Source organism: Pseudomonas sp. WS 5146 (assembly GCF_012985495.1).
Taxonomy (GTDB): domain Bacteria; phylum Pseudomonadota; class Gammaproteobacteria; order Pseudomonadales; family Pseudomonadaceae; genus Aquipseudomonas; species Aquipseudomonas edaphica.
Genome location: NZ_JAAQWL010000016.1, coordinates 55,300 through 106,490 on the forward strand (window position 1 = coordinate 55,300; position 51,191 = coordinate 106,490).

Annotated in this window: 44 protein-coding genes, 6 tRNA genes, 1 pseudogene and 1 riboswitch; of the genes and pseudogenes, 12 read left to right on the plus strand and 39 right to left on the minus strand. The window is 60.6% G+C overall.

Translation table 11 applies throughout. The features are described 5' to 3' along the window. Positions 1 to 64: 64 nt before the first annotated feature. The 18 genes from HBO41_RS28080 to leuC all read right to left on the minus strand — a co-directional run bounded on the left by HBO41_RS28080 (position 65) and on the right by leuC (position 18,854). Positions 65 to 141 (minus strand) — tRNA-Asp (locus HBO41_RS28080). A 55-nt stretch (positions 142 to 196) separates the two neighbouring features. Then, positions 197 to 272 (minus strand) — tRNA-Val (locus tag HBO41_RS28085). 107 nt (positions 273 to 379) lie between these two features. Next, the gene (locus tag HBO41_RS28090; RefSeq protein ID WP_020372699.1) at positions 380 to 1,144 is read right to left on the minus strand and encodes an SDR family oxidoreductase; all 765 of its coding nucleotides are present in this window, start codon (positions 1,142 to 1,144) and stop codon (positions 380 to 382) included. An 11-nt stretch (positions 1,145 to 1,155) separates the two neighbouring features. Next, entirely contained in the window at positions 1,156 to 2,367 is a 1,212-nt protein-coding gene (locus tag HBO41_RS28095) for an O-succinylhomoserine sulfhydrylase (RefSeq protein WP_017138747.1), read from the minus strand. A 65-nt stretch (positions 2,368 to 2,432) separates the two neighbouring features. After that, positions 2,433 to 3,938, minus strand: coding sequence for an amidophosphoribosyltransferase (gene purF, locus HBO41_RS28100; RefSeq protein ID WP_017138746.1), 1,506 nt, complete (start codon positions 3,936 to 3,938; stop codon positions 2,433 to 2,435). A gap of 41 nt (positions 3,939 to 3,979) precedes the next feature. Then, a complete protein-coding gene (locus HBO41_RS28105) occupies positions 3,980 to 4,537 on the minus strand; it encodes a CvpA family protein (RefSeq protein ID WP_003212681.1) in 558 nt (185 codons plus the stop codon). A gap of 183 nt (positions 4,538 to 4,720) precedes the next feature. After that, positions 4,721 to 5,395: an SPOR domain-containing protein gene (locus HBO41_RS28110; protein WP_138453023.1), complete on the minus strand. Its 675-nt coding sequence runs from the start codon at positions 5,393 to 5,395 to the stop codon at positions 4,721 to 4,723. Continuing rightward, complete coding sequence (folC, locus tag HBO41_RS28115; RefSeq protein WP_099548305.1) at positions 5,379 to 6,686, minus strand: bifunctional tetrahydrofolate synthase/dihydrofolate synthase; 1,308 nt, start codon at positions 6,684 to 6,686, stop codon at positions 5,379 to 5,381. Before folC ends, HBO41_RS28110 begins: the two co-directional genes overlap by 17 nt. After that, positions 6,683 to 7,603 (minus strand): acetyl-CoA carboxylase, carboxyltransferase subunit beta, encoded by a 921-nt coding sequence (gene accD, locus HBO41_RS28120; RefSeq protein WP_003234319.1) that lies wholly within the window; start codon positions 7,601 to 7,603, stop codon positions 6,683 to 6,685. Before accD ends, folC begins: the two co-directional genes overlap by 4 nt. Positions 7,604 to 7,848: 245 nt before the next feature. Then, positions 7,849 to 8,481 (minus strand): phosphoribosylanthranilate isomerase, encoded by a 633-nt coding sequence (locus tag HBO41_RS28125; RefSeq protein ID WP_017138743.1) that lies wholly within the window; start codon positions 8,479 to 8,481, stop codon positions 7,849 to 7,851. A gap of 64 nt (positions 8,482 to 8,545) precedes the next feature. Then, positions 8,546 to 9,370 carry a tRNA pseudouridine(38-40) synthase TruA gene (gene truA / locus HBO41_RS28130; protein WP_169988620.1) on the minus strand — a complete coding sequence of 275 codons (825 nt, stop codon included), beginning with the start codon at positions 9,368 to 9,370 and terminating at the stop codon, positions 8,546 to 8,548. A 225-nt stretch (positions 9,371 to 9,595) separates the two neighbouring features. Continuing rightward, complete coding sequence (locus HBO41_RS28135) at positions 9,596 to 12,163, minus strand: FimV family protein (RefSeq protein WP_169988587.1); 2,568 nt, start codon at positions 12,161 to 12,163, stop codon at positions 9,596 to 9,598. A 161-nt stretch (positions 12,164 to 12,324) separates the two neighbouring features. Then, a complete protein-coding gene (locus tag HBO41_RS28140) occupies positions 12,325 to 13,335 on the minus strand; it encodes an aspartate-semialdehyde dehydrogenase (protein WP_138450535.1) in 1,011 nt (336 codons plus the stop codon). Between the two features lie 239 nt (positions 13,336 to 13,574). Continuing rightward, on the minus strand, positions 13,575 to 14,687 hold the full coding sequence (gene asd / locus HBO41_RS28145; RefSeq protein ID WP_017138739.1) for an aspartate-semialdehyde dehydrogenase: 1,113 nt from the start codon (positions 14,685 to 14,687) through the stop codon (positions 13,575 to 13,577). Positions 14,688 to 14,751: 64 nt separating this feature from the next. After that, positions 14,752 to 15,834, minus strand: a complete 1,083-nt coding sequence (leuB, locus tag HBO41_RS28150) for a 3-isopropylmalate dehydrogenase (RefSeq protein WP_021491199.1) — start codon at positions 15,832 to 15,834, stop codon at positions 14,752 to 14,754. A 53-nt stretch (positions 15,835 to 15,887) separates the two neighbouring features. Further along, positions 15,888 to 16,652 (minus strand): class I SAM-dependent methyltransferase, encoded by a 765-nt coding sequence (locus HBO41_RS28155; RefSeq protein WP_169988588.1) that lies wholly within the window; start codon positions 16,650 to 16,652, stop codon positions 15,888 to 15,890. Positions 16,653 to 16,780: 128 nt separating this feature from the next. Then, on the minus strand, positions 16,781 to 17,425 hold the full coding sequence (gene leuD, locus HBO41_RS28160; protein WP_003234333.1) for a 3-isopropylmalate dehydratase small subunit: 645 nt from the start codon (positions 17,423 to 17,425) through the stop codon (positions 16,781 to 16,783). Between the two features lie 10 nt (positions 17,426 to 17,435). After that, positions 17,436 to 18,854 (minus strand): 3-isopropylmalate dehydratase large subunit, encoded by a 1,419-nt coding sequence (leuC, locus tag HBO41_RS28165; RefSeq protein ID WP_169988590.1) that lies wholly within the window; start codon positions 18,852 to 18,854, stop codon positions 17,436 to 17,438. A gap of 140 nt (positions 18,855 to 18,994) precedes the next feature. On the opposite strand from leuC, the gene HBO41_RS28170 reads away from it, so the two are divergent. Both HBO41_RS28170 and HBO41_RS28175 read left to right on the plus strand, forming a co-directional pair. After that, positions 18,995 to 19,885, plus strand: a complete 891-nt coding sequence (locus HBO41_RS28170) for a LysR family transcriptional regulator (RefSeq protein WP_017138736.1) — start codon at positions 18,995 to 18,997, stop codon at positions 19,883 to 19,885. Between the two features lie 67 nt (positions 19,886 to 19,952). After that, entirely contained in the window at positions 19,953 to 23,261 is a 3,309-nt protein-coding gene (locus tag HBO41_RS28175; RefSeq protein WP_017138735.1) for an EAL domain-containing protein, read from the plus strand. Here the strand turns inward: HBO41_RS28175 and HBO41_RS28180 are convergent. From HBO41_RS28180 to uvrB, 13 genes are all read right to left on the minus strand, one after another. Further along, complete coding sequence (locus tag HBO41_RS28180; protein ID WP_262380551.1) at positions 23,247 to 25,160, minus strand: hypothetical protein; 1,914 nt, start codon at positions 25,158 to 25,160, stop codon at positions 23,247 to 23,249. The genes HBO41_RS28175 and HBO41_RS28180 overlap by 15 nt on opposite strands. 177 nt (positions 25,161 to 25,337) lie before the next feature. Beyond that, positions 25,338 to 26,360 (minus strand): hypothetical protein, encoded by a 1,023-nt coding sequence (locus tag HBO41_RS29400; RefSeq protein WP_178111057.1) that lies wholly within the window; start codon positions 26,358 to 26,360, stop codon positions 25,338 to 25,340. Between the two features lie 89 nt (positions 26,361 to 26,449). Further along, on the minus strand, positions 26,450 to 27,421 hold the full coding sequence (locus HBO41_RS28190; protein WP_169988594.1) for a hypothetical protein: 972 nt from the start codon (positions 27,419 to 27,421) through the stop codon (positions 26,450 to 26,452). Between the two features lie 572 nt (positions 27,422 to 27,993). Continuing rightward, the gene (locus HBO41_RS28195; RefSeq protein WP_017138731.1) at positions 27,994 to 28,953 is read right to left on the minus strand and encodes a tRNA-dihydrouridine synthase; all 960 of its coding nucleotides are present in this window, start codon (positions 28,951 to 28,953) and stop codon (positions 27,994 to 27,996) included. A gap of 55 nt (positions 28,954 to 29,008) precedes the next feature. Continuing rightward, on the minus strand, positions 29,009 to 29,443 hold the full coding sequence (locus tag HBO41_RS28200; RefSeq protein WP_017138730.1) for a thioesterase family protein: 435 nt from the start codon (positions 29,441 to 29,443) through the stop codon (positions 29,009 to 29,011). A gap of 37 nt (positions 29,444 to 29,480) precedes the next feature. Continuing rightward, positions 29,481 to 30,314, minus strand: coding sequence for an alpha/beta hydrolase (locus HBO41_RS28205; RefSeq protein WP_017138729.1), 834 nt, complete (start codon positions 30,312 to 30,314; stop codon positions 29,481 to 29,483). A 14-nt stretch (positions 30,315 to 30,328) separates the two neighbouring features. After that, positions 30,329 to 30,868, minus strand: coding sequence for a TetR/AcrR family transcriptional regulator (locus HBO41_RS28210; protein WP_017138728.1), 540 nt, complete (start codon positions 30,866 to 30,868; stop codon positions 30,329 to 30,331). A 183-nt stretch (positions 30,869 to 31,051) separates the two neighbouring features. Continuing rightward, positions 31,052 to 31,127: transfer RNA gene (locus HBO41_RS28215), tRNA-Glu, on the minus strand. A 79-nt stretch (positions 31,128 to 31,206) separates the two neighbouring features. Continuing rightward, positions 31,207 to 31,282 (minus strand) — tRNA-Ala (locus HBO41_RS28220). A 50-nt stretch (positions 31,283 to 31,332) separates the two neighbouring features. Next, positions 31,333 to 31,408, minus strand: a tRNA-Glu gene (locus HBO41_RS28225). A 78-nt stretch (positions 31,409 to 31,486) separates the two neighbouring features. Further along, positions 31,487 to 31,562 (minus strand) — tRNA-Ala (locus tag HBO41_RS28230). Between the two features lie 147 nt (positions 31,563 to 31,709). Continuing rightward, positions 31,710 to 33,191: a glutamate--tRNA ligase gene (gltX, locus tag HBO41_RS28235; protein WP_169988596.1), complete on the minus strand. Its 1,482-nt coding sequence runs from the start codon at positions 33,189 to 33,191 to the stop codon at positions 31,710 to 31,712. Positions 33,192 to 33,381: 190 nt separating this feature from the next. Next, positions 33,382 to 35,397, minus strand: coding sequence for an excinuclease ABC subunit UvrB (uvrB, locus tag HBO41_RS28240; RefSeq protein ID WP_099548995.1), 2,016 nt, complete (start codon positions 35,395 to 35,397; stop codon positions 33,382 to 33,384). A 343-nt stretch (positions 35,398 to 35,740) separates the two neighbouring features. On the opposite strand from uvrB, the gene HBO41_RS28245 reads away from it, so the two are divergent. Next, entirely contained in the window at positions 35,741 to 36,937 is a 1,197-nt protein-coding gene (locus HBO41_RS28245; RefSeq protein ID WP_058420170.1) for an amino acid aminotransferase, read from the plus strand. Between the two features lie 101 nt (positions 36,938 to 37,038). Then, positions 37,039 to 37,248, plus strand: a complete 210-nt coding sequence (locus HBO41_RS28250) for a hypothetical protein (protein WP_049712317.1) — start codon at positions 37,039 to 37,041, stop codon at positions 37,246 to 37,248. Between the two features lie 48 nt (positions 37,249 to 37,296). Here the strand turns inward: HBO41_RS28250 and ptrR are convergent, their stop codons facing one another. After that, positions 37,297 to 38,169, minus strand: a complete 873-nt coding sequence (ptrR, locus tag HBO41_RS28255; protein ID WP_169988598.1) for a putrescine utilization regulator PtrR — start codon at positions 38,167 to 38,169, stop codon at positions 37,297 to 37,299. Between the two features lie 190 nt (positions 38,170 to 38,359). Between ptrR and HBO41_RS28260 the strand changes: the two genes are divergently transcribed. From HBO41_RS28260 to HBO41_RS28280, 5 genes and pseudogenes are all read left to right on the plus strand, one after another. Continuing rightward, positions 38,360 to 39,751, plus strand: coding sequence for an aldehyde dehydrogenase family protein (locus HBO41_RS28260; protein ID WP_169988600.1), 1,392 nt, complete (start codon positions 38,360 to 38,362; stop codon positions 39,749 to 39,751). A gap of 495 nt (positions 39,752 to 40,246) precedes the next feature. Further along, a riboswitch (cobalamin riboswitch) is annotated at positions 40,247 to 40,441 on the plus strand. Between the two features lie 114 nt (positions 40,442 to 40,555). After that, positions 40,556 to 41,566: an ABC transporter substrate-binding protein gene (locus HBO41_RS28265; RefSeq protein WP_017138721.1), complete on the plus strand. Its 1,011-nt coding sequence runs from the start codon at positions 40,556 to 40,558 to the stop codon at positions 41,564 to 41,566. Continuing rightward, entirely contained in the window at positions 41,563 to 42,567 is a 1,005-nt protein-coding gene (locus tag HBO41_RS28270) for an iron ABC transporter permease (RefSeq protein WP_169988602.1), read from the plus strand. The genes HBO41_RS28265 and HBO41_RS28270 overlap by 4 nt, the downstream gene beginning before the upstream one ends. Continuing rightward, positions 42,564 to 43,328: an ABC transporter ATP-binding protein gene (locus HBO41_RS28275; protein WP_169988604.1), complete on the plus strand. Its 765-nt coding sequence runs from the start codon at positions 42,564 to 42,566 to the stop codon at positions 43,326 to 43,328. The genes HBO41_RS28270 and HBO41_RS28275 overlap by 4 nt, the downstream gene beginning before the upstream one ends. Positions 43,329 to 43,701: 373 nt before the next feature. Continuing rightward, positions 43,702 to 43,893 (plus strand): annotated as a pseudogene (locus tag HBO41_RS28280) (histidinol phosphatase); the annotation flags it as partial. A 334-nt stretch (positions 43,894 to 44,227) separates the two neighbouring features. Here HBO41_RS28280 and HBO41_RS28285 read toward each other — a convergent pair. The 4 genes from HBO41_RS28285 to tspO all read right to left on the minus strand — a co-directional run bounded on the left by HBO41_RS28285 (position 44,228) and on the right by tspO (position 46,735). Next, a complete protein-coding gene (locus HBO41_RS28285; protein ID WP_017136902.1) occupies positions 44,228 to 44,725 on the minus strand; it encodes a GNAT family N-acetyltransferase in 498 nt (165 codons plus the stop codon). Positions 44,726 to 44,745: 20 nt separating this feature from the next. Beyond that, complete coding sequence (locus tag HBO41_RS28290; protein WP_169988606.1) at positions 44,746 to 45,285, minus strand: hypothetical protein; 540 nt, start codon at positions 45,283 to 45,285, stop codon at positions 44,746 to 44,748. 65 nt (positions 45,286 to 45,350) lie between these two features. Then, complete coding sequence (locus tag HBO41_RS28295) at positions 45,351 to 46,295, minus strand: alpha/beta hydrolase (protein WP_169988608.1); 945 nt, start codon at positions 46,293 to 46,295, stop codon at positions 45,351 to 45,353. After that, a complete protein-coding gene (gene tspO / locus HBO41_RS28300; protein WP_017136899.1) occupies positions 46,295 to 46,735 on the minus strand; it encodes a tryptophan-rich sensory protein TspO in 441 nt (146 codons plus the stop codon). The genes HBO41_RS28295 and tspO overlap by 1 nt, the downstream gene beginning before the upstream one ends. A gap of 195 nt (positions 46,736 to 46,930) precedes the next feature. Here tspO and chrA point away from each other — a divergent pair, with 195 nt between their 5' ends. Further along, on the plus strand, positions 46,931 to 48,142 hold the full coding sequence (chrA, locus tag HBO41_RS28305; protein ID WP_169988610.1) for a chromate efflux transporter: 1,212 nt from the start codon (positions 46,931 to 46,933) through the stop codon (positions 48,140 to 48,142). Here the strand turns inward: chrA and HBO41_RS28310 are convergent. Continuing rightward, positions 48,123 to 48,704 (minus strand): nucleotidyltransferase family protein, encoded by a 582-nt coding sequence (locus HBO41_RS28310; RefSeq protein WP_169988612.1) that lies wholly within the window; start codon positions 48,702 to 48,704, stop codon positions 48,123 to 48,125. The two genes, chrA and HBO41_RS28310, sit on opposite strands and share 20 nt — an antisense overlap. Positions 48,705 to 48,828: 124 nt before the next feature. On the opposite strand from HBO41_RS28310, the gene HBO41_RS28315 reads away from it, so the two are divergent. Then, positions 48,829 to 49,434 carry a hypothetical protein gene (locus HBO41_RS28315; protein WP_169988614.1) on the plus strand — a complete coding sequence of 202 codons (606 nt, stop codon included), beginning with the start codon at positions 48,829 to 48,831 and terminating at the stop codon, positions 49,432 to 49,434. A 524-nt stretch (positions 49,435 to 49,958) separates the two neighbouring features. Beyond that, the gene (locus tag HBO41_RS28320) at positions 49,959 to 50,198 is read left to right on the plus strand and encodes a DUF6124 family protein (protein ID WP_169988616.1); all 240 of its coding nucleotides are present in this window, start codon (positions 49,959 to 49,961) and stop codon (positions 50,196 to 50,198) included. 37 nt (positions 50,199 to 50,235) lie between these two features. Here HBO41_RS28320 and HBO41_RS28325 read toward each other — a convergent pair whose 3' ends face one another. After that, complete coding sequence (locus tag HBO41_RS28325; RefSeq protein WP_017136894.1) at positions 50,236 to 50,535, minus strand: hypothetical protein; 300 nt, start codon at positions 50,533 to 50,535, stop codon at positions 50,236 to 50,238. Positions 50,536 to 50,610: 75 nt separating this feature from the next. Further along, positions 50,611 to 50,844: a hypothetical protein gene (locus HBO41_RS28330; RefSeq protein ID WP_169988618.1), complete on the minus strand. Its 234-nt coding sequence runs from the start codon at positions 50,842 to 50,844 to the stop codon at positions 50,611 to 50,613. Positions 50,845 to 51,191: the final 347 nt, after the last annotated feature.

The window sequence follows — 51,191 nt, forward strand, 5'->3', positions numbered from 1 at the left end:
AAACGTCTGACTGATCAGCCAAAGCCTTTCAATCTCAAACCCGATAAATCGGACCTGGAAAATATGGCGCAGCGGACGGGACTCGAACCCGCGACCCCCGGCGTGACAGGCCGGTATTCTAACCGACTGAACTACCGCTGCGCGTCGGTGCAACCTTTAACGTTGCGTCTTGCCCGAAGGCAAAACTCTCAAGAAGTGGTGGGTGATGACGGGATCGAACCGCCGACCCTCTGCTTGTAAGGCAGATGCTCTCCCAGCTGAGCTAATCACCCTTTGCTTCGTTGAGGCCGCGAAATTTACGCAGGTAGCAGACCTAAGTCAATAGCCTGCTTGAAGTTTTTCTGAAAAAGACAAAATTGCTTCAAGGCGGCTACCCGCCCTACTCGCTGTAAATCATCTTCTTGCTCATGCCGCCGTCGACCACAAACTCTTGGCCAGTGACAAACCCTGCCTGACGCGACAGCAGCCACGCCACCATCGCCGCCACGTCCTCAACCGTGCCCACCCTGCCCGCCGGATGCTGGGCATGATCGGCATCGGTCAAAGGCTCGGCACGCCGCGCCGCTGGATCACGCGCATCGATCCAGCCAGGGCTGACGGCATTGACCCGCACCTCTGGCCCAAGACTTATGGCCAGCGCGTGAGTCAGGGCCAGCAGCCCGCCCTTGCTCGCCGCGTAGGCCTCGGTGTCGGGCTCCGATTGACGCGCGCGGGTCGAGGCCAGGTTGACGATCGCGCCGCCATGGGCACGCAGGTACGGTGCACAGTGCTTGGCCAGCAGCATCGGCCCGCTGAGGTTTACCGCCAGCACGCGGTTCCAGTACGCCAGGTCGAGGCTTTCGAGGGTGATATTGCGCGGGTCGGCCACGGCGGCGTTGCACACCAACGCGTCCAGGCGACCGAACTGGCCGAGCACTTCGGCAACGCCCTGGGCGACCTGCTTCTCGTCGGCCACGTCCATGCTGATAAACCAGGCGTTGTCACCCAGCACTTTGGACACCTTGGAGCCGCGCTCGCGGTCCAGGTCGGTCAACACCACCTGCCAGCCTTCGCTGATCAGCCATGCCGCGATGCCGAGGCCAATGCCTCGGGCGGCGCCCGTCACCAGCGCAACACGGCCGTTACCGGCCGCTGCTGTTTCCATGGACCACTCGATCACAAGGCAGCCAGCCCGCGAGCCAGGTCAGCTTGCAGGTCGGCTACGTCTTCCAGGCCCACTGCAATGCGGATCAGGCTGTCACGGATGCCGGCCGCTTCACGCTCCTGTGGCGCCAGGCGCCCGTGGGAGGTGGTGCTGGGGTGGGTGATGGTGGTCTTGCTGTCACCCAGGTTGGCCGTGATGGAGATCAGGCGCGTTGCGTCGATAAAGCGCCAGGCGCCGTCTTTGCCGCCTTTTACTTCAAAGCTCACCACCGCGCCGAAACCACGCTGCTGACGCTGGGCCAGCGCGTGTTGCGGGTGGCTCTTGAGACCGGCGTAATGGACTTTCTCAATCCCGTCCTGTTGCTCCAGCCACTCGGCCAGGGCCTGGGCATTGGCGCAATGGGCCTTCATCCGCAGGCTGAGGGTCTCCAGGCCTTTGAGGAAGATCCACGCATTGAACGGGCTCAGAGTCGGCCCGGCGGTGCGCAAGAAACCCACCACTTCCTTCATCTGCTCGCTGCGGCCGGCGACTACGCCGCCCATGCAACGGCCCTGGCCGTCGATGAACTTGGTGGCAGAGTGCACAACAATGTCCGCGCCCAGCTTCAACGGCTGTTGCAGCGCCGGCGTGCAGAAGCAGTTGTCGACCACCAGCATCGCGCCCTTGGCGTGGGCCACTTCGGACAACGCGGCGATATCCACCAACTCGGCCAGCGGGTTGGACGGCGACTCGACGAACAGCAGCTTGGTGTTGGCCTTGATCGCCGCATCCCAGCCGGACAGATCCGCCAGGGGCACGTAGTCCACTTCGATGCCGAAGCGCTTGAAGTACTTCTCGAACAGGCTGATGGTGGAGCCGAACACACTGCGCGACACCAGCACATGGTCGCCAGCACTGCACAGGCTCATCACCACTGCCAGAATCGCAGCCATACCGGTCGCCGTGGCCACCGCCTGCTCAGCGCCTTCCAGGGCCGCGATACGCTCTTCGAACGCACGCACGGTCGGGTTGGTGTAACGCGAGTAAACGTTGCCCGGCACTTCACCGGCAAAGCGCGCAGCCGCGTCGGCTGCGGTGCGGAACACATAGCTGGAGGTGAAGAACATCGGGTCACCGTGCTCACCTTCCGGGGTGCGGTGCTGACCGGCGCGCACAGCCAGGGTATCGAAAGCTACGCCATCGAGGTCGCTGTCCAACCGACCGGCATCCCATTCCTGACTCATGCTGCGACTCCTTACTCAATACTCTATTTAAGATACAAAACCGGCCCCTCAGGGCCGGTGTTTACTCAGTTGTTGTACAGATCGATGATCGCACTGACCGCCTGGGTCTTGATCTTCGACGAGTCGTTACGCGCCTGCTCGATCTTGTTCAGGTAAGCCTCGTCGACATCACCGGTCACGTACTTGCCGTCGAACACGGCGCAGTCAAACTCGGCGATCTTGATCTTGCCACCACCGACCGCCTCGATCAGGTCCGGCAGGTCCTGATAGATCAACCAGTCGGCACCGATCAGGTCGGCCACATCCTGGGTCGAACGGTTGTGGGCGATCAGCTCGTGGGCGCTCGGCATGTCGATACCGTACACGTTCGGGTAACGCACGGCAGGTGCGGCGGAACAGAAGTACACGTTCTTCGCACCGGCTTCGCGGGCCATCTGGATGATCTGCTTGCAGGTGGTGCCGCGCACGATGGAGTCGTCGACCAGCATCACGTTCTTGCCGCGGAATTCCAGCTCAATGGCGTTGAGCTTCTGGCGCACCGACTTCTTGCGCGCCGCCTGGCCAGGCATGATGAAGGTACGGCCGATGTAACGGTTCTTGACGAAACCTTCGCGGAACTTGACGCCCAAGTGGTTGGCCAGCTCCAGCGCAGCGGTACGGCTGGTGTCCGGGATCGGGATCACCACGTCGATATCGTGCTCAGGACGCTCGCGCAGGATTTTCTCGGCCAGCTTCTCGCCCATGCGCAGGCGCGCCTTGTACACCGAAACACCGTCGATGATCGAGTCCGGACGCGCCAGGTAGACGTGTTCGAAGATGCACGGAGTGAGTTTCGGCGCAATCGCGCACTGACGGGTGTGCAGCTTGCCGTCTTCGGTGATGTATACGGCTTCGCCCGGCGCGAGGTCGCGGATCAGGGTGAAGCCGAGCACGTCCAGGGACACGCTTTCGGACGCGATCATGTACTCGACGCCTTCGTCGGTGTGACGCTGGCCGAACACGATCGGGCGAATGCCGTGCGGGTCACGGAAACCGACGATGCCATAACCGGTGATCATTGCGACGACGGCATAACCACCAACACAACGGTTGTGCACGTCGGTCACGGCAGCGAATACATCTTCTTCGGTCGGCTGCAACTTGCCGCGCTGGGCCAGCTCATGTGCGAACACGTTGAGCAGCACTTCCGAGTCGGAGTTGGTGTTGACGTGGCGCAGGTCAGATTCGTAAATCTCCTTGGCCAGCTGTTCAACGTTGGTCAGGTTACCGTTGTGCGCCAGGGTGATGCCGTAAGGCGAGTTGACGTAAAACGGTTGAGCTTCGGCCGAGGTCGAGCTACCGGCAGTCGGGTAACGCACATGGCCAATGCCCATGTGCCCGACGAGGCGCTGCATGTGACGCTGATGGAACACGTCACGCACCAGGCCATTGTCCTTGCGCAGGAATAACCGGCCGTCGTGGCTGGTCACAATACCGGCAGCGTCCTGGCCGCGGTGCTGGAGGACGGTTAGCGCGTCATACAGCGCCTGATTGACGTTCGACTTACCGACGATACCGACGATGCCACACATGCGACGCAACCCCTACTTAATGAATCTTGACTGAACACTACTTACTGAGGCGTTTTGGCCGGCAAGAGGTGTTCCTTGAACGGAAGATCAGCGGGTACGCTGATTCCGCTGGCCAGCCACTGACTGCTCCACCCCAATATGAGGTTCTTGGACCAATCTGCAACCAATAGAAATTTTGGCACGAGTACCGACTCCTGCCACCACGAATCCTGCTGTACCGGCCCCAGGCTCAACAGCCCGACCGCCACAACCACCAGCAAGCCGCCACGCGCGGCGCCGAAGGCCATGCCGAGAAATCGATCGGTCCCGGAGAGGCCGGTGACACGTATCAACTCGCCAATAAGATAATTGACCATTGCCCCCACCAACAGCGTGGCGATGAACATGATGGCGCAGCCCGCAATCACGCGAGCCGAAGGTGTTTCGATATACCCGGCCAGGTAAACCGACAGTGAACCACCGAACATCCAGGCTACAACTCCTGCGATGATCCAGGTCAGCAACGACAGTGCTTCTTTTACGAAGCCGCGGCTTAGACTGATCAAAGCGGAGATGGCGACGATTGCTACGATCGCCCAATCAACCCAGGTAAATGGCACAGTGCAGCCTACGTACGGATAAGGCGGCGCATTTTAGCAGAGCGCTGGGCTATCGGTAAGCTGTGATTGTGGGTGCTTTGCAAATCAATGGGTTGAGCAATCTCAAGACCACCCAAAAACAATGTGGGAGCTGGCTCCCACAAAAGCCAGCTCCCACATTTGCCCTGCATTCCAACCCTTTACTCAGCCGCGCTCAGGCTGGAACCGCACCACAAACCCATTCAGGTTCTGCTGTCGCCCCAGCAGGTCACGCAGGCGATCCGCTTCGGCGCGCTCGATCAGCGGCCCGATAAATACGCGATTTTTGCCGTCGGCACTGCGGATATAGGCGTTATACCCCTGGGCACGCAACTTTTTCTGCAAGGCATCGGCGCTTTCACGGTTGGCCAGGCTGGCGAGCTGGATCGACCAACTGATCGGCAGACCATTCGGGTCGATACGGCTTTGACCGACATCCGGCTTGCCCGGCGCGGCTGGTTGTGGCGCTACAGGCTTGGGCGCAGGGGCTGGCGCAGCAGGTTTGGCAGCCACCACCGGGGCCGCTGGAGCGGGCGCCGGTTTGACCACCGGCACACTCTGTTGCACCGGCACTGCTGGCGCCGCTGGAGTCGTTTGCGCAGCCACCTCATCATCGCTCGGCACCGGTTCTTCAGGCAGCGTCTGCGGCTCAGGCACCACCACCGGCTCCACCTGAACTTGCGGCATCGCTGGCGCCTGTGGCGCTGCCGGTGCCTCGACCACGACCTGGCGCTGTTCGTCCTGGCGCGAAAACAGCATCGGCAGGAAAATCACCGCCAACGCCACCAATACCAGGGCTCCGACCATTCGCTGCTTGTATGCGCTATCCAGTAATGCCATGTGCAGCTTCCTCCGTGGAGCGCCGGGCCAACCACTCAAGCGCCTCGGCAACACAATAAAATGATCCGAACAACAGAATCTCGTCCTCGGCCGTCGCCACTGCACATTGCGCCTCAAGCGCTGCAGTGACGCTTGCATACGACGCCGCCGACGCACCAAGGTTCTGCAATGCCACTTGCAGTTCGGCAGCCGGGCGACTGCGCGGCGTGTCCAGCGGCGCTACCGCCCAAGCCTGGACATTGCCGAGTAACGGCGCAACCACACCGTCCAGATCCTTGTCAGCCAACAGCCCGAACACCGCCAGGCGACGACCGGCAGGTGGCGTGCGTGACAGACGTTGCGCCAGGTACTCGGCGGCGTGCGGGTTGTGCCCCACATCCAGCAGCAGGTTCAAACGCTTGCCTTCCCACTCGAATGTGCGGCGATCCAGGCGCCCCACCACACGAGTAGCCAGCAACGTGGCAGCAATCTGCTCGGGATTCCACGGCAGATCCATCAACAGGTACGCTTGCAGCGCCAGCGCGGCGTTTTCCATCGGCAGGTTCAGCAGCGGCAAATCCCGCAGCTCTACCACCTGGGCACGCGCATCACACCCGCGCCACTGCCAATGCTGGTCGCCAACTTCGAGATTGAATTCGCGGCCGCGCAGGTAAAATGGGCAATCCAGCTCGCGCACCTTGTCCAGCAAAGGCTGCGGCGGGTTCAGGTCACCACACAGCGCCGGCTTGCCTTGGCGGAAGATCCCGGCCTTTTCATAAGACACCGACTCGCGAGTGTTGCCCAGATAGTCCGCATGGTCGACACCAATGCTGGTTACCAGCGCGATATCGGCGTCCACCACGTTAACGGTATCCAGACGCCCGCCAAGCCCGACTTCCAGCACGACCACATCCAACTGCGCACGCTCGAACAGCCAGAAAGCCGCCAAGGTGCCCATTTCAAAGTAAGTCAGGGAAATTTCGCCACGGCCGGCATCCAGTGCGGCGAAGGCTTCGCAAAGCTGCGCGTCAGTGGCTTCGATGCCATTGAGCTGCACCCGCTCGTTATAACGCAGCAGGTGCGGAGAATTGTAGACGCCTACTTTAAGCCCTTGGGCTTGCAGCAGCGCCGCGACAAAGGCACAGGTAGAGCCTTTGCCGTTGGTGCCGGTCACCGTGATTACACGCGGCGCCGGGCGGCCCAACCCGAGGCGGGCCGCTACCTGTTGCGAGCGCTCCAGGCCCATGTCGATGGCTGACGGATGCAACTGCTCAAGGTAAGCGAGCCATTCGCCCAGGGTACGTTGGGTCATAGGTTTGCTGGCACCGGCGGAACAACGATAGGTTCGATTTTAGGTGCGACGTACACAGGCGTCGGCAAGCCCATCATTTGCGCCAGCAGGTTACCCAGGCGTGGGCGCAGTTCACCGCGCGGGATGATCAGGTCGATCGCACCATGCTCCAGCAGGAACTCGCTGCGCTGGAAGCCTTCCGGCAGCTTTTCACGTACGGTCTGCTCGATCACGCGCGGGCCGGCAAAGCCGATCAGTGCTTTGGGCTCACCGACGATCACGTCACCCAGCATCGCCAGGCTGGCGGAAACACCACCGTAAACCGGGTCAGTCAGTACCGAGATGAACGGGATGCCTTCTTCACGCAGACGTGCCAGTACTGCAGAGGTCTTGGCCATTTGCATCAAGGAGATCAGCGCTTCCTGCATGCGCGCACCACCAGAGGCAGCGAAGCAGATCATCGGGCAACGATTTTCCAGCGCGTAGTTGGCGGCACGTACAAAACGCTCGCCGACGATGGCACCCATGGAACCGCCCATGAAGGAAAATTCGAACGCGGACACTACCACCGGCATACCCAGCAGCTTGCCGCTGACCGAAATCAGCGCGTCTTTTTCGCCGGTCTGCTTCTGCGCTGCGGTCAAGCGGTCCTTGTACTTCTTGCCGTCGCGGAACTTGAGACGGTCAACCGGCTCCAGGTCTGCGCCCAGCTCGTTACGGCCGTCGGCATCAAGGAAGATGTCGATGCGCGCGCGGGCGCCGATACGCATGTGGTGGTTGCACTTGGGGCAAACGTCCAGGGTCTTTTCCAGCTCCGGGCGGTACAGCACCGCGTCGCAGGATGGGCACTTGTGCCACAGACCTTCAGGAACCGAGCTTTTCTTCACCTCGGACCGCATGATCGAAGGGATCAGTTTGTCTACTAACCAGTTGCTCATGCTTTCTTTCTCCAGTACCGGTGGCTTGAACACAGCCCCGCGTATGCCCTTGAGCTAAATTCATATGTGGCGATGACACAGGCTGGACGGGGTCAGACGTTCGACCGGCCATTTCCCGCCTGTATCCTCAGCCTTCCAGACAACCTGCCAACGCAGGGTTGCCACTTCATTTCCGGGCCTCCCGCAGGCGGCACCGGTGCTGTTCTACACAGTGGTAGTTATGGACGGCGGCAGACTGCCAGCCGTCACATCGCGCCACTGCTGTTGCGCACGGCCTGCATGAATGCGCGAATCTTGTGGTGATCCTTGATGCCCTTGCCCTGCTCCACTCCGCCGCTGACGTCCACCGCATAAGGCCGGACCTGCTCGATGGCCGCCGCGACATTCGCGGGATTGAGCCCACCTGCGAGGATGATCGGCTTGCTCAAGCCTTCGGGAATCAGCGTCCAGTCGAACGCCTCACCCGTGCCGCCGGGCACGCCTTCGACATAGGTATCCAGCAAAATGCCGCGAGCGCCAGTATAGGCGGCGCACGCAGCAGCAATGTCATCCCCGGCCTTGACGCGTAGCGCCTTGATGTACGGGCGCTGGTAGCTTTCGCATTCATCGGGGCTTTCGTCACCGTGAAATTGCAGCATATCCAACGGCACGGCATCCAGGGTTTCGTTGAGTTCGCAACGGCTGGCGTTGACGAACAGCCCCACGGTGGTCACGAATGGCGGCAGCGCAGCGATAATCGCCCGCGCCTGCAACACATTTACCGCGCGCGGGCTCTTGGCATAAAACACGAAACCGATGGCATCCGCCCCCGCTTCGACTGCCGCCAGCGCATCTTCTATGCGGGTAATCCCGCAAATCTTGCTGCGAACGGCTGGCATGTCGTGGAAACCTCAGGGGTTGGGCCGAGAAAGTCCCGGATGGTAACAAAAGCGCTTGCAGGCGTCAGCCGTCAAGTTCGCTGAAACCTGTGAGGAAATGTGGACCGATAAAGCGCTGCGGCAATTCAAACTCCTCGCGGTACTCCACATCCACCAGGTACAAGCCGAACGGGTGCGCCGTGACACCGCCGGTGCGGCGAACGCGGCTCTCCAGCACTTCCCGCGCCCACTCCACCGGGCGCTCGCCAGTGCCGATGGTCATCAGCACACCGGCAATATTGCGCACCATGTGGTGCAGGAAAGCACCGGCGCGGATATCCAGCACGATCATCTTGCCGTGACGGGTCACGCGCAGGTGATGGACTTCCTTGATCGGCGATTTAGCCTGGCATTGCCCCGCACGGAAGGCGCTGAAATCATGCACGCCGACCAGATGCTGGGCGGCCTCGGCCATACGTTCGGCATCCAGCGGGCGGTGGTTCCAGGTGATTTCCTGATTCAGGTGCGCCGGGCGGATCTGATCGTTGTAGATCACATAGCGGTAGCGCCGGGCAATGGCCTTGAAGCGCGCATGAAAATGCGCAGGCATGACCTTGGCCCAGGTCACGCTGACGTCATGGGGCAAATTGATATTAGCGCCCATCACCCAGGCTTTCAGCGTGCGCTCGGCCTGGGTGTCAAAGTGCACCACCTGGCCACAGGCATGCACACCGGCATCGGTACGCCCGGCACACATCAGCGAGACCGGCGAATCCGCCACCTTCGACAACGCGTTTTCGAGGGTTTCCTGCACAGTCAGCACACCTGAAGCCTGGCGCTGCCAGCCGCGATAGCGCGAACCTTTGTATTCCACGCCCAAGGCGATGCGGTTAAAGCCTGCGGCCGCCATTTCGGCAGCCGCGTTATCTATATTTGCCAAGAACTGAGAGCCCGATGAGTTGCGCGAAGGCGGGCATTATAAAGGCGCTGGAGCTATGCGGGGCGCTTTTGTTGTGTGGGAGCTGGCTTGCCTGCGATACAGGCACCTCGGTCTACAGTTGAGACCCGGTTGACGCCATCGCAGGCAAGCCAGCTCCCACACAAACCAGCTCCCACAGGGGGTTTGTATCAACTGTTAGATTTTGCCGAGCATTTCCTTGGCTTCACCGCGCTGCTCTTCACTGCCCTCGGTCAGCACTTCATTGAGGATGTCCTTTGCGCCATCCGCATCGCCCATGTCGATGTAAGCCTGGGCCAAGTCCAGCTTGGTGGCGACCTCGTCGGTGCCGGAAAGGAAGTCAAACTCCGGCTCATCAGCGCCCAACGCCGCGTCTTCAGCGGTGAAGGAAGGCTCGATCGGCGGATGCTCGAGGCTCGAAGACAGGCGATCGAGTTCTGCGTTGACGTCATCGAGCTCCGAGGCGAATGCATCAGGCTTGGCAACGGCCGGGGCTTGCGGCTCGTCCGCCAGGGACAGATCGAAGTCCTCCGGCAGGTCAAAATCGTCCAGCGCAGCCGGCTTGAGGGTCGGCGGCTCAACAGCCGGCACGTCCTTCATTTGATCTTCCAGGCCCGACAGGAAGTCGTCATCGGCCTGCGAAGACGGAGCCTCAAGCTGCAAGTCCAGGTCGAAGTCCGACAGGTCATCAGGGCTGGCCTTGGCTTCGGTCTGCTGTTGCAGCACCGACTCAAAGCTCGGCGCGTCTTTCGGGCTGACTACGGTGGGTGACGCCGCTTCCAGGTCATCCAGACTCAGGTCGAAATCGGTGTCGAACGCCTCAGGCTCCGGGGCACGCGCGGCGGGCTTGTCTTCGAGCAAGTCCTTGACGTATTGAGCATCCAGGGCCGCCGCTGCCACCGCAGCGCTGACGCCCGCCGCCAACACGGCCATGGCAGGGAAGCGGCTTTTCAGCTGCTCGACCTGGGCATGGTTTTCACCATTGGCCACCAGTTGACGCTCCTGGGTGACGAAACCGTCCTTGTCGCCTTGCAGGCCATAGACTTCCATCAACTTCAGGCGCAGGTCGCTGCGCTTGGGTTCGCGCTTGATCGCCTGCTCCAGCACATCGGCGGCCTGGTTCAGGTGGCCACGGTCGATATGGGATTGCGCTTGCGCCAGTGCATCACTGGAGTTTTCCGGGGCGACGGCGACGGCCAATGGCGCCAGCACGGAGGCGACCGATGGCACCACCACAGGCTCAGCAACCGCCGCCGGCGCTGGAGCAGCAGCCAATTTAACGTTCGGCGCTGCCACCTCAAGGCCTTCGAAGCTGTCCGCAGGCAGATCGTGATCCACATTTGGCGTAAATGCCGGTTCTTCGGCCAGCGCGCGTGCCATGCGCAGGTGCTTTTCCTCTTCGAGGCGCGCATTGCGATGGCGCGCCCACAGCAGCAGAAGCAACAACACCAGCAAGCCAGCCGCGCCACCGATTACACCAAGGACGATCGGATTGGTCAGCAGCTCGTTGAACTTGCCTTCGTTGGTGGCAGGCGTGTCCTGCGCCTTGATTGGCTCAGGCGCGGGTGCTGCGGCAACGGGCGCCGCCTCAGCCGGTGCTGGCGTGGCCGCAGGTTCAGCCGCCAATTGAGCCGGCATCGCCGCTGTCGCCTGTGCCGCCGGCTCAGGGTTACCGGCCTGCAACCTGGCGAGTTGATCGTTTTTCAGTTGAATCAGTTTTTGCAGCTTGTCCAGTTGGCTTTGCAGGTCGGCCGCACGGCTTTTGAGCTCCTCATTGTCGCGACGGGTGGTGTCCAGCTGCTCCTGGGTCATCGCCAGTTTATCGCTCACCGCTCGGCTATCACCGGCCTTGCCCTTTGCGCCTTTTTTGGCCGACTCCGCCGAGACCAGGCTCAAGTTGTCCTTGGCCGTGGTGCTCGACGGCGCATTGCCCGCCTGGGTGCGCTTGGTCGCGTCCAGCTGTTGCTTGCCCGCCACCGGGTTACTGGCTGCGCGACGACCTGCGCGCCAGGCAGCATTTTGCGCAGTCACTTCGGCAATCGCCTCGGGCTGCGGCAAGCTGGTGGCTTGCTGGCGGTCCGGCAGGCGCAGGACCTGGCCGGTTTTCAGGCGATTGATGTTGCCGTCGACAAAGGCATCAGGATTAAGCGCCTGGATGGCCAGCATGGTTTGCTGCACCGACGCACCGTTGCGATTCTTTTCGGCAATTTCCCACAAGGTGTCGTGAGAGGTCGTGGTGTGTTGAGCGGATTTGCTGGCGGTCTTCGCCGGGCTGGCGGCCGCAGTGCTGGCCGGTGCGCTCAAGCGCGGCGCGGGCGCGTTGGCGGTCGGCGCCGGCTGCTCGAACTTGGCAGGGTCGAGCAACACACTGTAGTCGCGCATCAAGCGGCCATTGGGCCACTGCACCTGCAGCAGGAAACGTACGTAGGAATCGGGCAGCGGCTTGCTGGAGGTGACGCGCACCACACTGCGGCCGCTGGGGTTGACCACCGGGGTAAACGTCAGGTCATTGAGAAACGCCTGGCGGTCAACGCCTGCATCGACAAACGCCTGGTCGGAGGCCAGGCTCGGGGTGATCTCGGCAGCCGTGAGGCCGCCTACGTCGAGCAATTCGATTTCCACCGACAACGGCTGGTTCAGCTTCGACTTGAGGGTCATCTCCCCAAGTTGCAGCGCCTGCGCCATACCGGAGGACAGCGCCGAGGCGGCCGCTATTGCTAACACCAGTTTGCGAACTTGAACCATAGCCTCATCCTTTGTCTGAACACTCCCCGGCCTGCGAGAAGGTTGGTAACCGCTGCCATAAGGCATGGCGAGCCGATAGGTTACCGACGCGCTTCTTTACCGCTTGGGGCCAAGCATAGCGCCTGGCTAGAATCAATCTACAAATTGCCGCCAAGTATCTTTTACACAAGGCCTTTTATCAACAACTGCGCCAGCTGTACGGCGTTGAGTGCCGCGCCCTTGCGTACGTTATCTGACGTCAGCCACAGATTTAGTTCCGCCGGGTCATCCACACCTGCACGCACACGGCCGACGTAGACCACATCCTGGCCGACCGCATCGCCCACAGCCGTGGGGTAATCGCCCTCTTCAACCAGTTCGATGCCAGGCGCCGCTTCCAATGCACGGTTCACCGCTGCCAGATCGACCGGCGCGCCCAATTGCAACGACACCGTCAGGCTATCGCCAAAAAACACCGGGGCTTGAACGCAGGTTGCAGAAATCTTCAGCAATGGAGTTTCCAGCACCGCGCGCAGTTCGTGTACGAGACGTTTCTCCAGGGCTGTATGACCTTTCGCATCTGGCGTGCCGACTTGTGCCAAAAGGTTGAAGGCCATTTGCCGATCAAAGAACTTGGGCTCCAGCGGGCGCACGTTCAACAGTTCGGCGGTCTGTCGCGCCAGCTCGCTGACGGCTTCACGGCCCTGGGCGGATACCGCCAGGTTGGCGGTGACGCTGACACGCTGGATCTCCAACAATTCACGCAACGGCGCCAGCACCACGGCCAGGTTGGTCGCCGATGGGCTTGGGCTGCTCAGTTGGAAGGGCTTTTTCAAACTGTCCAGTACATGGGCATTGGCTTCCGGCACCACCTGAGGCGCCTGTTCAGCAGGCAAGGCGCCAGACAAGTCGATCACCGCGCAACCGGCAGCGGTGGCGCGCGGGGCGAAGCTCAAGGTAACGGCCGGGCCGGCCGCAAAGAAGGCAAGCTGCGCTTTTTTGAAATCGAACTCATCGACTTCCTTGACCCGCACGTTCTTGCCGCGAAATGGCACGGAGGCGCCGGCCGAATTGCTGCCGGCCAGCAGATAGAGGGTGCCCACCGGAAAATCCAGTTCTTCGAGAATCTGCACCAGGGTTTCACCGACGGTGCCAGTGGCGCCGATCACGGCGATTTCAAAGGTCTGGGTCATGGAGGCTGCCTCGGGCATTGCGGGGGGAGCGGCACTTTACCGGGTGGCTCGGGGTGAGGCAATTAAGCTGGCCTTTGTAGTGAGGCTGACGGCCTCATCGCAGGCAAGCCAGCTCCCACCCTTGAATGTGTTTACAAAACAAAATGTGGGAGCTGGCTTGCCTGCGATGGCGGCCTCAAGGGCAACAAAAAACCCGCGCCTGTCACCAGTACGCGGGTTTCTCTTACGGCTTCAAGCGATCAACGCTCAAGCAAGATCCGCAGCATGCGACGCAGCGGCTCGGCAGCGCCCCACAGCAGTTGGTCGCCGACCGTGAACGCGCCGAGGAACTGGCTGCCCATGTTCAGCTTGCGCAGACGGCCCACCGGTACATTCAGGGTGCCGGTGACCTTGGTCGGGCTCAGCTCCTGCATGCTGATGTCGCGGTTGTTCGGCACCAGCTTGACCCACGGGTTGTGCTGGCTGATCAACCCTTCGATATCGGCGATCGGCACGTCTTTGTTCAGCTTGATGGTCAGCGCCTGGCTGTGGCAGCGCATGGCGCCGATGCGCACGCAGATGCCGTCGACCGGGATCGGGCTCTTGAAGCGACCCAAAATCTTGTTGGTCTCGGCCTGGGCCTTCCACTCTTCGCGGCTCTGGCCGTTTGGCAGTTCCTTGTCGATCCACGGGATCAGGCTGCCGGCCAATGGCACACCGAAGTTCTCGGTCGGGTAAGCGTCGCTACGCATGGCTTCGGCCACGCGGCGGTCGATGTCGAGGATCGCGCTGGCAGGGTCGGCCAGTTGATCGGCGACAGCGGCGTGGGTCGCGCCCATCTGCTTGATCAGTTCACGCATGTTCTGCGCACCGGCGCCGGACGCCGCCTGATAAGTCATGGCGCTCATCCACTCAACCAGGCCGGCTTCGAACAAGCCGCCCAGGCCCATCAGCATCAGGCTGACGGTGCAATTGCCGCCGACGTAGTTCTTGGTGCCAGCATCCAGTTGCTGGTCGATGACCTTGCGGTTCACCGGGTCGAGGATGATCACCGCGTCGTCCTGCATGCGCAGGCTGGAGGCGGCGTCGATCCAGTAACCCTGCCAGCCGGCTTCGCGCAGCTTGGGGAAGACTTCGCTGGTGTAGTCGCCACCCTGGCAGGTCAGGATCACATCGAGGGTTTTCAGCTCTTCAATGCTGTAGGCGTCCTTGAGCGGGGCGATATCCTTGCCCACGGACGGCCCTTGGCCACCTACGTTCGAAGTGGTGAAAAACACCGGCTCAATAAGATCGAAATCCTGCTCTTCCAGCATCCGCTGCATGAGCACGGAACCGACCATACCGCGCCAACCGATCAGACCTACACGTTTCATCGCAACTACACCTTGTTAAAAAGTGGGCCGCCTTGCAGCAACAACTGCAAGCGGGCCGGAGAGATTACAGATTCCGCAGCGCGGCGACTACTGCGTCGCCCATTTCTTGCGTGCCGACTTTGGTGCAACCCTGTGACCAAATGTCACCGGTGCGCAAACCTTGATCCAGCACCAGGCTTACGGCCTTCTCGATGGCATCCGCCGCTTCGCTCAGGTTGAAGCTGTAACGCAGCATCATCGAGACCGACAAAATCGTCGCCAGCGGGTTGGCAATGCCCTGGCCCGCGATGTCCGGCGCCGAACCGTGGCAAGGCTCGTACATGCCCTTGTTGTTGGTGTCCAGGGACGCCGACGGCAGCATGCCGATGGAGCCGGTGAGCATCGAGGCCTGGTCCGACAGGATGTCGCCAAACAGGTTATCGGTGACGATCACGTCAAACTGCTTGGGCGCACGCACCAGTTGCATGGCAGCGTTGTCGACGTACATGTGGCTCAGCTCGACGTCCGGGTAGTCCTTGGCGACTTCCTCGACGATTTCGCGCCACAGTTGGCTGGAGGCCAGTACGTTGGCTTTATCGACCGAGCAGACCTTTTTGCCGCGCACACGGGCCATGTCGAAACCGACACGGGCGATACGGCGGATTTCACTCTCGCTGTACGGCAGCGTGTCGTAGGCCTGGCGTTCGCCATTCTCCAACTCGCGCACGCCGCGTGGCGAGCCAAAATAGATACCGCCGGTCAGTTCACGCACGATCAGGATATCCAGGCCCGCGACCACTTCCGGTTTGAGGCTCGACGCGTCGGCCAACTGCGGGTAGAGGATGGCCGGGCGCAGGTTGCCGAACAGGCCCAGTTGCGCGCGGATTTTCAGCAGGCCGCGCTCAGGGCGGATGTCACGCTCGATCTTGTCCCATTTCGGGCCACCCACGGCGCCGAGCAGCACGGCATCGGCCGCACGGGCGCGGTCCAGGGTTTCGTCAGCCAGCGGCACGCCGTGCTTGTCGATGGCCGCGCCACCGATCACGTCGTGGCTCAGCTCAAAGCCCAGGCTGTACTTGCTGTTGGCGAGTTCCAGGACCTTGACCGCTTCGGCCATGATTTCCGGACCAATACCGTCGCCAGGGAGAATCAGAATCTGCTTGCTCATGCGTTCCTCATTTCATCAAGCGACCCGCCCGTGGGCAGGTCGGGAAAAATCAATCAGCGTTCAGCGAAAACCACCAGCACGTCGGTGCTGAAGGTGCCGTCGGCTTGAATCTCGTAGTAATCGCGCACTTCCTGGCCCATTGCCTGTTGCAGCGCAAGGATCGCCGCGCGCAATACCTCTGGCGTGCGCATGCGCTCGACCCACGAGGTGTATTCCAGGCGCAGGCGTTGACGGCTGCTGGTGCGCACATGCAAGCCGGATTCGCTGAGCTGTTGCATCCATTCGGCGGCGCAATAATCGCGCACGTGGCTGGTGTCACGCAGCACTTCGACGGTTTGCAGGTAAGTGTCCAACAGTGGGCTGCCCGGTGACAAGACGTCGACGAAGGCTGCCACGCCACCGGGCTTGAGCACCCGGCGCACTTCGCGCAGCGCCAGGCCCAGGTCGCTCCAGTGGTGGGCCGAGTAGCGGCTGAACACGAAGTCGAACTCGCCGTCGGCGAATGGCAGGCGCTCGGCGGCGCCGTGTACGGTGCGGATGTTGGCCAGGTTGCGGTCTATAGCAGCTGCGGCAACCACGTCGAGCATCTGTTGGGACAGGTCGTAGGCCACCACTTCTTTAACCAGTGGCGCCACCTGAAAACTCACATGCCCGGCGCCGCAGCCCAAATCCAGCAGCCGTGCAGCGCCCTGCCCGGCCAGTTCGGCCTGGAGCAGCGCGAATTCGGTGCCTTGGGCGTGCACGGCACTGCTCAGGTAGGTGGAGGCTTGCTCGCCGAATTGTTTTTGCACGACTTGGGTGTGGGCGGTGGTGGTCATGGTGGCTTTCCTTGGGTGTTGGGGTGGTTGTACGGGCGCTATCGCAGGCAAGCCAGCTCCCACAGTGGAATGCATTCCAGGGTGGGAGTCGGGCTTGCCCGCGATGGGGCCCGCACGGTTACCGCCAATCAGGCATCGCGAAACAACCAGGGCTGGCTCGCCCGGTGTTTGGCTTCAAACGCGGCAATCGCATCGCCGTCCTGCAAGGTCAGGCCGATGTCGTCCAGGCCATTGATCAGGCAATGCTTGCGGAACGCATCCACCTCGAAGTGATACACCTTGCCGTCCGGGCGGGTAACGGTTTGCGCGGCCAGGTCAACGGTCAGTTGGTAGCCCACATCAGCTTCCACCTGCTTGAACAACTCATCCACTTCGGCATCGCTCAAGATGATCGGCAGCAAGCCGTTCTTGAAGCTGTTGTTGAAGAAGATGTCGGCGTAGCTCGGCGCGATGATGCTGCGAAAGCCATATTCTTCCAGCGCCCACGGCGCGTGTTCACGGCTGGAGCCGCAACCGAAGTTTTCCCGCGCCAGTAATACGCTGGCGCCCTGATAGCGTTCGGCGTTGAGCACGAAATCCTTGTTCAACGGGCGCTTGGAGTTGTCCTGGTAGGCGTAGCCCACGTCCAGGTAGCGCCACTCGTCGAACAGGTTAGGGCCGAAACCGGTGCGCTTGATCGACTTCAAGAACTGCTTGGGGATGATCTGGTCGGTGTCGACGTTGGCGCGATCCAAAGGGGCGACAAGGCCGGTGTGTTGGGTAAAAGCTCTCATCGGGTATTCCTCAGATCAATTCGCGAACGTCGATGAAACGACCGTTGACGGCAGCCGCAGCGGCCATGGCCGGGCTGACCAGGTGAGTACGCCCACCGGCGCCCTGACGCCCTTCGAAGTTTCGGTTGGAAGTGGACGCGCAATGCTCGCCCGATTCCAAACGGTCCGGGTTCATCGCCAGGCACATCGAGCAGCCCGGCTCACGCCATTCAAAACCGGCTTCGAGGAAGATCTTGTCCAGGCCTTCGGCTTCAGCTTGGGCTTTGACCAGGCCGGAACCCGGCACCACGATGGCTTGCTTGATGGTCGAAGCCACTTTGCGGCCCTTGGCGATCACCGCCGCAGCGCGCAGGTCTTCGATCCGCGAGTTGGTGCAGGAACCGATAAACACGCGATCCAACTGAATGTCGGTAATCGCCTGGTTGGCTTTCAAACCCATGTATTTCAGGGCGCGCTCGATGGAACCGCGCTTGACCAAGTCGGTTTCTTTAGCCGGGTCCGGCACGTTCTGGTCAACCGCCAGGACCATTTCCGGCGAGGTACCCCAGCTCACTTGCGGCTTGATCTGGGCAGCGTCGAGCTCGACCACGGTGTCGAACACCGCGTCGGTGTCGGAGACCAGGTCTTTCCAGGCTTCAACGGCGGCATCCCAATCGGCGCCCGCCGGTGCGAATGGGCGACCTTTGACGTATTCAACGGTTTTTTCGTCCGCCGCCACCATGCCCACGCGGGCACCGGCTTCGATGGACATGTTGCAGATGGTCATGCGGCCTTCGATGGACAGGTCGCGAATCGCGCTGCCGGCGAACTCGATGGCGTGGCCGTTACCGCCGGCGGTGCCGATCTTGCCGATCACGGCCAGCACGATGTCTTTGGCGGTCACGCCGAAAGGCAAGGTGCCTTCGACTTTGACCAACATATTCTTCATCTTTTTAGCGACCAGGCACTGGGTGGCGAACACATGTTCCACCTCGGAGGTGCCGATGCCGTGCGCCAGGGCGCCGAACGCGCCGTGGGTGGACGTGTGGGAGTCGCCGCAGACCACCGTCATGCCCGGCAAGGTGGCGCCCTGCTCCGGGCCGATCACGTGGACGATGCCTTGACGCACATCATTCATCTTGAATTCGGTGATGCCATATTCGTCGCAGTAGTCGTCGAGGGTCTGCACCTGAAGGCGCGACACGGTGTCGACGATGGCGTCGATCCCGCCCTTGCGTTCCGGAGTGGTCGGCACGTTGTGGTCCGGGGTTGCGATGATCGAGTCGACGCGCCAAGGCTTGCGCCCGGCCAGTCGCAGGCCTTCGAACGCTTGGGGCGAGGTCACTTCATGGATGATGTGACGGTCGATATAGATCAGCGACGAGCCATCGTCGCGCCGTTTCACTTCATGGGAATCCCAAAGCTTGTCGTAAAGCGTTTTGCCGGCCATCAGTCGGTCCTCATCACAGGTGCATCTATACGCCGGGCTTTTCAATAACCCTTTGGCTTGTGAGGCTGATGGTATGGCGCTACATTAAATAACTCAAATTCATATTTTTTATGCTTTGGATTACCAACTGGAATACCACCATGGACCTGGCCAACCTCAACGCCTTTATCGCTATCGCCGAGACCGGCAGCTTTTCCGGCGCCGGTGATCGCCTGCACCTGACCCAGCCTGCGATCAGCAAACGCATCGCCGGGCTGGAACAACAATTAAAGGTGCGCCTGTTCGATCGCCTGGGCCGTGAAGTCGGCCTGACCGAAGCCGGGCGCGCCCTGCTGCCACGCGCTTATCAGATTTTGAATGTGCTGGACGATACACGCCGGGCGCTCACCAACCTGACCGGCGAAGTCAGCGGCCGGCTGACATTGGCCACCAGCCATCACATCGGCCTGCACCGCCTGCCGCCCATTCTGCGCACCTTTACCCGGCAATATCCCAATGTGGCACTGGATATTCAGTTCCTTGATTCGGAAGTGGCCTACGAAGAAATCCTCCATGGCCGTGCCGAAGTGGCGGTCATCACCCTGGCACCTGAACCGCACAACCTGGTGCGCGCCACGCCGGTGTGGGACGACCCGCTGGACTTCGTGGTGGCACCGGAACACAGCTTGACCGGCAATGGTATGGTCAGCCTTGCCGACATTGCCAAACACCCGGCGGTCTTTCCCGGCGGCAACACCTTTACCCACCATATCGTCAGACGGCTGTTCGAGGCCCAGGGCCTCACGCCCAACATCGCCATGAGCACCAACTACCTGGAAACCATCAAGATGATGGTCTCCATCGGCCTGGCCTGGAGCGTTTTGCCGCGCACCATGCTCGATGATCAGGTGGCAAGTATCGCTTTGCCGGGCATACAGCTCAGTCGCCAGCTAGGCTATATCGTGCACACCGAAAGGACGCTGTCGAACGCTGCGCGGGCTTTCATGAGCCTATTGGATGCACAGGTCGATCTGCCAGGGATACCGGCATGAAGCTGTGCGGCCCATAAAGCCTGAATAATCCCGCGCCGAACGCCCATTGAGCCAAGGCCCATTGATAATGCGCAACCCCGTCGATTCCGTACCGCCCCTGCCGCGCATTTACGCCTTGGACCCTCAAGAGGCGGAACAAAGCTGGGAAAGTGCTCCACAATTGCTGGCGGCCCTCAATGCTGCCCGCCTTGGCGCGTGGTGCTGGGAAATCGATACCGGCAGGATCAGTTGGTCACGCGGCACCCAGGCGTTGTTTGGCTACGACCCTCGGCAACCCTTGCCCAAAGACCTCGACTACCTGGACCTGCTGGCGCCGCAGGACCGCGCCCGGGTGGTGCGCGCGTTCCATGCGGTGCTGGCGGGCGAGCCGTTCGAGCAGGCCATGCACCACCACATCCAATGGCCGGATGGCAGCCATCACTGGCTGGAAATCAACGGCAGCCTGGCGCCGGACAAAACCGGCCGGCGCCGCATGATCGGGGTAATTCGCGAAACCACTCGCCAACGCGAGCGCGAACACGCCCTCATGCAATCGGAAAAACGCTTCGCCACGCTGTTTCACCTGTGCCCCAACATGGTGTTGCTCACCCGCCAGTCCGACGGCCGCATCAGCGAAGCCAACCAGTACTTCGAGATTCACTTTGGCTGGCCCGTGGCCGAGGCCATCGGCCGCACCACCCTGGAGCTGGGCCTGTGGCGCCACCCCGAGGAGCGCGCGCTGCTGGTCAAGGCCACCCAGCGCAAGGGCGAGCCGATCACCATGGACGTGCAGTTCTGCGCCAGCAACGGCCAGATTCACGATGGCACCCTCAGCGCGCAAAAGGTCGAGCTTGAGGGCGAGGCTTACCTGATCAGCACCTTTCTTGACACCACCGACCGCAAGAACGCCGAGCAGGCCCTCAAGGACAGCCAGGAGCGCCTCGACCTGGCCCTGGATTCGGCGCAACTGGGCACCTGGGACTGGCATATCCCCACCGGCATGCTCTACGGCTCGGCCCGCGCTGCCCAGTTGCACGGCCTGCCGCCCGAACCGTTCCACGAAGCCTTCGATGCGTTTTTTGAAGGCATGTCCGATGCCGACCGCGAGGGCATGCGCAACGCCTACCGCAGCCTGCGCGAAGGCCCGGACGGCAACTATCAGTTGACCTACCGCGTGGAAATGGAAGATGGCAGCCCGCGCTATCTGGAAAGCCGTGCACGCCTGTATCGCGATGACGCCGGCAAGCCGCTGCGCATGGCCGGCACCTTGCTCGATATCACCGACCAGGTTGAACGCGAACAACGCCTGACCGCCTCCGAGGAAAAATTCGCCAGCCTGTTCCAGGCCAGCCCCGACCCAATCTGCGTAACCTGCCTGGACAGCGGCGTGTTTATCGAGATCAACCCGGCCTTTACCCAGACCTTCGGCTGGACCGCTGCCGACGTCATCGGCAACAGCGCCGAGCAGATCGGCCTGTGGGACGATTCGAGCCAGCGCCTGCAACGCATTGAGCAGGTGATCCGCGAACAATCGTTGAGCAATGTGGCCCTGGTGGTGCATCACCAGAACGGCCACAGCCTGACCTGCGTGATTTCCAGCCGGTTGATCAAGGTCGGTGACCAACCCTGCATTGTCACGACGTTGCGCGATATCACCCAGCAACAGCGCTCGGAAGCCGCGCTCAAGGCCAGTGAAGAGAAGTTCGCCAAGGCCTTTCACTCCAGCCCTGACGCGATTTCCATTACCGAGCGCGACACCGGCCGTTATGTCGAGGTCAACGACGGCTTCTGCCGCCTGACCGGCTACCGCGCCGAAGAAGCCATCGGCCTCACGCTCTACCAGATCGGCATCTGGGCCGATGAAAACCAGCGCGCGGCATTGTTGGCCGAACTGCAGATCAAGGGCCGCATTCATCACCTGGAAATGCTCTGGCACAACAAGCGCGGTGAAGTGTTGGCGGTGGAAGTCTCGGTCGAACCCATCACCCTCAATGAAACCCCGTGCCTGCTGTTGACCGCGCGGGATGTGAGCCTGCTGAAAAACGCCCAGGCGCAGATTCGTCACCTGGCCTACCACGACCCTCTGACCAACCTGCCCAACCGCGCGCTGCTGATGGACCGTCTCAGTCAGCAGATCGCCCTGCTCAAACGCCATAACCTGCGCGGCGCGTTATTGTTCCTCGACCTTGACCACTTCAAGCACATCAATGATTCCCTCGGTCACCCGGTGGGCGACACCGTGCTGAAAATAGTCACTGCACGGCTGGAAGCCAGCGTGCGCCTGGAAGACACCGTGGCGCGCCTGGGCGGTGATGAGTTCGTGGTGTTGCTCAGTGGCCTGGAAGGCACACGTACAGCGGTCAGCGGCCAAGTACAAGTATTGGCCGACACGCTGCGCGAACTGCTGTCGGAGCCGATGTTCCTGGATGGCCACCGCTTGCAGGTCACACCGAGCATCGGCGTGGCGCTTATACCCGATCATGGCTCCACACCGGCCGACCTGCTCAAGCGCGCCGATATTGCGCTGTATCGCGCCAAGGACTCGGGGCGCAACACCACGCAAATGTTCCACAACAGCATGCAGAAAACCGCCAGTGAGCGTCTGCGCATGGAGACCGACCTGCGCCTGGCGCTGTCACGCGGTGAGTTCAGCGTGCATTACCAACCCCAGGTGGATGCACGCGGCAACAAAATTGTCGGCGCCGAGGCGCTGGTGCGCTGGCAGCACCCACAATTGGGCGCGCAGTCACCCACCGAATTTATCAAGGTACTGGAAGACAGCGGCCTGATCCTGGAGGTCGGCACCTGGATTCTCGATGAGGCCTGCGGCGCCTTTGCGCAGCTGATTGCCGAGGGCCTGGTAGACCCGCTTAATTTCAGCCTGTGCGTGAATATCAGCCCCCGGCAGTTTCGCCAGAACGACTTTGTGGAGCGGGTAGAACACAGCCTCAAACAGCATCATCTGCCCTGCAGCCTGTTAAAGCTGGAGATCACCGAAGGCATCGTCATCCAGAACCTGGACGACACCGTGGCCAAGATGCGCCGCCTGAAAAAGCTCGGCGTGAGCTTTGCCATGGATGACTTCGGCACCGGCTATTCGTCGCTGACTTATCTCAAACGCCTGCCGGTGGATGCGCTGAAGATCGACCAGTCCTTCGTGCGCGATGCCACCCATGACCCCAACGACGCGGAAATCATCCGCGCCATCGTGGCCATGGCCCGCAGCCTCAACCTTGATGTAATTGCCGAGGGCGTGGAAACGCCGGAGCAACTGGCGTTCCTGCAAAAGCTGGGGTGCCATTTGTTCCAAGGGTATTTGCACAGCCGGCCGTTGCCGATCAAGGCGTTCAGGCAGTTACTGGTCCAACCGCCCTCACCCGGTCTACACCAGTTTTAACGCGTGAGCGCCTTTCTCCCAGTCCGAACCGGCCAATTTTATTGTTGACCCATAAAAATCGATAATTCCGTCAAAAACGCCTACGGAGTGGCCATGATTGGCAAGAGTGCCCGCAACGCCACTGGCCAATTCCTCGGCAGTGCTGCTACGCGTGAAGGCATACAAGCCAAGGCGCCGAAGTGCTTCGCCAGGGGTTTCTCTATCATTGAGCGTCCCCATGGCGGCCTCAAAACTCGCTTCAGCCCGAAACTCGTGATTTTCCATTTGCGCGCGCTTTGCGCTCACCGCGAACATGAAAATCGCATCGTGCAAAAGACCTTTATCTTCACCGAAGAAGTGCGAACCTTTTTGCGCTTTTTTCAACTCATCGTGGGTCAGGTGTACCGTGCATGAGTCACGCATGGTCACGGTATAACCCTCGGGTGTCTCAATAATGCGTTTATAAATGCCCTGGGGATTTTGACCGTACTTCATCATCGCGGCCTTGATCGCAGAGACGGTGACGCAGTTGAGTTCTGAACCTTGATAGAACCCACTCCAGATATTGTCAGGCTTGACGCCCACCTGACGATTGGAGAGGTTTGAAATGTTCCCGCCCGGTTGCGCCGACGAAGTGCTCGGCGGCTGCATGGCGAGCATATAGCCATAGTCTTTGACAACAGGCTGTTGTTTTCCCGACGAGTATTTGATGCCATCCAGTACAAACTCACCAGCGTAATTATCCAAGACAGCAACGGCGCCTTTTTTCAACATTTTTTCGGGTTCGACAATGCGCAGGAAACCGATCATCCCCATCCCTTTTAATGCCCGGTACACCGTATCATTAAGCATGACCGCGGATAACGCGCGCTCGAAGTTCCTCTGTTTATCAGGGTCCGTACTGGACAGTTGCACACGTTTTACATAGGCCGCCAAGATGAAATTGGCATCCATCACAATACCGCTGTCACCGCCGGTAAACCGCGAGACCCCGGCCGTGCGACTCCATTCTTCTTTGGACAGATGTAAAGAAAAACCGTCCTTCATGGTGATGTCATAGCCCTCTGCGGCCGCCGCGACCTTGTCGAACACATCCTGCGGACTTTGACCAAACCTCATCATCATCATTTTGATCACGGACGCATGCCGACGCGTATCGCCCTCACCGAACCGTCGTTCAGCGACGTCAAAACTTCTTACTCTATCGACAGGTTTCTGCCCCACTGCTCGAGTGGGGATGTCGGAAGACGAATCGCTCATTGGCGGCACGCCGGGGTCGGAGGGGCTCTGAGGCTGAGCGCTGGCACTCAAACCAGAGGCATTACCCTGCACCTCAACGGACGTATTGTGATTAACCAGCACGTAGACATAGGGACGCTCGACAGGTCGCTGGCCCCCATATTCATGGCTCACGCCCCCATAGACCAGGGCACCGCCAAATGTATGGGTTTGCATGACGCCGACCCCGCTGCCTGCCAACTGCGCCGACGGTACTTGGCGTAAAAAACCGGCCATGCCCAGGCCCTTGAGCACATTATAAGTCGTCTCACCACGCAACGAATTTGATAATGCACTCTTAAACCCCTGACTATTACCTGCCTGAACGCCCATTAGTTGTTTACGTTTAACAAACACAGCCAATGCAAAGTTCGCATCACTGATCGCCGCCGGGTCATGTCCAACAATTCTTGAGCCGGCGGCTGTTTGCCGTAACTCGAGATCGGACACTTGAACTTTGTTGCCATCTCTAAGCGTGACCTCATACCCCTGCTCGGCACGTTTGACCTGCGTAAACAAGTCCGAAGGGCGTTGACCAAAAGTAACCATCATCATTTTGATAACCGCTAAGTGAGCACTGGCGTCATAGTCCTCACCAAAGCGTCTTTGAGGGGCATTGAATGCGTTGACAACGTCCAGCAATTTAACGTCTGTGGAGTGTGAGATCGGCCCTGTAAAAGGCAGGGAATGTACGGGTGTTGAACGAGTAGATAGGTTAAGCCTGGCTACGTCCACAAAAATGACTCCTGCAGTCTGTCAATCAATACACGTTGAGAAGAAGAGTTAAATCAATGAGTTGCGATAAGTAGAAAGTTACGGTCAACGCTTATCTTTTATTACTTGATCATTCGCGCCCAGCGAGGCTGGGCCTTGACAGCAAGGAGTGCGCTTGAGTGCCACAGCCTCCCCTCGCCGAGGCTCAGCCCCGGGCCGCCCCCAGATCTCTTCAAGGCCATTGATGACTGCTACCGAGTGCCCCCGCCGATTACTCACGCCCACGTGACCTTCGACAAGCTCACGCACGCTGACGTTTTTCATATAGTGTATTAGCCCTAACCGCAGGAAGCCCTCGCCAGGCTTTTCCTCATCCTCACCATCATTCAAACTCTCCACACCCGCGTCAAAGCTCTCACCCGCCGTTGTGTCGTTGTTCTCCTCGTGTGCACGCTTGGCACTGACGGCAAACAAAAAGTGAGCATCCTTGAGCATGCCTTTATCGGGGCCGATGAACTGCGAAGCGCGCGAGGCGACTGCCAACTCTCGGTCGGTCAATGTGAGCGTGTAATTGTCGCGCATCGTTACCCGATAACCACCGTCCAGCCGCCTGACTTCGCGGTAGATGTCTGTCGGGCTTTGACCGAATGTGTGCATGGCAGCCTTGATCGTCGCTACCGTGGCACAGTTACCGCCTGGCCCCTGACGGAACCCACTCCAAATATTCAAAGGCTTTGCGCCATTACGCTTATCGGACAAACCCGGGATATCGCCTCCATGCGCCTGCGCAGGCGCGCAAGTCAGCACGAGCGCCGAGTCAGCTGGCGCGGCACGCCTCACCGCCTGGGGATTCACTTGGGGTTGTGGGGGCACATCGGGAAAGACCTTAGCCTTTGGCTGCGAGGGACCACTGGCCAATTGCGCTAAAAATGCGGCAACCCTGTCCACCAGGCTTTGAGCCCTTTGTTGCCCAGGCCTATCACTGGGCACCGGCACCGAGCTCCAGCGCGAACCGGCATGTCTTGGCGCGTAAAAGGACGCGCGCTCATTGGGTGCGCCATGCAAATCCATGCTTGGCAGCTGACGCACATCTGGGTAAGCACTGTTATCAATTCGGTAATACACCATGACTTGCTCCACGTTTTCAAACGTTTCCCCGAACCTTGGGCCCGGGGAAACGCGGCGTTATCGGCGAAGTAAAAACACCCTGGCGGGTGTCAGTTCCTCAGCCGGGAGCGGCTGGAGAAGCCCTGGTCCCAACGATCATTCTCATTTTCAGCAGGGCCTGGGCTCGTGACGCCAACCTTGGGCTTAGTGAGTACCTCCAAGTCTTCCTGCGGGGTCTTCCTGGGCGAGCCTGGCACCTCACTATGGATGTGGCGCGGTTTGCTATGGCTGTCGTGGTCGTGGTCGTCAATCGGTGCCGGCGCTACAGGCGTGATAGGCGAAACCGTCTTGAGCGTCTCGCCAACAGTGGGGTGCGGCTCGGCAGGGCTGTCAGGCTTAAGGTTTATCCGCGTCCGAGGGCGGTGATCAACCGGTACACTTACACCGGTTGTTATTCCATCGCGCTCAACCAAAGTCTCGGGACAGTGGCAATGGTTGATATTGACCTCCACCTTGACCTGCGGTTTTGCCTGATTGGTTACGCTCACACCGGATTCGCGCATCGGATGTGAAACACGGCTCCCGAGGACTGGTATCGCTGCTGGATGCGAATCCTCATCCGACGTCTCTTTTAGTTGATCCGCAACGTCCGAAATAACCTTGGACAGCGAGCCTGTTTGCAGCTTGCCTTTCAATTGAGACGCGGCAGCCGCAGCGTCCTTCAGCAGAGGTTGGGTGTGCGCAGCCACGTCGTTCTGAGGGTATATACCTTGCGTGGTATTGGCTGTTGTATCGGTGTGAGGCATTAGGGCAACTGTTTCGGCCTTGCCCGAAAACATCTCACGCAGGGCGCTGACAAGTTGTTCAAACATATCAAACAGTTTCGTGAGCATGTTGGCATTATTCAACCCGTCACGCTGCAGAGCCGTGGAAAACTCAGTTCGGGGGGCGGATGGAGTATGCCCCAAACCAGCCCCGTGCAGGCCAACAGGCTTACCGACACTGGGTTCTTTCGAGACTGTCAGGTCAAGGGGCAACGTATCAGAGTTGATAGAGGGCGAATGGTTGATCGAAAAAGACATTAGCAATTTCCTAATTAAGCGCAGCCTGGGCAATTAAAACCCAGAACAGCGACAGTCATTATAAGTGCTGCAAGCAACAGCGCTGCTTCACAGACCCTACTTTTGTGAAGCGCGAGATTATTGAGTTCCAGAAATCGCGCTTCATATAAGGAAACCAAATCAACCTTTAGGACTTTTCCCCGTTGTTATTCACGAAAAACCGAGACGTCGCTCGCCCCTATCCGCATAACAGCGGACACATGCACTTATAAACTGCCAAGGCTGCAATTAAGCGACATGATTAACTAACCAACAAAACGACAACGTGTGATACTCCGCACTCAATGAAACACCTGTCGCAACATTTATTACTTGATTAGAAAACGACTGACTATTTAGAACAACTCTGTATCAATTTCCAAACCCGGGTTGGCAGCGACTGTTGCTTTCCAGCACTAAAAAAGCTTCCGACAGCGAAAAAACGCTACCTCTCAAGCTTGGCGAGCCTCCCCGGCAATACCTTTAAATGCAAAAATGCTCCGTATCTTTCAATACGGAGCATTTTTGAAACAAAGGCGGCTGTGATCGCTTCACTACGCCGGGTCGGGATGCTTCATACCCAGCAAGCGGCTGACCTGCTCCAACCCGGTTTCGCGGCGCAGCGCGGTAAACAACTCGACTGCCTCGGGGTAGTTGCGCGTGAGCATCGCCAGCCACTGCTTCAAACGGCCCGGCGCCTGCTTTTCGGTCAGTTGCACCACCGATTGGCGCCAGAACTCCTGGAGCATCGGCTGCATGTCTGCCCACGTCATCTCTACCACCTCTTCGCCTGCCTTCGCCGCCACAATCTGCCGCGCCAGGTCCGGGCGGGCCACCAGGCCACGGCCAAGCATGATGTCTTCGGCGCCGCTGACTTCGCGGCAACGCTTCCAGTCTTCGACGCTCCAGATATCGCCATTGGCAAACACCGGCACCTTGACCACGTCTTGCACCCGCGGAATCCACTCCCAATGGGCCGGCGGCTTGTAGCCATCGGTCTTGGTGCGCGCATGCACCACGATGTGCGCCGCGCCGCCTTCAGCAAGGGCCGTGGCGCACACCAACGCACCGTCGGGGCTGTCGAAGCCCAGGCGCATTTTCGCAGTGACCGGGATATGCGCCGGCACGGCGCGGCGCACGTGCTCGACGATCTGGTTGAGCAGCTCGGGCTCCTTGAGCAGTACCGCACCGCCACGGGATTTGTTGACGGTCTTGGCCGGGCAGCCGAAGTTCAGGTCGATCACCTCGGAACCCAATTCGCACGCCAACGCAGCGTTTTCCGCCAGGCACACCGGGTCCGAGCCCAACAACTGCACGCGCAACGGCACGCCCGCTGCGGTGTGGGCACCGTGCAGCAGTTCGGGGGCGAGCTTGTGGAAATAGGCCGGGGTGAGCAGGCGGTCGTTGACGCGAATGAACTCGGTCACGCACCAGTCAATACCGCCCACGCGGGTCAACACGTCCCGCAGGATGTTGTCGACCAACCCCTCCATGGGCGCCAAAGCAATTTGCATGGGAAACACTCAACAAAAATCGTGGCGCAGTTTACTGGGTTTCCCACAGCAACCGTTAACCCCCTGTCAGGGCCGGGCCATAGCCATCGAGAAACTCGGCGGGCATGCGCTTGGGTTTGCCGCTGGACAGCTCGATGCAAACAAAGGTGGTTTGCGCACGCAGCAGGGTCGCACCATCGCTGGGGCGTACCAACTGGAAGCGCCGAGTCATCTTCAGCCGCTGGTCCCAGTCAACGATCCAGGTAGCCAGTTGCAACTCGTCACCTTCGTAGCCGGCCGCCAGATAGTCGATCTCATGGCGCACCACGGCCATGGCGCGGTCCAGCCGGCGATACTCGGCGAGGTCCAGCCCCAGACGCTGGGAGTGACGCCACGCACAACGCTCCAGCCAGGACACGTACACCGCATTATTGGCGTGCCCAAGGCCATCGATGTCTTCAGCGGCGACCTGCAGGTCGATGATAAACGGCGCTGCCAGATCCCAGCCCATGCCTTGCTCCAGTCGATGAATGTCGCCGGGCAGTGTATCAGGCGGTTTGCCGCTCCTGTAAACGACTGCCGGCCAACAGGGCCAACACACCCTCGATCACCCGTGGATCGGCCAGCACCCGCTGATGACCGCCCTGCTCAAGGCGCAGCAGGCGGCTGTCGAACCAAGCCTCATGAATGGCTTGCGAGGCTTTGACCGGGACGAACGTGTCGTCTTCAGCGTGCACGATCAACCCCGGCAGGTTCATCTGGTAGTGGGCCACATCCAGGTGCTTGAGCGGCATTCCGAAAGTCTGTTCGACCTCCTGGATAAACGCCGAGCGCGCACGCGGCGGCAAGCCCACCATGCGGGTAAAGCCACGCAGCACATCCAGGAAGCGCGAGGGCGCGGCAATGCTCACCAGCGCTTCAGTGCGCAACCCCAATTGCACCGCCAGCATCGCACTGGCGCCGCCCATGGAATGCCCGACCACCGCATGCAGCGGCGGCAACTCAGCGGCAGCATCGAGCATGGCGCGGGCAAACAGCAACACATGCGCTTCACGCCCCGGCGAGCGACCATGGGCCGGGCCATCCAGGGCTATTACCGAATAACCATTGTCCACCAACGCGGTGATCAAGCTGGCGAACTGCGTGGGGCGCCCTTCCCAACCGTGCATCAGCAATACTGCTGGGCCTTGGCCCCAGCACAACGCTGACAAGCCGAAACGCAAGGTGATGCGCTCCGATTGCGCCAGCAGCGGCAGCTCCCAATCTCGCGGCGGCAAGTTGCGCGGTGTCATGAAGGTGCGGCGCAATTTGCTGGCCACCGTTCGCGGCGCCAAACGGCCAACGGTGCCATGGAAACCACGAATCCAGGTTAATGCGCCCATCATGCGACTCCTTTTTAACGCACTGCCGACTTGGCGGCGCGCAACACGCGGTCGGACAATTCACCCGGGCCAAGCGCGCGGGCCAGCGCCAGGCCGCCGATCATCAAGGCCATGTCGGCCAAGGCCTTGTCGGTGTCTTCGGGGCTGGCGGCCAGTTGGGCGGCCATCAATTCGGTGTGCTCGTTGAGCGCCAGGCGGAACTCGTCCGGCAGGCGGCTCATCTCGCCCACGGTGGCGGGGATCGGGCAGGCGTGGTCGGTGGAGTCGCGGTGCTTGCGCGACAGGTAGAACGCCGCCACCAGGCTTCTGCGCTCCTCACCGGTCAGTTGCGCGTCCATGTCGTCGATCGACGCACGCCGCCGAGCCAGCAACTGGGTGAAGGCCTCCAGCATCAGCGCGTCCTTGCTTTCAAAGTGCGCGTAGAAACCGCCGACCGTGAGCCCGGCTGCGCCCATGACTTCGCCGACACTCGGCTCAGCCGGGCCGCGCTGGATCAACGCCGCGCTGGCAGCCTGCAAAATGCGTTCGCGGGTTTGCGCTTTTTTATCGCTCATCAGTGCCTCCGTCTCTCATGGGTTGAATATTATTACCATAATAATATTTAGCAAGCGACAGGCATGACCGCTGGTCAGGACAGAATAAGGGGCACTGAGGAGAGAATTGGCCAAACGCCAGACAAACAAAAGGGCCATTCAATAATTGAATGACCCTTAAAAATCCCGCAGAGCGGGTAATCGTGGCGTCCCCTAGGGGACTCGAACCCCTGTTACCGCCGTGAAAGGGCGGTGTCCTAGGCCACTAGACGAAGGGGACACAAACCTTCTATACACTGATCAGCGCTGAGAACTGATCGATTCAAGGACGGTGTGGCCGGAACCTTGAACCTGTAAATTGGTGGAGCTAAACGGGATCGAACCGTTGACCTCTTGCATGCCATGCAAGCGCTCTCCCAGCTGAGCTATAGCCCCGGATTTTTCGTCTCGCGACGCAGCAGACCTTTCGAGCTGCTTGTTTAAACTGGCGTCCCCTAGGGGACTCGAACCCCTGTTACCGCCGTGAAAGGGCGGTGTCCTAGGCCACTAGACGAAGGGGACAAAACCTTCTGTACAACCGATCAGAGCTGAGTTCTGATCAATTCAAGGACGGTGTGGCCAGACCTTGAACCTGTAAATTGGTGGAGCTAAACGGGATCGAACCGTTGACCTCTTGCATGCCATGCAAGCGCTCTCCCAGCTGAGCTATAGCCCCTCATCGGTGAGGACGGGGCGAATCTTAATGGCGGTTTGGAAGTGTGTCAAATTTATTTTCAACAATTTCCAAACTTTTTTGCCGGGATAACAATCACTTACCGGCGAAACCCCGGAAAACCGGGGTTTCGTCGTAACAACAGCCTGCTTAAGCGATAGCGCCCAGCAGCTTTTCCCACTCTTTGTTTTCTTTCTTCGACACACCCCCAAGCAAATCAAGGGCTTGGCGCAGACGGAAACGCGTGAGGTCCGGGCCGAGAATTTCCATCGCATCGAGCACCGACACCGAACTGGCCTGCCCGGTGATCGCGGCAAACATCAGCGGCATGGCATCGCGCAATTTCAATTCCAACGATTCCACCACTGCCTGGATTGTCGCGGTGATCGCCTCTTTCTCCCACTGACGCAGGCTTTCGAGCTTCCACAGGATCAACTGCATCAACTGGCGAACCTGATCACCGGAGAGCTTCTTGGACTCAAACAGCTTGGCGTCCGGGTTCACGCCACCGGCGAAGAAGAAGCTGGCCAGCGGTGCGACCTGACTGAACGTCTCTACCCTGCCCTGCACCAGCGGCGCGATCTTCATCATGTACTCGGGGTTCAGCGCCCACTGCTGCACACGGCTGGCAAACTCTTCCACCGGCAAATCACGCAGCCACTGGCCGTTGAGCCACGACAGCTTCTCGATATCGAAGATCGGCCCGCCGAGGGAAACGCGCGACAGGTCGAAGTGGTCGACCATTTCCTGCAACGAGAACTTCTCGCGCTCATCCGGCATCGACCAGCCCATGCGGCCCAGGTAGTTGAGCATCGCCTCAGGCATAAAGCCCATGCGCTCGTAGAACGTCACCGACGTCGGGTTCTTGCGCTTGGACAACTTGCTCTTGTCCGGGTTACGCAGCAGCGGCATGTAGCACAGCTGCGGTTGCTCCCAGCCGAAATACTCGTACAGCAGAATCAGTTTAGGCGCCGACGGCAGCCATTCTTCGCCGCGCAGCACGTGGGTGATGCCCATCAGGTGGTCGTCGACCACGTTGGCCAGGAAGTACGTCGGCAGGCCGTCGGTCTTCATCAGCACTTGCATGTCCATGCGGTCCCACGGGATCTCGACGTCACCGCGCAGCATGTCCGGCACCACGCACACGCCTTCGCTCGGCACTTTCATGCGGATCACGTGCGGCTCGCCGGCGGCCAGGCGCCGGGCCACTTCTTCCTTGGACAGCAGCAGCGCGCGGCCGTCGTAACGCGGGGTTTCACCACGGGCCTGTTGCTCGGCACGCATCTGGTCGAGTTCTTCGGCGGTGCAGAAGCACGGGAAGGCGTGGCCCATGTCGACCAGTTGCTGGGTGTACTGCTTGTAGATGTCGCTGCGCTCGCTCTGACGATACGGGCCGTGCGGGCCGCCGACGTCCGGGCCTTCAGCCCAGGTAATGCCCAACCAGCGCAAGGCATCGAAAATCTGCTGCTCCGACTCACGGGTGGAGCGCACCTGGTCGGTGTCTTCGATCCGCAGGATGAATTCACCGCCGTGCTGCTTGGCAAAGCAGTAGTTGAACAGGGCGATGTAGGCAGTACCGACGTGGGGATCCCCAGTAGGCGATGGCGCAATGCGCGTGCGGACGGTGGTCATGGCAGGTCTCGAATGGGCGATAAAACTGAAAATTGAAACAAGGGGCGAATGGTAACACCAGCGCGGGGGGTTCTGGCAGACCGAGGTGTCGCTATCGCAGGCAAGCCAGCTCCCACATTTTGACTGTGTTCACACATCAACTGTGGGAGCCGGGCTTGCCCGCGATGAGGCCAGACCGGCCAGCGAAAAATCAAACAGCCAACAGGCGCTCACGCAACTTGCCAATCTCATCGCGCGTCTGCGCCGCCGCCTCAAACTCAAGATCGCGCGCCAACTGGTACATCTTCTCTTCCAACTGCCGAATCCGCTTGGTGATCTCACTCGGCGAGCGCAGTTCGTTCTCGTACTTGGCGCTCTCCTCGGCCGCCTTGGCCATGCCCTTGCGCTTCTTGCTGCGCGAACCCGGCACAGTGGCGCCTTCCATGATGTCGGCGACGTCCTTGAACACCCCTTTGGGGGTGATGCCATGCTCCAGGTTAAACGCAATCTGCTTGTCACGACGGCGCTCGGTCTCGCCAATCGCCCGTTCCATGGAGCCGGTGATGCGGTCGGCATACAGAATCGCCCGGCCATTGAGGTTACGCGCGGCACGGCCAATGGTCTGGATCAACGAGCGCTCGGAACGCAGGAAGCCTTCCTTGTCCGCATCCAGAATCGCCACCAGCGAAACCTCCGGCATGTCCAGGCCTTCGCGCAGCAAGTTGATGCCCACCAGCACATCAAACACACCCAGGCGCAGGTCGCGGATGATCTCTACACGCTCCACGGTGTCGATGTCCGAGTGCAAATAACGCACGCGAACGCCGTGGTCGGCCAGGTAATCGGTCAAGTCTTCGGACATGCGCTTGGTCAGCGTGGTGACCAGCACGCGCTCTTCCAGGGCCACGCGCTTGGTGATTTCCGAGAGCAAATCATCGACCTGGGTCAGCGCCGGGCGGATTTCAATCTGCGGGTCCACCAGCCCGGTCGGCCGCACCAACTGCTCAATCACACGGCCGGCATGTTCGGCTTCATAGTTGCCTGGGGTTGCAGACACGAAGATGGTCTGCGGGCTGATGGCCTCCCACTCGTCAAAACGCATCGGCCGGTTATCCAGTGCCGATGGCAGACGGAAGCCGTATTCCACCAACGTCTCTTTACGCGAACGGTCGCCCTTATACATGGCGCCGACCTGCGGCACGCTGACGTGGGATTCGTCGATCACCAGCAGCGCGTCGTCGGGCAAATAATCATAGAGCGTCGGCGGCGCGGCGCCGGCTTCGCGCCCCGACAGGTAGCGCGAGTAGTTTTCGATGCCGTTGCAGTAGCCCAGCTCCAGGATCATCTCCAAATCGAAGCGGGTGCGCTGCTCCAGGCGCTGGGCTTCCACCAGCTTGTTGTTGGCGCGCAGGTATTCCAGACGCTCTACCAGTTCGGCCTTGATGCCTTCGATCGCCCCCATCAGGGTTTCACGCGGCGTCACGTAGTGGCTTTTCGGATAGAAGGTGAAGCGCGGCAGTTTGCGGATCACCTCGCCGGTCAACGGGTCGAAGGCCGACAGGCTCTCGACTTCATCGTCGAACAGCTCAATGCGGATCGCTTCCAGGTCGGATTCGGCCGGGTAAATGTCGATCACATCGCCACGCACACGGAAGGTGGCACGGGCAAAATCCATGTCGTTGCGGGTGTACTGAAGGCTTGTCAGGCGGCGCAGCAGTTCGCGCTGGTCGAGTTTGTCGCCGCGATCGACGTGCAGCACCATTTTCAAATAGGTTTCCGGGCTGCCCAGGCCGTAGATGCACGACACCGTGGTGACGATGATTGCGTCCTTGCGCTCCAGCAACGCCTTGGTCGCCGACAACCGCATCTGCTCGATATGGTCGTTGATCGACGCATCCTTCTCGATAAAGGTGTCGGACGACGGCACATAGGCTTCGGGCTGGTAGTAGTCGTAGTAGGAGACGAAGTACTCCACCGCGTTGTTCGGAAAGAACGCCTTGAACTCACCGTACAACTGCGCGGCCAGGGTTTTGTTCGGCGCCAGCACCAGAGTCGGGCGGTTGATCTGCGCGATCACGTTGGCGATGCTGAAGGTCTTGCCTGAACCGGTCACCCCGAGCAGCGTCTGGTGCGCAAGGCCGGCTTCGATGCCTTCGACCATCTGGCGAATGGCTTCGGGCTGGTCGCCGGCGGGTTCAAAACGGGTGACGAGCTGGAAATCCGACATAACGTACCTCGTGAAGTCACCCCAGACTCGAAACCGCCAGGGACGAAATAGCTCAGCAACCCGCGAATAGTCTTCGCAGGTTGCAGGAAAAAACCATGATAGCTGTAGAAGTGGTGGCGAATGTGACGGGTTTCAAGGCAATCGTCCTACCTGCCGTCGCTGATCAATATTGCAATAAGACTAACGGTGGGCAAATAAACCGAAAAACTTGGCTTAAAAGCCGTTTCGGTTGTCGCCCTGAGCCTGGATGGCCTCTATACTAGCTCCCCGTTTGTGCACCGCTCTAGTGCATTCGGCTGGAGCGCGACACGTCCCTCCATTCCCCCATAGAGCTGCCGCAAAAATGAGCCTGTTCTCCGCTGTCGAAATGGCACCACGCGATCCAATCCTGGGCCTCAACGAAGCATTTAACGCCGATACACGAACCACCAAGGTCAACCTTGGCGTGGGCGTTTACTGCAACGAGGAGGGGAAGATTCCACTCTTGCGTGCCGTTGCCGAAGCGGAAGCCATTCGCGTGGCGCAACACGCCGCCCGTGGCTACCTGCCGATCGACGGTATCGTGGCGTACGACCAGGCTGTGCAAAAGCTGCTGTTCGGCGCTGAGTCGCCACTGCTGAGCGCCGGCCGCGTGATCACCGCCCAAGCGGTCGGCGGCACCGGCGCGCTTAAAATCGGCGCGGACTTCCTCAAGCAACTGCTGCCCAACGCCGTCGTCGCTATCAGCGACCCGAGCTGGGAAAACCACCAGGCACTGTTCGAAAAAGCCGGCTTCCCGGTGCAGACCTACCGCTACTACGACGCCGCCACCCACGACGTCAACCGTGCCGGCCTGCTCGAAGACCTCAACGCCCTGCCGCCACAGTCCATCGTGGTGCTGCACGCCTGCTGCCACAACCCGACCGGCGTTGACCTGAGCCCGGCCGACTGGCAAAACGTGCTGGAGGTCATCAAGGCCAAGAACCTGGTGCCGTTCCTCGACATGGCCTACCAGGGCTTTGGCGACGGCATCCACGAAGACGCCGCTGCTGTGCGCCTGTTTGCTGAATCGGGCCTGACCTTCTTTGTCTCCAGCTCGTTCTCCAAGTCGTTCTCGCTGTACGGCGAACGCGTGGGCGCGCTGTCGATCGTCAGCGAATCCAAGGAAGAAAGCGCGCGCATCCTGTCCCAGGTCAAACGCGTTATCCGCACCAACTACTCCAACCCGCCGACCCACGGCGCGGCGATCGTGGCGGCCGTGCTGAACAACCCTGAGCTGCGCGCCCAATGGGAAGCGGAACTGGCCGAGATGCGCCTGCGCATCCGCGGCATGCGCGAGCAGATGGTCGCCGAACTGGCCAAGGCTGCACCGGGCCACGACTTCAGCTTCGTCGGCCGCCAGCGTGGGATGTTCTCCTACTCCGGCCTGACCGTTGAGCAAGTCACCCGCCTGCGCACCGAGTTTGGTATCTACGCGCTCGACACCGGCCGCATCTGCGTGGCCGCGCTGAACCAGTCGAACATTGGTGCGGTCACTAAAGCGATTGTTCAGGTTCTATAAACCTGCCAGCGTCATACGAAGGGGGAAGCCAATGGCTTCCCCCTTTTTATTGGCCAAGCCACTAGACTGAAGACCGACTGCCCCTTAGCTGTGAGAGCCTTATGAGAAACGACGACCTGGACCTGCGCGCCGACCGCGACGAACTGCACGACTACACACCCCGTGCCCCACAAGCCAAGCGCCAGAAAAGTCTGGTGCTGCAAGTGGCGCTGGGTGTGTTTCTGGGTGGGTTGGCCTTGTGGCTGGTGCAGTTGGGCGCCACGGCACTGATGGCCAAGCTGGCCATGGGCACCCTGCAATTTGGCGGTTAAAAACACGATCACAATGTGGGAGCTGGCTTGCCTGCTCCCACACTGGTTCTACTTCGCCTGCAGACCGCGTTCCTCCAGCAACTTCACAAAGCTGTTCAAACTCTGCGACACCGTACCCCGGCGCCAGATCAGCCAGGTATTGAGGAGGCGGAACGCGTCGGTCAACGGCCACACACTCACCGCCGTAAACCCCGGCATGCTCTCCAGCATGCTGCGCGGCATCAGCGCCAGGCCGGCACCGGCACTGACGCAGGCGAGCATGCCGTGGTACGACTCCATTTCGAAAATCTTGCCCGGCACCGCGCCATCCTGTGAAAACCAGCGTTCGAAGTGATGGCGATAGGAACAATTGGAGCGAAAGGTGTAGATGTTCTCCCCCGCCACATCCTGGCCCCGCGTGATCGGCGCATGGTGCAGCGGCGCAATCACCACCATCTCCTCTTCAAACACCGCCACGCCTTCCAGCGTGGCATGCAGCACCGGCCCATCGACAAACGCCGCCGCCAGGCGCCCCGACAGCACGCCCTCGATCATCGTGCCCGACGGCCCGGTGCTCAGGTCCAGCTCAACCTTGGTGTGTTTCTGGTTATACGCCGCCAATAGCGCCGGAATGCGTACAGCCGCCGTACTCTCCAGCGAGCCAAGCGCAAACGCGCCCTGAGGCTCCTCCCCGGCCACGGTTGCGCGGGCCTCCTGCACCAAATCAAGAATGCGCCGCGCATAACCGAGGAAATTCCAGCCGGCTGGTGACAGGCGCAGGCGGCTTTTCTCACGGATAAACAACTCCACGCCCAAATCCTGCTCCAGTTGCTTGATGCGTGTGGTCAGGTTCGACGGCACGCGATGAATCAAGTGCGCGGCGGCGCTGATGCTGCCTTGCTCGGCAACGGCCTTGAAGATTTCCAGCTGCACCAGATCCAAGTCATTCTCCAATCGTGAACGTATGTGATCGTTCCCACGCTCTGCGCGGGAATGCCGCCAAGGACGCTCCGCGTCCAAAATCCAACATCCATTCTCAATTCGAGAACGTATCACTTAATATTATTCAGTTTCCAGAAAACATGCATCCCCGTAGGCTGACCCCATTCCACTCATTCAGCCGGACGGTGCCATGAACGCTATTACTCACCAGACCCACGCCTTGTCGATCAACCCCGCCAATGGCGAAACGGTCGCCAGCTACCCCTACGAAACCGCGGCGCAACTGGACGCCGCCCTAGACCGCGCCACTGACGCTTTCCGCAGCTGGCGCCGCCAGCCGGTGAGCCAACGCGCTGAACTGCTGCTGGCCCTGGCCGGTGCATTGCGCGAGCAAGCCGAAGACATGGCCCAGATGATCACCCTGGAAATGGGCAAACCCATCGCCCAGGCCCGCGCCGAAATCGAAAAATGTGCACAGCTCAGCGAGTGGTACGCCGCCCAAGGCCCAGCCATGCTCGCACCGGAACCGACCCTGGTGGACAACGGCAGCGCGCAGATCGAATATCGTCCGCTGGGCCTGATCTTCGCCGTCATGCCGTGGAACTTCCCGGTGTGGCAAGTACTGCGCGGCGCCGTGCCGACCTTGCTGGCCGGTAACACCTACGTGCTCAAACACGCGCCAAATGTGATGGGCAGCGCCTACCTGATCCAGCAAGCGTTCCAGAAAGCCGGTTTCGCCCAAGGCATTTTTGAAGTGGTCAACGTCACCAACGAGGGCGTATCCAAGGCCATCGCCGACCCACGCATCGCCGCCGTCACCCTCACTGGCAGCGTGCGCGCCGGTATCGCCATCGGCTCCCAGGCCGGTGCAGCGCTGAAAAAATGCGTGCTGGAATTGGGCGGCTCCGACCCGTTTATCGTGCTTAACGACGCCGACCTTGATGCCGCCGTGCAGGCCGCCGTGATCGGGCGCTTCCAGAACAGCGGCCAGGTCTGCGCCGCCGCCAAGCGCCTGATCATCGAAGCAGGTGTGGTGGAAGCTTTCACAGCCAAATTCCTTGAGGCCAGCCGCGCGCTGGTAATGGGCGACCCGACCTCGACCCACACTTACGTCGGCCCGATGGCCCGTTTCGACCTGCGCGACGAGCTGCATGGCCAAGTCCAAGCCACCCTGGAAGAAGGCGCGACCCTGCTGCTGGGCGGCAATAAAGTGCCCGGCGCCGGCAACTACTATGAGCCGACCGTGCTGGCCAACGTCACCGACCAGATGACCTCGTTCAAACAGGAACTGTTCGGCCCCGTGGCCTCGATCATCACAGCCCGCGATGCTGACCACGCCGTGGCCCTGGCCAACGACAGCGAGTTCGGCTTGACCGCCAGTGTCTTCACCACCGACTCGGCGAAGGCACGGGATATCACCAACCAACTGGAAACCGGCGCAGTATTCGTCAACTCGTTCAGCGTGTCAGACCCACGCGTGGCGTTTGGCGGCGTGAAAAAGAGTGGGTTTGGCCGCGAACTGTCGCACTTTGGTGTGCGTGAATTCTGCAACGCACAGACCGTGTGGCTGGATCGCAAATAAAACCGGCAACACCCTTCAACTGTGGGAGCTGGCTTGCCTGCGATAGCTATAGGAATCTACACAACCGGTTAGTGGCCAGTGGGCTGTTGTGGCGAGCAGGCTTGTCCTGCGTTGGGCCGCGAAGCGGCCCCAAACCCAGACACCACAGGAGAAATAGGCTGCTTTAAAAAGTTGTGTAGATACCTATGCTGCGATAGCGGTGCATCAGTGACAACTCCTTGGCTGACCCACTGCCATCGCAGGCAAGCCAGCTCCCACCTTTGATCTGCAGTGCTTATCGATTAGTCGACCGTCACGTTCCCCACTGTTTTTGCAGCCTGCCTTTACTCGCTTCCAGCACTTGCTCGCGCGTTACTCGGTTGGTAGGCATGGTCACCTTCTCCAGGCCTTCAAAAGCGCAGGCGTCCCCAACTGAACCGGCGAGCAGTAGGCAGGCTCAAGGCATAGCTCTTATTCTTCGCAGGAATGGCGCCAATTCCCCCCGCACCCCGCAATCGACTACCATACTGCGCCGGTTCCCAAACGGGACTAATAGGGAATTCGAAGCGCGGCCCATCGCGCCAATCGAAACTGCCCCCGCAACTGTAGGTGCCGAGCCTGCTCCCCATTGCCACTGGACCACGTCCGGGAAGGCCGGAGCGAGGCGACGACGCATCAGTCAGGAGACCTGCCGGCCCAGCGTTATCACTCACCGGCGGGGTGTCCGGGAAGGACATCCGCGCCCTGCAAACCTGCAGCGTTCAAAGGTGTGTTTCCGAGCCGTACCTGCCCTGTTTCCCGTACGGTTCACTCGGAGATTGCCCCATGCTGCTACGCGTTTGCGCCCTGATCACCGGCCTGGGCTTTTGTGCCCTGGCCCACGCCACGCCGACTCACTACCCGCTCACGGTGGAAAACTGCGGCAGCAGCGTCACCTTCCAACAAGCCCCGGCACGCAGCGTGACCATCGGCCAGGCCGCCACCGAGATGCTTTACGCTCTGGGCGTAGCGGACAAAGTGGTCGGCACTTCGCTGTGGTTCAACAGCGTATTACCGCAGTTCAAAGCGCAAAACGACAAGATCGAGCGCCTGGCCGACAACGAGCCGAGCTTCGAAGCTGTGATCGCCAAACGCCCACAACTGGTGGCCGCCGAGCTGGAATGGGTGGTCGGCCCGCAAGGCGTGGTCGGTACCCGCGAGCAATTCCACGAACTGAAGATTCCCACCTACGTGCTGCCCTCCGACTGCGAAGGCAAGGACAACCTGGTGGGCGCCGATGGCACGCGGCTGGAGCCGTTTCGCATCGACACGATCTATAAAAGCATCAGCCAGTTGGCTGAGATTTTCGACGTGCAAGCGCGTGGCCAACAGTTGAATGACGAACTCAAGGCACGCCTGGCAAAGTCCGTCGCCACCGCGCAAGGCAAAGGCCTCAAGCACGCCAGCGCACTGGTGTGGTTTTCCAGCAGCGAGATGGCGGCCGACCCGTATGTGGCCGGCCACAAGGGCATTCCCGAATTGATGCTGCAAACCCTCGGCCTGCACAACGTGGTGCAGTCCGACGAAGAATGGCCCGCCGTCGGTTGGGAGACCATCGCCAAGGCCAACCCGACCTTCCTGGTGATCGCGCGCATGGACCGCCGTCGCTACCCGGCCGACGACCATGAAAAGAAACTTGCCTTCCTGCGCAGCGACCCGGTGACCCGCAACATGGACGCGGTGAAAAACAACCGCATCCTCATTATTGATGCCCTGGCGTTGCAGGCCAGCCTGCGCATGTTCGATGGCCTGGAACAACTGGCCGGTGCCATCGACGGCTACGACCTGTCGAAATGATGCGCACCCTACTCGCCCTCGCCGTGTTGCTGATGGCCGTGCTCGCCGGCACCGCCATCGGCGAAACCGCCATCGAACCGCAAGTGGTCTTGCAGGTGCTGGCCAACAAACTCTGGGCGGCCGGTTACGTGCTCGACCCGATCGATGAAGGCGTGGTGTGGAACTACCGCCTGACACGGGCGCTGGTTGCCGCCGCGTGTGGCGCCGGGCTGGCCACCTGCGGGGTGATCCTGCAGTCGCTGTTGCGCAACCCGTTGGCCGATCCGTACCTGCTGGGCATCAGCGCGGGCGCCTCGACCGGCGCAGTGTTGGTGGCATTGATAGGCGTGGGCGGCGGGCTGATTTCGCTGTCGGTGGGCGCGTTTGTCGGTGCCATGGCGGCGTTTGCGTTGGTGATTCTATTGGCACGGGCCAGCGGCTCAACCAGCGGCACCGGCCAGATCATCCTGGCCGGCATCGCCGGTTCGCAGCTGTTCAATGCCCTCACCGCGTTCCTGATCACCAAGTCCGCCAGTTCCGAACAGGCGCGCGGCATCATGTTCTGGCTGCTGGGCAACCTCAGCGGCGTGCGCTGGCCGTCGGTGTGGCTGGCGGTGCCGGTGGCGGTCGCAGGCCTGGCGGTGTGCTTGTGGCATCGGCGTGCGCTGGATGCGTTTACCTTTGGCACCGACTCGGCGGCTTCGTTGGGTATTCCAGTGCGCCGTGTGCAATTTGTGCTTGTCGGTTGCGCGGCGCTGGTGACGGCGGTGATGGTGTCGATTGTCGGCTCCATCGGTTTTGTCGGGCTGGTGATTCCCCACGCCGTGCGCCTGCTGCTGGGCACCGGGCATTCGCGGTTGCTGCCCGCCAGTGCGCTGGGTGGCGCGTTGTTTCTGATCGCTGCTGATGTGCTGTCGCGCACCTTGATCAAAGGCCAGGTGATTCCCGTCGGTGTGGTCACTGCCTTGGTCGGCGCGCCAGTCTTTGCATTGATCCTGATTGGCCGGAGGAATGCGCGATGACGGTACTCAGTTGCACCGGCCTGGGCTTCAAGGTGCGTGAAGCGCATTTGCTGCGCGACATTGATCTTGAAGTTCAGCCAGGTGAAACCTTGGGCATTGTCGGGCCGAACGGCTCGGGCAAATCCACCCTGCTTAAATTGCTCGCCGGTTTGCGTGTGCCTGCGTCCGGCGAGGTGTTACTGGGCGGCCAGCGCCTGACCAAACTGCCCCGTCGCCTTGTTGCGCAACACCTGGCGGTGGTGGAGCAGCAGGCTGATACCGACGATGCCATCCGCGTGTTCGATGCCGTGGCGCTGGGCCGCACGCCCTGGCTGTCGGCGCTGAGCCCGTGGTCTGCCGAAGACGATGCCATCGTGCGCCAGGCGCTGCACGACGTCGATGCCACCCACCTGAGCCAACGCGCCTGGCGCAGCCTCTCTGGCGGCGAGCGCCAACGCGTGCACATCGCCCGCGCATTGGCGCAACGACCGCAGATCTTGTTGCTGGATGAGCCGACCAATCACCTGGATATCCAACATCAACTGGCGATTTTGAAAGGTGTGCAGGCGCTGCCGGTGACCACGCTGATTGCGCTGCATGACCTGAACCAGGCGCTGACCTGTGATCGCTTGGCGGTACTGGATCGCGGCTGCCTGGTGGCATTGGGCACGCCGCTGGAGGTGCTGACGCCGCAGCGGCTACAGGAAACATTCGGGGTGCAGGCGCATTACCTCACGGACCCGTTCGACGGCGCGCAAATCCTGCGGTTACGCCCCATTTAATGGACTGCACACCGCGCAAAGGTGGGAGCTGGCTTGCCTGCGATGCCGGCGGATCAGTGCCATAGCTGGGGCTGACACACCGCTATCGCAGCATAGGTATCTACACAACTTTTAGAGGCATCCCATTTCTCCTGTGGCGAGCAGGCTTGTCCTGCGTTGGGCTGCGAAGCAGCCCCAGTAAAGGCACTGCAATTTTCCTGAAAGTACTCAGCGTCTGGGTTTGGGGCCGCTTCGCAGCCCAACGCAGGGCAAGCCTGCTCGCCACAACAGCCCACTTGCGACAGACTTCTAACCGTTGTGTAGACACCTATGGCTATCGCAGGCAAGCCAGCTCCCACCTTGATCTATAGAGCCCGCTGCATATGTGTCGTCTGCCACGCATGACCTGAACCAGGCGCTGACCTGTGATCGTTTGGCGATACTGGATCGCGGCTGCCTGGAGGCATTGGGCAAACCGCTGGAGGTGCTGACGCCGCAGCGGCTACAGGAAACATTCGGGGTGCAGGCGCATTACCTGACGGACCCGTTCGACGGCGCGCAAATCCTGCGGTTACGCCCCATTTAATGGACTGCACACCGCGCAAAGGTGGGAGCTGGCTTGCCTGCGATGGCGGCGGATCAGTGCCATAGCTGGGGCTGATACACCGCTATCGCAGCATAGGTACCTACACAACTTTTAAAGGCATCCCATTTCTCCTGTGGCGAGCAGGCTTGTCCTGCGTTGGGCTGCGAAGCAGCCCCAGTAAAGGCACTGCAATTTTCCTGAAAGTACTCAGCGTCTGGGTTTGGGGCCGCTTCGCAGCCCAACGCAGGGCAAGCCTGCTCGCCACAACAGTCCACTTGCGACAGACTTCTAACCGTTCTATGGCTATCGCAGGCAAGCCAGCTCCCACCTTGATCTATAAATACCGCTGCATATGCGTGGTCTGCCACACCGGGTCGGCTTCGACGTCGATCACCTCAAACCCCTGCCGCCGCCAAAAATCAATCGCACCCGGCAAAAACGGATGGGTGTGCAGGTAAACCACCTCTACCCCATCCGCCTGTGCCTTCATCTCCAATGCGCGATACAACTCCCCTGCCAAACCAAAACGGCGAAACGCCGGCAGCACAAACAGGCGCACCACCTCGACGACTTTGCGGCCCTGGTAATTCAACTGCGGGAAGCGCCCGTCATACGGCAGATAGCCGACGGCAGCCACGATTTGATCTTCAACACAGGCCAGCAGAAACTGGCCGTCACCCTTTAGGTAAACGGCCTCAAATCGCGCCAAGTCATCCGGCAGGCCCGTGGCGCTGAGTTTGGGGAAAAGCTCGGCGCGGGCCTGCAGAACAAAGGCCAGCACCTGCGGAAGGTCGGCGGCCGTCACCGTCCGAATGGTCGGGCTTTGTGCCATACAATCTCGATCGCTCAGTGTCACTTGGTATGCACGTAGCACAAAGCAGAGCCCTTCACGCCCGACGCATGGACGCTGACATGCCGCGTGGAAAAACCTGGCTTCTCGACGAACTGCTTCTCTTGCCAACTCGCGTAGATGCCGTACTGATAACCGATGGCGCCATTGGCATACCACGACACGGCCATCTTATACACGCCCTTCTCATCCGGGGCCTCCCACAGCGTCTTGTCGAGGACCGGCTTCGCCTGGTTGAACGTGCGCAGGTGGAACGTGCGCGGCCCGCCGTTGGGCTCGGTCGAACTGGACAGAAACAGCGTGTCGTCTTCGGCATCGTCTTCGGCAGCCGCCAGAATCACTGCCGGCACCCACTTCTCGCCCCGGTACTCTTTTTCGATGAACACCGTGCAGCTCAACGTGCCGTCACCTGGGGTCTTCATTTTGAATTGCCGCTCGTACTGCCCGTAGGGCACATCAAACGAGAAGTTGTATTCGGCGGCTTGAACACCTGCCACCAGCAAAAATGCCGATAGCCCTGCAACTGCATGGGAAATGGTCACGTGTGCGTCCTTGCGAGAATCTGGAAATCAGGGTGTCAGAGGTTACGCGGGGTGCAGGTGAATGGCTAACCACTACAAGCGAGTACCGACTGGATTCTCGCCGATATCCACCGCCGGCTGTAAGCAAGTACGCCATCTGCCATCGCCACCGGAAAATGAATAAACCCATGGGCAGATTCCGGCAACAGGTGCGCCTCAACCTGCGCGGCCATGCCCCAGCGCTCGGCCATCTGCAGCGTGTCGTCCAGCAACGGGTCCAGTTCGCCGACAAACATCAACGCCGGCGGCAAGCCGGTCAGGTCGCCATACAACGGTGACAACGGCGGCTGCCGACGTTGCTCATCACTCAAGCCCGGCGTGAGCAGGCGCAGCGCATCGACCATGCCCGGGCCGTCCAACAACAACGTCTCGGGCCCCGCCGTGCGCACGCTCGGTGTGCCGGTCAAGTCGTATACGCCGTAGTACAGCACCGCACCGCTCACCCGCTTGAGCAATTCAGGCCATTGCTTAAGCGCCAACAAGGTTGCCGCCGCCAGATGCCCACCGGCCGACTCACCCACGACGAACACTGGCAAGCCTGCAAACTCATCACTGCTGAGCAGCCAGCGCGCTGCATTCAGGCAGTCCTCCATCAATCCCTCAACCGGCGTGTCCACCGCCAGCCGATAATCCACCGACACCACTGCCACACCACACGCCTGCACCATGCCCAGGTTGAGGTCGTCATCCATCTGCGCATTGCCGATCACCCAGCCGCCGCCGTGGATATCCAGCACCACGCCGTTGGTTTTCCCCTCGGGCCGCAGGATACGCACGGGCACACCGACCACTCGGCGGGTTTCAGCCGCAGGCGCTTTCTTGACCTTTTGACTGACTCGCAGCAACGCCTGGATCAAACGCGGCGTGACGCGATTGCGGATTTTAAAACGCGGCAGCCAGGCCAGCTTTTTATTGAACTGGCGCATCTGGACTAATTCAGCCTCGCTCGCGGGCCAGCGTTTATGAGCCATCAGCGGTTATTACGCAAAATTGAGAAATTCAACGCCGCCGCTACGCTCAGCCACGCCAGGTACGGGAACAGGATCAAGCCGGTGATCAAATCCAACCGCAACGCCATCACCACCAACGCCGCCACCACCAGCCACAGCAGCACAATCACCACCATCCCGGCCACGATGTTATGCGCGCCGAAAAACACCGGCGTCCACAGCGTGTTCAGCGCAATCTGCGCCGCCCACAGGCCCAGGGCCAATTGGCTGCCGGGAATCATCGTCAGGCGATAACCCGCCCAGGCGAGCAGCAGGTAGATGACGGTCCAGGCCACCGGAAACAGCCAATTGGGTGGGGTGAAGCCGGGTTTGACCAGGGTTTCGTACCACTGGCCGGGCTTGAAAATGATGCCGGTACTGGCGGCGGCGCCGCAGGCGATGAGGAAAATAAGGAAGATCATGGGCTGTCCTGGGCTGAAATCAGCGGTGATGGGTGGGAGGCCTTGTTCCCTGCCATTTCAATGACTCAAACACACGGGCATAAATTCCATCCAGCGCGGCAATTTGCACAACTCAGCGCCTCTTCTTCGCGTCATCAAAATCGACTAGGGTGCCTCTACGCCTTAATCCGTTTGCCGTCATTGGGATGCTGCGCCTTGAACCTCTCCACTGTTGACCACCGCGCCAGCCCCTGGTCGGTATTCCTGATTTTCCTGCGCCTTGGGCTCACGTCATTCGGGGGTCCGGTGGCGCATCTGGGTTACTTTCGCGACGAGTTCGTCACCCGGCGGCGCTGGCTGAGTGAGCGCACTTATGCGGACCTTGTAGCACTGTGCCAATTCCTCCCCGGCCCGGCCAGCAGCCAGGTGGGCATTGCGCTGGGTCTGTCACGGGCAGGCTACGGCGGCGCGCTGGCGGCGTGGCTAGGGTTTACCCTGCCGTCGGCCGTGGTGCTGATCCTGTTTGCAATGGGTATTGCCCAACACAGCGCGGCCATCCCGTCCGGCGTGCTGCACGGCCTTAAAGTCGTGGCGGTCGCCGTCGTCGCGCAAGCCGTGTGGGGCATGGCGCGCAACCTGTGCACCGACGCAACGCGCATCACTGTGATGCTGATCGCGGCCTGCATAGCCCTGCTGCAAACCTCGGCCTGGGGCCAGGTGGGTGTTATAGCCGCAGCGGCACTGGCCGGCCTGCTCTGGCTCAATACCCCGCCGCCGACCACCCACGACGCGCTGCCCATCACCCTCAGCCGTCGAACCGGGGCAATGTGGCTGGCGTTGTTCCTGGTATTACTGGCGGGCCTGCCGCTGCTGGCGCAGTTCACAACCCGCCAAGACGTGGCCGTGATCGACGCGTTCTACCGCACCGGTGCACTCGTGTTCGGTGGCGGCCACGTGGTGCTGCCGCTATTGCAAGCGGAGGTCGTGCCGACACTCTGGGTGAGCAACGACGTATTCCTGGCCGGCTACGCTGCGGCGCAAGCCATGCCCGGTCCCCTGTTCACCTTCGCCGCATTCCTTGGCGCGTCGATGCAACAGCCCCCCACCGGTTGGCCTGGCGGTTTGCTCTGCCTGCTGGCAATCTTTGCGCCCTCGTTTTTGCTGGTGATGGGCGCAATGCCCTTCTGGGAAAGCCTGCGCCGCAGCCCGCGCACCCAAGCGGCTCTCGCGGGCGTGAATGCTGCAGTGGTTGGCCTGTTGCTGGCAGCGCTGTACCAACCGGTGTGGACCAGCGCTATCTTCAGCGCCCGGGACTTCGGTCTGGCCCTGATTGCCCTGGTGGCGTTGATGGTGTGGAAATTACCCCCGTGGCTGGTGGTGCTGGGCAGCGCCGGGCTCGGATGGCTGCTCAGCCTCGGCCCGGCATAACCTCAGGCGCCACGATCGTGAGCCAAGGCCAGCGCGCCTGATAACTGCGGGCCTTGGCGGCGAACAACTCAGGCTCGCGGTGCAGCGGGTTAATCCGCAACACGCCCTGCTCCACATCCGCTAACCCATAGGGCGCATACACCTCGCCCGTGTCGATCTCCAGCCCGATGCAGGTGCCGGCCACCAGGTAACGGTCCACGCCCTGTTTAGCCGAGTGCAGCTGTGGATAAGGCCGACCAAAGCGCTCGCTGTACCAAAGGTGCACCCGCGCCTGGTTCTTGACCTCGACGTTAACGCCCAAATCCTCAAACAACCGCGCGGCGGCGCGGATCACTTTGTCCTCCGCTTCGTAGGACAAGTCCGTGTCGAAGTAAAAGACGTCGTAGTCCTTTACGTTATGAGCCGCAGGCAAGTTTGACTGATGGTTCCAGACGGCCTGGAACAGGCAGCCCGCCGTGAGCATGCACTGCTCTACGCCGAGGTCGGGCAGGCGTGCGGTGATTTCGGCGTTGATGGGGTTGGCCATGGCCAGCTCGAGCAGGGTGTTGACGGTCAATGTCATGTTTAATCCTTGTGTGTTCAGGGTGGCTCAAGTCACCGAACCTACACGACGGCGGGGAGGGTTTCGTGACAGCAATGTTTCTATACACTTTGCCCGCCCGCCACCAATCGTCAAGGATAAAACGATGCGAATCAGAGAAATGGCCCTCATCACCGCCGCCGCTTTGCTGCTCACCGCCTGCAGCGACAGCCCGTCGGACACCGACATTCAAGCCGCGCTGCAACCCAGGCTCGAAGGCGCGTCCTGCGTGAAGGCGGCGATGTTCAACCGCTTCCCGGTGACCTTGGGTGACGGCGTCATGAGCGGCACCTCCAGCGCCAACCAGCCGGCCTTCGACGCCCTGACCGACGCCGGCCTACTGGCCAAAAGCGCCAACACCTACAGCCTCACCGACAACGGCCGCGCCGCCTATGTGCAGCAAGAGTCCGGGTTCTGCTACGCCCAGGGCTATGAAATCGCCAAGATCCAGAACATCGCCGCCAACCCCAACCCGATGGGCGCCGCCGTGGATAAATCCTGGGTGGTGACCGTGGACATTCGCCAGAAAACCATCGCCGACTGGGCCAACACCCCGGCGATTGAAAAACTGGCCCGTAACCCGGAAAACCTCTCCGAAGTGCCCAAGACCTACACCGTGGTGGTGGGCCGCTTGAAGGGTGAGCAAACGCTGAAGCTGATCGACCCAAGGTTTTCGATCATGCGTGGGGTTGGGGTGAACCAGGCGTTCTAAGTGGTGAGCAGTACTGTTGTGGAAAGCGGGTTCGTTGTGGCGAGCAGGCTTGTTGTGGCGAGCAGGCTTGCCCTGCGCTGGAGTGCGCAGCGCTCCCAACCCAGCCACCGCGGTCCAAGAGGGAAACCCGGCCGCCGCTTTTGGGGCCGCTTCGCAGCCCAACGCAGGGCAAGCCTGCTCGCCACAAGGGAGTGTGCAAACCACAGGGAATGGTGAACAAGCCCGCACCACCTTGCTCCATTGCCTACGCGTGCGTCAGAATCCGCCGGCTTGTGTGCTGAGGTGGCCGTCTCTAAGGTGGCTCGGTCGCTGAATGTTCAGTGATCGGGTTTAGTAGCCTGAGTTGGGTATTGAAAAGTGCATGAGCTTCATCAATCAGACATTGCGTCTGTGCTTGATGGTGGCTGTGCGTAGGGCGTCCTCGGGCGCGCCGGCTTTGATATCCACCGGTCTACTAACCTGCGCACAGCTGCCACCTTTTCGTTTAGTAGCGAAAAGATGGCGGCCAAAACCAGGATATCGTTATGACTCAAGCAAAAATTGACTCAACCACCCTCTTCACCGTCGTCCCCCACGCCAGCACCGAAACCCTCATCACCAACAGCTACGAAACCTTCACCAGCGTAAGCACACTGCTGCTCGACCTGTCCGAAGACCTGTGCGGCAAACACCGCGACATCGCCCTGGCCATCCACCAACTAAGCGAACTGGGCGTGCTGCTCACGGCCAAATTGCTCGACCGTGAAGCACCTTGCCCTGGCTGATAAACAGCCCAAGGCAGCGCCGCTGATGGCGCTGCCTTCAATTAACCCCAGGGAACGAATCAACGTACTGAATAGTGAAGTCTGGAAAGGAGTCAACAATCTGGATCTTGTAGTCGGGGAAGCTCTCGACTGTTTTCCACTTGCCGGCCGAGTCGGGAAAACTGCTCACCTGTTTTACCTTAAGGTCAGGGAAACTGTTTACCACCTTGACCTTATAGTCCGGGAAGCTACTGACGAACTTGATGTTGCCGTAAATCTTCGACACATCAACAGTCGTATCAGCTTGAGCGCCGAAGGCACACGCCAGCAGCAGTGACGCGAGAGCAACCTTGAACATGACAGCCTCATCCTGAGCAATAAAAGGCGCCCAGTCTAACGCCCTGCGCGCGCAGCGTCCTGTAGTGCCGGGTTCTTAACCCTTCAACTCACCCGCACGGTTGCTCGCCGCATCGTCGTAAGCCACATACAAGGATTCGGCGATCTGGCTTTTGATGGCTTTGGCGGATTCCAGCCCCAAGACAAAACCTTCGGCTTTGCCGCCAGCGCGGTTGAGTTCTTCGTGGGTCGCGGCGCCAGTGATGGCGTCGAGAAGCTTAGCGGCGTGAGGGCCGACACCTTTGGGGAGGGAGATTTGGTCGATGGACATGGCGATACCTTGAGAAAAAATGATCGGGAGCGCATGGACCACTGCCGGGGGGTGCCATGGTAGACCGGTTGGCGTGGAAAGGGGGGCTTTCGGCCAAAAGCAGTCGTTGACGATGGACAGCTCCTGATCAGAAGCGGTCATTCTGAACTCATGTATGCTCGTCTGCTCAACCACACCTGAGAAAGCCCATTGTCCTCCCCTTCAGAATCTCCCAATCATTACTCTGCTTCTTTTGAAGAGGCCGTTGAACAGTTAGCCGAAGATCTGCGAAGAGTAGTCGGCAATCTTGTCCGGGAAGTGCGCAGTGGGTCGGACACACCGTCCTCGGCACAATCTGAAACGCTAGG

Bases quoted from the DNA above. Each gene is read 5' to 3' on its own strand.
- HBO41_RS28090 (WP_020372699.1), bottom strand. From the start codon at position 1,144: ATGGAAACAGCAGCGGCCGGTAACGGCCGTGTTGCGCTGGTGACGGGC.
- HBO41_RS28095 (WP_017138747.1), bottom strand. From the start codon at position 2,367: ATGAGTCAGGAATGGGATGCCGGTCGGTTGGACAGCGACCTCGATGGC.
- purF (WP_017138746.1), bottom strand. From the start codon at position 3,938: ATGTGTGGCATCGTCGGTATCGTCGGTAAGTCGAACGTCAATCAGGCG.
- HBO41_RS28110 (WP_138453023.1), bottom strand. From the start codon at position 5,395: ATGGCATTACTGGATAGCGCATACAAGCAGCGAATGGTCGGAGCCCTG.
- folC (WP_099548305.1), bottom strand. From the start codon at position 6,686: ATGACCCAACGTACCCTGGGCGAATGGCTCGCTTACCTTGAGCAGTTG.
- accD (WP_003234319.1), bottom strand. From the start codon at position 7,603: ATGAGCAACTGGTTAGTAGACAAACTGATCCCTTCGATCATGCGGTCC.
- HBO41_RS28125 (WP_017138743.1), bottom strand. From the start codon at position 8,481: ATGCCAGCCGTTCGCAGCAAGATTTGCGGGATTACCCGCATAGAAGAT.
- truA (WP_169988620.1), bottom strand. From the start codon at position 9,370: ATGGCGGCCGCAGGCTTTAACCGCATCGCCTTGGGCGTGGAATACAAA.
- HBO41_RS28135 (WP_169988587.1), bottom strand. From the start codon at position 12,163: ATGGTTCAAGTTCGCAAACTGGTGTTAGCAATAGCGGCCGCCTCGGCG.
- HBO41_RS28140 (WP_138450535.1), bottom strand. From the start codon at position 13,335: ATGACCCAGACCTTTGAAATCGCCGTGATCGGCGCCACTGGCACCGTC.
- asd (WP_017138739.1), bottom strand. From the start codon at position 14,687: ATGAAACGTGTAGGTCTGATCGGTTGGCGCGGTATGGTCGGTTCCGTG.
- leuB (WP_021491199.1), bottom strand. From the start codon at position 15,834: ATGAGCAAGCAGATTCTGATTCTCCCTGGCGACGGTATTGGTCCGGAA.
- HBO41_RS28155 (WP_169988588.1), bottom strand. From the start codon at position 16,652: ATGACCACCACCGCCCACACCCAAGTCGTGCAAAAACAATTCGGCGAG.
- leuD (WP_003234333.1), bottom strand. From the start codon at position 17,425: ATGAGAGCTTTTACCCAACACACCGGCCTTGTCGCCCCTTTGGATCGC.
- leuC (WP_169988590.1), bottom strand. From the start codon at position 18,854: ATGGCCGGCAAAACGCTTTACGACAAGCTTTGGGATTCCCATGAAGTG.
- HBO41_RS28170 (WP_017138736.1), top strand. From the start codon at position 18,995: ATGGACCTGGCCAACCTCAACGCCTTTATCGCTATCGCCGAGACCGGC.
- HBO41_RS28175 (WP_017138735.1), top strand. From the start codon at position 19,953: ATGCGCAACCCCGTCGATTCCGTACCGCCCCTGCCGCGCATTTACGCC.
- HBO41_RS29400 (WP_178111057.1), bottom strand. From the start codon at position 26,360: ATGGTGTATTACCGAATTGATAACAGTGCTTACCCAGATGTGCGTCAG.
- HBO41_RS28190 (WP_169988594.1), bottom strand. From the start codon at position 27,421: ATGTCTTTTTCGATCAACCATTCGCCCTCTATCAACTCTGATACGTTG.
- HBO41_RS28195 (WP_017138731.1), bottom strand. From the start codon at position 28,953: ATGCAAATTGCTTTGGCGCCCATGGAGGGGTTGGTCGACAACATCCTG.
- HBO41_RS28200 (WP_017138730.1), bottom strand. From the start codon at position 29,443: ATGGGCTGGGATCTGGCAGCGCCGTTTATCATCGACCTGCAGGTCGCC.
- HBO41_RS28205 (WP_017138729.1), bottom strand. From the start codon at position 30,314: ATGGGCGCATTAACCTGGATTCGTGGTTTCCATGGCACCGTTGGCCGT.
- HBO41_RS28210 (WP_017138728.1), bottom strand. From the start codon at position 30,868: ATGAGCGATAAAAAAGCGCAAACCCGCGAACGCATTTTGCAGGCTGCC.
- gltX (WP_169988596.1), bottom strand. From the start codon at position 33,191: ATGACCACCGTCCGCACGCGCATTGCGCCATCGCCTACTGGGGATCCC.
- uvrB (WP_099548995.1), bottom strand. From the start codon at position 35,397: ATGTCGGATTTCCAGCTCGTCACCCGTTTTGAACCCGCCGGCGACCAG.
- HBO41_RS28245 (WP_058420170.1), top strand. From the start codon at position 35,741: ATGAGCCTGTTCTCCGCTGTCGAAATGGCACCACGCGATCCAATCCTG.
- HBO41_RS28250 (WP_049712317.1), top strand. From the start codon at position 37,039: ATGAGAAACGACGACCTGGACCTGCGCGCCGACCGCGACGAACTGCAC.
- HBO41_RS28260 (WP_169988600.1), top strand. From the start codon at position 38,360: ATGAACGCTATTACTCACCAGACCCACGCCTTGTCGATCAACCCCGCC.
- HBO41_RS28265 (WP_017138721.1), top strand. From the start codon at position 40,556: ATGCTGCTACGCGTTTGCGCCCTGATCACCGGCCTGGGCTTTTGTGCC.
- HBO41_RS28270 (WP_169988602.1), top strand. From the start codon at position 41,563: ATGATGCGCACCCTACTCGCCCTCGCCGTGTTGCTGATGGCCGTGCTC.
- HBO41_RS28275 (WP_169988604.1), top strand. From the start codon at position 42,564: ATGACGGTACTCAGTTGCACCGGCCTGGGCTTCAAGGTGCGTGAAGCG.
- HBO41_RS28285 (WP_017136902.1), bottom strand. From the start codon at position 44,725: ATGGCACAAAGCCCGACCATTCGGACGGTGACGGCCGCCGACCTTCCG.
- HBO41_RS28295 (WP_169988608.1), bottom strand. From the start codon at position 46,295: ATGGCTCATAAACGCTGGCCCGCGAGCGAGGCTGAATTAGTCCAGATG.
- tspO (WP_017136899.1), bottom strand. From the start codon at position 46,735: ATGATCTTCCTTATTTTCCTCATCGCCTGCGGCGCCGCCGCCAGTACC.
- HBO41_RS28310 (WP_169988612.1), bottom strand. From the start codon at position 48,704: ATGACATTGACCGTCAACACCCTGCTCGAGCTGGCCATGGCCAACCCC.
- HBO41_RS28315 (WP_169988614.1), top strand. From the start codon at position 48,829: ATGCGAATCAGAGAAATGGCCCTCATCACCGCCGCCGCTTTGCTGCTC.
- HBO41_RS28320 (WP_169988616.1), top strand. From the start codon at position 49,959: ATGACTCAAGCAAAAATTGACTCAACCACCCTCTTCACCGTCGTCCCC.
- HBO41_RS28325 (WP_017136894.1), bottom strand. From the start codon at position 50,535: ATGTTCAAGGTTGCTCTCGCGTCACTGCTGCTGGCGTGTGCCTTCGGC.
- HBO41_RS28330 (WP_169988618.1), bottom strand. From the start codon at position 50,844: ATGTCCATCGACCAAATCTCCCTCCCCAAAGGTGTCGGCCCTCACGCC.